General features: G+C 60.9%; 38 protein-coding genes (1 of these 38 cut by a window edge). 28 read left to right on the top strand and 10 right to left on the bottom strand.

Annotated elements, in window-relative coordinates; genetic code table 11:
• Positions 1-231 precede the first annotated feature (231 nt).
• On the top strand, positions 232-2,124 hold the full coding sequence (gene mrdA / locus AC1RMX_RS25055; RefSeq protein ID WP_096822118.1) for a penicillin-binding protein 2: 1,893 nt from the start codon (positions 232-234) through the stop codon (positions 2,122-2,124).
• Positions 2,125-2,135: 11 nt separating this feature from the next.
• On the opposite strand, the gene AC1RMX_RS25050 is transcribed toward mrdA, so the two are convergent.
• On the bottom strand, positions 2,136-3,095 hold the full coding sequence (locus AC1RMX_RS25050; RefSeq protein WP_493073345.1) for a LysR family transcriptional regulator: 960 nt from the start codon (positions 3,093-3,095) through the stop codon (positions 2,136-2,138).
• A gap of 144 nt (positions 3,096-3,239) precedes the next feature.
• Here AC1RMX_RS25050 and AC1RMX_RS25045 point away from each other — a divergent pair, with 144 nt between their 5' ends.
• From AC1RMX_RS25045 to AC1RMX_RS25035, 3 genes are read left to right on the top strand one after another with little or no spacing between them, the layout of a single operon-like run.
• Positions 3,240-4,541: an MFS transporter gene (locus AC1RMX_RS25045; RefSeq protein ID WP_493073343.1), complete on the top strand. Its 1,302-nt coding sequence runs from the start codon at positions 3,240-3,242 to the stop codon at positions 4,539-4,541.
• Positions 4,538-5,293: a class II aldolase/adducin family protein gene (locus AC1RMX_RS25040; protein ID WP_493073342.1), complete on the top strand. Its 756-nt coding sequence runs from the start codon at positions 4,538-4,540 to the stop codon at positions 5,291-5,293. The genes AC1RMX_RS25045 and AC1RMX_RS25040 overlap by 4 nt, the downstream gene beginning before the upstream one ends.
• Positions 5,290-6,219: a 2-hydroxyacid dehydrogenase gene (locus AC1RMX_RS25035; RefSeq protein ID WP_493073341.1), complete on the top strand. Its 930-nt coding sequence runs from the start codon at positions 5,290-5,292 to the stop codon at positions 6,217-6,219. Before AC1RMX_RS25040 ends, AC1RMX_RS25035 begins: the two co-directional genes overlap by 4 nt.
• Here the strand turns inward: AC1RMX_RS25035 and AC1RMX_RS25030 are convergent.
• Positions 6,213-7,148, bottom strand: coding sequence for a LysR family transcriptional regulator (locus AC1RMX_RS25030; RefSeq protein ID WP_102621864.1), 936 nt, complete (start codon positions 7,146-7,148; stop codon positions 6,213-6,215). The genes AC1RMX_RS25035 and AC1RMX_RS25030 overlap by 7 nt on opposite strands.
• A gap of 162 nt (positions 7,149-7,310) precedes the next feature.
• On the opposite strand from AC1RMX_RS25030, the gene AC1RMX_RS25025 reads away from it, so the two are divergent.
• The 7 genes from AC1RMX_RS25025 to qhpG all read left to right on the top strand — a co-directional run bounded on the left by AC1RMX_RS25025 (position 7,311) and on the right by qhpG (position 16,610).
• Positions 7,311-8,621, top strand: a complete 1,311-nt coding sequence (locus AC1RMX_RS25025; RefSeq protein WP_493073340.1) for an MFS transporter — start codon at positions 7,311-7,313, stop codon at positions 8,619-8,621.
• Positions 8,622-8,643: 22 nt separating this feature from the next.
• On the top strand, positions 8,644-9,882 hold the full coding sequence (locus AC1RMX_RS25020) for a Zn-dependent hydrolase (protein WP_493073338.1): 1,239 nt from the start codon (positions 8,644-8,646) through the stop codon (positions 9,880-9,882).
• Positions 9,883-9,885: 3 nt separating this feature from the next.
• Positions 9,886-10,911, top strand: a complete 1,026-nt coding sequence (locus AC1RMX_RS25015; RefSeq protein ID WP_493073337.1) for a histone deacetylase family protein — start codon at positions 9,886-9,888, stop codon at positions 10,909-10,911.
• Positions 10,912-11,028: 117 nt separating this feature from the next.
• The gene (locus AC1RMX_RS25010; RefSeq protein WP_493073336.1) at positions 11,029-12,933 is read left to right on the top strand and encodes a sigma-54-dependent Fis family transcriptional regulator; all 1,905 of its coding nucleotides are present in this window, start codon (positions 11,029-11,031) and stop codon (positions 12,931-12,933) included.
• Positions 12,933-14,651, top strand: coding sequence for an ABC transporter ATP-binding protein (locus AC1RMX_RS25005; RefSeq protein WP_493073334.1), 1,719 nt, complete (start codon positions 12,933-12,935; stop codon positions 14,649-14,651). Before AC1RMX_RS25010 ends, AC1RMX_RS25005 begins: the two co-directional genes overlap by 1 nt.
• Positions 14,641-15,318 carry a subtilisin-like serine protease QhpE gene (gene qhpE / locus AC1RMX_RS25000; protein ID WP_493073333.1) on the top strand — a complete coding sequence of 226 codons (678 nt, stop codon included), beginning with the start codon at positions 14,641-14,643 and terminating at the stop codon, positions 15,316-15,318. The genes AC1RMX_RS25005 and qhpE overlap by 11 nt, the downstream gene beginning before the upstream one ends.
• On the top strand, positions 15,315-16,610 hold the full coding sequence (gene qhpG, locus AC1RMX_RS24995) for a flavin-dependent monooxygenase QhpG (RefSeq protein WP_493073332.1): 1,296 nt from the start codon (positions 15,315-15,317) through the stop codon (positions 16,608-16,610). The genes qhpE and qhpG overlap by 4 nt, the downstream gene beginning before the upstream one ends.
• A 16-nt stretch (positions 16,611-16,626) precedes the next feature.
• On the opposite strand, the gene AC1RMX_RS24990 is transcribed toward qhpG, so the two are convergent.
• A complete protein-coding gene (locus tag AC1RMX_RS24990) occupies positions 16,627-18,117 on the bottom strand; it encodes an aldehyde dehydrogenase family protein (RefSeq protein ID WP_096822106.1) in 1,491 nt (496 codons plus the stop codon).
• Between the two features lie 297 nt (positions 18,118-18,414).
• Here AC1RMX_RS24990 and AC1RMX_RS24985 point away from each other — a divergent pair, with 297 nt between their 5' ends.
• The gene (locus AC1RMX_RS24985; RefSeq protein WP_493073330.1) at positions 18,415-18,831 is read left to right on the top strand and encodes a hypothetical protein; all 417 of its coding nucleotides are present in this window, start codon (positions 18,415-18,417) and stop codon (positions 18,829-18,831) included.
• Positions 18,832-18,880: 49 nt separating this feature from the next.
• Here AC1RMX_RS24985 and AC1RMX_RS24980 read toward each other — a convergent pair whose 3' ends face one another.
• Positions 18,881-20,821 carry an amidohydrolase gene (locus AC1RMX_RS24980; protein WP_493073329.1) on the bottom strand — a complete coding sequence of 647 codons (1,941 nt, stop codon included), beginning with the start codon at positions 20,819-20,821 and terminating at the stop codon, positions 18,881-18,883.
• A 371-nt stretch (positions 20,822-21,192) separates the two neighbouring features.
• On the opposite strand from AC1RMX_RS24980, the gene peaA reads away from it, so the two are divergent.
• The 4 genes from peaA to peaD all read left to right on the top strand — a co-directional run bounded on the left by peaA (position 21,193) and on the right by peaD (position 25,769).
• Positions 21,193-22,773: a quinohemoprotein amine dehydrogenase subunit alpha gene (peaA, locus tag AC1RMX_RS24975; RefSeq protein ID WP_493073328.1), complete on the top strand. Its 1,581-nt coding sequence runs from the start codon at positions 21,193-21,195 to the stop codon at positions 22,771-22,773.
• A gap of 95 nt (positions 22,774-22,868) precedes the next feature.
• The gene (gene peaB, locus AC1RMX_RS24970; RefSeq protein ID WP_192558574.1) at positions 22,869-24,299 is read left to right on the top strand and encodes a quinohemoprotein amine dehydrogenase maturation protein; all 1,431 of its coding nucleotides are present in this window, start codon (positions 22,869-22,871) and stop codon (positions 24,297-24,299) included.
• Position 24,300: 1 nt separating this feature from the next.
• On the top strand, positions 24,301-24,624 hold the full coding sequence (qhpC, locus tag AC1RMX_RS24965) for a quinohemoprotein amine dehydrogenase subunit gamma (RefSeq protein ID WP_008016081.1): 324 nt from the start codon (positions 24,301-24,303) through the stop codon (positions 24,622-24,624).
• Positions 24,625-24,647: 23 nt separating this feature from the next.
• On the top strand, positions 24,648-25,769 hold the full coding sequence (peaD, locus tag AC1RMX_RS24960) for a quinohemoprotein amine dehydrogenase subunit beta (RefSeq protein ID WP_493066498.1): 1,122 nt from the start codon (positions 24,648-24,650) through the stop codon (positions 25,767-25,769).
• Positions 25,770-25,819: 50 nt separating this feature from the next.
• On the opposite strand, the gene AC1RMX_RS24955 is transcribed toward peaD, so the two are convergent.
• Complete coding sequence (locus tag AC1RMX_RS24955) at positions 25,820-26,224, bottom strand: lysozyme inhibitor LprI family protein (RefSeq protein ID WP_493073327.1); 405 nt, start codon at positions 26,222-26,224, stop codon at positions 25,820-25,822.
• Positions 26,225-26,358: 134 nt separating this feature from the next.
• Here AC1RMX_RS24955 and AC1RMX_RS24950 point away from each other — a divergent pair, with 134 nt between their 5' ends.
• Together AC1RMX_RS24950 and AC1RMX_RS24945 are read left to right on the top strand one after the other, a co-directional pair.
• A complete protein-coding gene (locus AC1RMX_RS24950; RefSeq protein WP_085713126.1) occupies positions 26,359-26,847 on the top strand; it encodes an SRPBCC family protein in 489 nt (162 codons plus the stop codon).
• Positions 26,840-27,655, top strand: coding sequence for an aminoglycoside phosphotransferase family protein (locus AC1RMX_RS24945; protein ID WP_493073350.1), 816 nt, complete (start codon positions 26,840-26,842; stop codon positions 27,653-27,655). The genes AC1RMX_RS24950 and AC1RMX_RS24945 overlap by 8 nt, the downstream gene beginning before the upstream one ends.
• A gap of 289 nt (positions 27,656-27,944) precedes the next feature.
• Here the strand turns inward: AC1RMX_RS24945 and acnA are convergent, their stop codons facing one another.
• A complete protein-coding gene (gene acnA / locus AC1RMX_RS24940; RefSeq protein WP_493073325.1) occupies positions 27,945-30,686 on the bottom strand; it encodes an aconitate hydratase AcnA in 2,742 nt (913 codons plus the stop codon).
• 364 nt (positions 30,687-31,050) lie between these two features.
• Here acnA and rlmM point away from each other — a divergent pair, with 364 nt between their 5' ends.
• Together rlmM and tusA are read left to right on the top strand one after the other, a co-directional pair.
• A complete protein-coding gene (gene rlmM, locus AC1RMX_RS24935) occupies positions 31,051-32,124 on the top strand; it encodes a 23S rRNA (cytidine(2498)-2'-O)-methyltransferase RlmM (protein WP_096822098.1) in 1,074 nt (357 codons plus the stop codon).
• A 65-nt stretch (positions 32,125-32,189) separates the two neighbouring features.
• Positions 32,190-32,441, top strand: a complete 252-nt coding sequence (gene tusA / locus AC1RMX_RS24930; RefSeq protein ID WP_007953079.1) for a sulfurtransferase TusA — start codon at positions 32,190-32,192, stop codon at positions 32,439-32,441.
• Positions 32,442-32,491: 50 nt separating this feature from the next.
• On the opposite strand, the gene AC1RMX_RS24925 is transcribed toward tusA, so the two are convergent.
• Positions 32,492-33,901, bottom strand: a complete 1,410-nt coding sequence (locus AC1RMX_RS24925) for an MATE family efflux transporter (RefSeq protein WP_493073324.1) — start codon at positions 33,899-33,901, stop codon at positions 32,492-32,494.
• A gap of 178 nt (positions 33,902-34,079) precedes the next feature.
• On the opposite strand from AC1RMX_RS24925, the gene pdxB reads away from it, so the two are divergent.
• Positions 34,080-35,222, top strand: coding sequence for a 4-phosphoerythronate dehydrogenase PdxB (gene pdxB, locus AC1RMX_RS24920; RefSeq protein WP_102621850.1), 1,143 nt, complete (start codon positions 34,080-34,082; stop codon positions 35,220-35,222).
• A 57-nt stretch (positions 35,223-35,279) separates the two neighbouring features.
• On the opposite strand, the gene AC1RMX_RS24915 is transcribed toward pdxB, so the two are convergent.
• Positions 35,280-35,459 carry a PA1571 family protein gene (locus tag AC1RMX_RS24915; protein ID WP_065260694.1) on the bottom strand — a complete coding sequence of 60 codons (180 nt, stop codon included), beginning with the start codon at positions 35,457-35,459 and terminating at the stop codon, positions 35,280-35,282.
• Between the two features lie 258 nt (positions 35,460-35,717).
• On the opposite strand from AC1RMX_RS24915, the gene AC1RMX_RS24910 reads away from it, so the two are divergent.
• Positions 35,718-37,511 carry an ABC transporter transmembrane domain-containing protein gene (locus tag AC1RMX_RS24910; protein WP_493073323.1) on the top strand — a complete coding sequence of 598 codons (1,794 nt, stop codon included), beginning with the start codon at positions 35,718-35,720 and terminating at the stop codon, positions 37,509-37,511.
• Positions 37,512-37,592: 81 nt separating this feature from the next.
• On the opposite strand, the gene AC1RMX_RS24905 is transcribed toward AC1RMX_RS24910, so the two are convergent.
• Positions 37,593-39,521: a transglycosylase SLT domain-containing protein gene (locus tag AC1RMX_RS24905; protein WP_096822095.1), complete on the bottom strand. Its 1,929-nt coding sequence runs from the start codon at positions 39,519-39,521 to the stop codon at positions 37,593-37,595.
• A gap of 213 nt (positions 39,522-39,734) precedes the next feature.
• Here AC1RMX_RS24905 and AC1RMX_RS24900 point away from each other — a divergent pair, with 213 nt between their 5' ends.
• The gene (locus tag AC1RMX_RS24900) at positions 39,735-41,657 is read left to right on the top strand and encodes an ATP-binding cassette domain-containing protein (RefSeq protein WP_096822094.1); all 1,923 of its coding nucleotides are present in this window, start codon (positions 39,735-39,737) and stop codon (positions 41,655-41,657) included.
• Between the two features lie 76 nt (positions 41,658-41,733).
• On the opposite strand, the gene AC1RMX_RS24895 is transcribed toward AC1RMX_RS24900, so the two are convergent.
• The gene (locus tag AC1RMX_RS24895; protein WP_047295289.1) at positions 41,734-42,171 is read right to left on the bottom strand and encodes a universal stress protein; all 438 of its coding nucleotides are present in this window, start codon (positions 42,169-42,171) and stop codon (positions 41,734-41,736) included.
• Positions 42,172-42,274: 103 nt separating this feature from the next.
• Here AC1RMX_RS24895 and AC1RMX_RS24890 point away from each other — a divergent pair, with 103 nt between their 5' ends.
• The 5 genes from AC1RMX_RS24890 to topA form a co-directional block, all read left to right on the top strand.
• Positions 42,275-42,712: a hypothetical protein gene (locus AC1RMX_RS24890; protein ID WP_096822093.1), complete on the top strand. Its 438-nt coding sequence runs from the start codon at positions 42,275-42,277 to the stop codon at positions 42,710-42,712.
• Positions 42,713-43,252: 540 nt separating this feature from the next.
• Positions 43,253-45,400, top strand: coding sequence for a fatty acid oxidation complex subunit alpha FadB (fadB, locus tag AC1RMX_RS24885; RefSeq protein ID WP_493073321.1), 2,148 nt, complete (start codon positions 43,253-43,255; stop codon positions 45,398-45,400).
• 32 nt (positions 45,401-45,432) lie between these two features.
• The gene (gene fadA, locus AC1RMX_RS24880; protein ID WP_085608206.1) at positions 45,433-46,608 is read left to right on the top strand and encodes an acetyl-CoA C-acyltransferase FadA; all 1,176 of its coding nucleotides are present in this window, start codon (positions 45,433-45,435) and stop codon (positions 46,606-46,608) included.
• A 99-nt stretch (positions 46,609-46,707) separates the two neighbouring features.
• Positions 46,708-46,944 carry a DUF1653 domain-containing protein gene (locus tag AC1RMX_RS24875; RefSeq protein ID WP_007953059.1) on the top strand — a complete coding sequence of 79 codons (237 nt, stop codon included), beginning with the start codon at positions 46,708-46,710 and terminating at the stop codon, positions 46,942-46,944.
• A gap of 114 nt (positions 46,945-47,058) precedes the next feature.
• A protein-coding gene (topA, locus tag AC1RMX_RS24870; protein ID WP_096822091.1) for a type I DNA topoisomerase crosses the window boundary here: on the top strand, positions 47,059-47,916 show its 5' end (the start). 1,773 nt of this gene lie beyond the right edge of the window; the window shows 858 of its 2,631 coding nt (coding positions 1-858); the start codon lies at positions 47,059-47,061; the stop codon falls past the right edge of the window.

Here is a 47,916-nt window from a genome sequence, read left to right as displayed (position 1 = left end):
GTAGGTCATCGTCAAGATTAAATTCCGAAACCCCAATTGCGAAAGCAGTTGGGGTTTTGTTTTGCCCGCAGGAAAGTGCTCAAAGGGCTTCCGACCGTCGCGATGGCAACCATTGGGGAAATCCTTCTGAAATGACCGCTCGGTTTTTGGTATGGTGCAGCTCGTTTTTTAACGGACTGATGTCACGCCCAAGGATCGGCGCTCATTTTTTGTCAACGAGTTGCTGCAGAAATGCCTGAACCAATCCCCATCAAGGATCACGAAAAAGAGACGCGTCTGGTCAACAAACGGCTGGTCGCCTGTGCCTTGTTCGTCTTCGCGATCAGCTGTGCCCTGGTGGTGCGCCTGTACATCCTGCAAGTGGTTGAATTCGACTACCACTCGACCATCTCCGAAAACAACCGTGTCCACGTCCTGCCAATCCCGCCAACTCGCGGGTTGATTTACGACCGCAATGGCGTGCTGCTGGCCGACAACCGTCCCAGTTACAACCTGATCATCACCCGCGAACGTGCCACCGATGTGAATCAGGAGCTGAACGAAGTCATCAGCCTCCTGCACCTGCCAGCCGAAGATCGCACGGTGTTCGACAAGGCGATGAAGCAGTCGCGCCACCCGTTTACACCAGTAACGCTGTTCTATGAGTTGACCGAAGAACAGATCGCCGTACTCGCAGTCAACGAGTTCCGCCTGCCGGGCCTGGATGTCGAACCGCAGTTCGTCCGTAACTACCCGCTCGGGGCGCACTTCGCACACTCGATCGGCTACGTCGGACGCATCAACGAAAAAGAATCCAAGACCCTCGACTCGGTCGAATACCGTGGCACGCAGTCCATCGGCAAGACCGGCATCGAACGTTTCTACGAACCGCAACTGCACGGTCACGTCGGATACGAAGAAGTGGAGACCAACGCTCAGGGCCGTGTATTGCGGGTCCTGAAACACACCGATCCGATTCCTGGCAAAAACATTGTCCTGAGCCTCGACATCAAGCTCCAGGAAGCCGCCGAAGCTGCATTGGGTGATCGTCGTGGTTCGGTGGTTGCACTGGATCCATCGACCGGCGAAGTGCTGGCCATGGTCAGCAACCCGAGCTTCGACCCCAACCTGTTCGTGACCGGTATCAGCTCCAAGGAATACTCGGCGCTGCGTGACTCCATCGACCGGCCGCTGTTCAACCGCGTACTGCGCGGTTTGTACGCGCCCGGTTCGACGATCAAGCCTGAAGTGGCGATTGCCGGACTCGACGCCGGCGTGGTCACGCCACAGACCCGCGTCTTCGACCCTGGCTACTACCAACTGCCGGACTTCGACCACAAGTACCGCAACTGGAACCACAGTGGCGACGGCTGGGTGGACATGGACGCAGCGATCATGCGTTCCAACGACACCTACTTCTACGACCTGGCGCACAAGCTCGGCATCGATCGCCTGCACGACTACATGGCGATGTTCGGCCTCGGCGAGAAAGTCTCGCTGGACATGTTCGAAGAGTCTCCCGGCCTGATGCCTTCCCAGGCCTGGAAGCGTGCCACCCGTCGTCAGGCCTGGTTCCCCGGTGAGACGGTGATCTTGGGCATCGGCCAGGGCTACATGCAGGTCACGCCGCTGCAACTGGCTCAGGCCACGGCACTGATTGCCAACAAGGGGGTATGGAATCGTCCGCACCTGGCCAAGACTGTCGATGGTGTACCGCCGGTGGACGAGCACCCGATGCCGAACATCCTGCTTAAGGACCCCCGCGACTGGGAGCAGGTCAACCACGGCATGCAGATGGTGATGCATGATGCTCGGGGTATCGCCCGGGCAGCGGCCGCCGGCGCTCAGTACCGCATCGCCGGCAAGAGTGGTACCGCGCAGGTGGTGGCGATCAAGCAGGGCGAGCGTTACAACCGCGAGAAAACCCTCGAGCGCCATCGTGACAACGCCTTGTTCGTCGGTTTTGCCCCGGCCGAACATCCGAAGATCGCCATCTCGGTGATGATCGAAAACGGCGAGGCCGGTGGCCGAGTCGCAGGTCCCGTGGTGCGGCAGATCATGGATGCCTGGCTACTCGACCAGGACGGTCACCTCAAGCCGCAATACGCGGCGCCGACCAAGGCACCGGGCGATCCTCACGTGTAATCCGCCACAGCTCACAGCACAGGCTCACGCAGGCTGAGCATGTGCTGGAAGCTGTCGAGGAACACCGTTTCAGCCTGAGTCATCTTCTGTTCGCGATTCCACAGCAGCTGGATATCGAAATCCACCACCCCTTCCTCCGGCGGCAAGCGCCACAGCAAGCCCTGTTCGACATCTCGTCGAACCAGGTGAGTTGGCAAGCAACCAATCCCGAACCCCGCACAGATCAGACGGTATATTTCTTCGAAACTGGTGGAAGAAGCGACGATCTTGCCGGTAAACCCCTGCTGGTCGCGAAACAGCGTCAACGGCGAAAGATTACCGCCAAGCTGATCGCTGGTGAAGCTGACAAAGTTCTCGGCTGCCAACTGCTCCAGCGTCAGATTCTGCTGCCCGAACAGTCGATGCCGTTGCCCGCAAAAGTACGCGTAGCGCTCACGAAACAGTACCCGCTGCTCCAGCCGAGGCTGTGGTAGACGACACAGTCCGACGCCGACCGTAGCAGTCTTTTGCAGCAGTGAACTGATGATGTTCGAGCTGCCCATCACCTCGACTTCCAGCTCGATTTTCGGGTGAGTTTCGTGGAAATCCGCAAGAAACTCGTCGTAATGCCGCGCCTGCACACCACTGACGGTGAGGATGCGGATCTTGCCGACAACGTCGTCATGACGATTCTCGACCACGGTGCCCAAACGGGAAATATCGCCGTAGATATCCGCCGCAATCCGCAGCACTTCTTCCCCGGTTTCCGTCAGATCAAAGCGCCGTCCGCTGCGCGCAATCAACACACAATCCAGTTGTTCTTCGAGGCGTTTCAACGCCTGGCTGACCGCTGACTGGGTGATGTGCAGACGCGCAGCGGCGCGGCTCATGCTGCCTTCCTGACCGATCACCAGATACGTGCGCAGCAGGTTCCAGTCCAGCCGGTCATTGAGAAAACGCCGGCCGATCCAAGGATTCGAGGAAGAAGTCATGCAGTAGCCACGCTAATAGTAAAGATAAGTTTTTGAAAATTGACTAATCCTGCCACGGAAGCGATAAAGCCCACAAGCGCCACAGAGCGCGACCGTCAGCCGCCTCGACACCTGCCCAAAACTATAAATACACAGGGTTCTTGCATGCACATCACCGCTCAGCCGCGTCGCGCCGCGGCCGCTGCCTTCATTGGCACGACCATCGAATTCTACGATTTCTACATCTATGCCACCGCCGCCGCACTGGTGCTCGGGCAAGTGTTCTTTCCCAGCAACGACCCGGTGACCAGCACGCTCGCCGCGTTCGGCAGTTTCGCCGTCGGCTTCATCGCCCGCCCGATGGCCGGCATGGTGTTCGGCCATTTGGGCGATCGCCTCGGTCGCAAGAAAATGCTGCTGGTGACCATGGCGCTGATGGGCCTGGCCACCGCGGGCATCGGTCTGCTGCCGAGTTATGCCAGCGTCGGTATCTGGGCGCCGATCGGGCTGATCGTGTTGCGCCTGATCCAGGGCATCTCCGTCGGCGGCGAGTGGGGCGGGGCGGTGTTGATGGCCAGTGAACACGCGCCGGCTAAACGCAAGACGTTCTACGCCTCGTTCGCCCAGCTCGGCAGTCCGGCGGGTCTTTTGTTGGCGTTGATCGCCTTCCGCCTGGTGACATCGCTGTCGCCGGAAGACTTCCTCGCCTGGGGCTGGCGTCTGCCGTTTCTCGCCAGCGGTGTGCTGATGATGGTCGGCTTGATGATCCGTTCCGGGGTGCATGAATCGCCGGAGTTCGCCAAAGCCAGGGACAACAACGAAACCGCCCAATATCCAGTGAAGGATGTGATCCGCCAGTGCTGGCGACAGATCCTGCTCGCTGCCGCCGCCGTGACCATCGGTTCGGCCGGATTCTTTTTCACCAACACCTTCATGATCACCTACGTCACCCAATATCAGGGCATCCCGCGCTCGACCATTCTCGACTGCCTGTTCCTGGTGACAGTCATTCAATTGCTCTCGCAACCGTTGTCGGCGCTGCTCGCCGAACGCATCGGCGAAGGGCGGTTCCTGATGCTGGTCGCGTTGTTGTGCATGGTCACGCCGTACCCGATGTTCCTGTTGGTCGGCACCCAGAACATTCTGCTGATGACCCTTGGCATCGCGGTCGCGGTGGTGATCCTGTCGGCGCTGTACGCGGTGATCGCCGGGTACATGACCCAGGCCTTCCCGGTGCACCTGCGCTACTCGGGCATTTCCATCGCCTACCAGTTGAGCTGCGCCTTGGCCGGCGGCACCACGCCGCTGATCGGCACGCTGCTCGCCAGCAAGTTTTCCGGGCAATGGCTGCCGTTGGCGGTGTTCTTCACGCTGCTGTCCGCCCTGTCGCTGATCGGTGTCTGTGGCCTCGCACGCCTGCGGGCCAGGCCGGTCGTCCTTCACACAAGCAAAGAGGTGTATTCGTGAGTAAACCCGCCCACATTGACCCGATCGAATGGCAAGCCCGCTGCGAGCTCGCCGCGTTGTACCGCTTGATCGCGCACTTTCGCATGACCGACCTGATCGACACCCACATCACCCTGCGGATTCCGGGGCCGGAGCATCATTTCCTGATCAACCGCTACGGGGTGATTTTCGACCGCATGCGCGCTTCCGATCTGGTGCGCATCGATCAGGACGGGTGCATCGTCGACCCAGAATACGCCGGGCATCGAGTCAACGCCGCCGGCTTCGTGATCCACTCGGCGATCCACATGGCGCGCCCGGATCTGAACTGCGTGATTCACACCCACACCGCTGCGGGTATGGCCGTCGCCGCGCAGAAGCAAGGTCTGCTGCCGATCAGTCAGCACGCGCTGAAGTTCTACGGAAAACTGGCGTATCACACCTACGAAGGCATCGCGTTGTCGCTGGATGAGCGCGAGCGCTTGATCGCCGATCTCGGCCCGCATCGCGCGATGATCCTGCGCAATCACGGCTTGCTGGTTGGTGGCTCCGGCGTGGCCCAGGCGTTTCAGGAAATCCACTTCCTGGAGCGTGCCTGCCAGGCGCAAGTGCAAGCACTGGCCGGCGGTTGCGAGCTGTATTACCCGTCGCCGGAAGTCTGCGCCCACACCGCCGAGCAGTTTGACCGCGACGAGCAGGACAACATCATCGACCTGGCCTGGGAGGCCGCACTGACCCTCATCGAATCCCAGCGCGAGTCCTATCTGTCATGAACACCGTTGCACTGATGTCACGCGACACGCTGTTGCTCAAACAATTGCAGGAAGCCTTTGCCCGCCGCGCGCCGCAGCTCTCGGCGGTGCTGGCCGACGATCCCCAAGCGGCGAATGCGCAGATCGCGGCGTGCTGGTTTCCGCTGCCGGGCAGCCTTGCCGCGTTGCCCAATCTGCAAGTGATTCACTCGGTCGCCGCCGGCATCGATCATTTGGAGCACGATCCGTCGTGCCCCGATCTGCCGGTGTGCCGGGTGGTCGATCCCGGTCATCGCCAAGGCATGACCGAGTACGTGCGCTGGGCGGTGATTCACTATCATCGCGGCTTCGATCAAGTGCTTGAGCAACAGCGCCAACAGCATTGGGAGCGACCGCTGCAACGCCCGGCCAGTCAATTCAGGATCGGTGTGATGGGGCTCGGTTCACTCGGCAGCGCGATTGCCCAAGACCTGGCCGCCGCTGGTTACGACGTACGTGGCTGGGCGCGCAGCAGCAAGGATTTGCCGGGCGTGCAGACCTTCGCCGGCACCGATGCTTTCAACCCGTTTCTCGACGGCGTGGAGTTGCTGATCAACCTGTTGCCGCTGACTCACGAGACTCGCGGCATCCTCAATCGCCAGACCTTCGAACGGCTGGCCAACGGCGCGGCGCTGGTCAACGTCGGGCGCGGTGGGCATCTGAACATCGAAGATCTGCAACAGGCTCTGGCCCGTGGAAAACTGCGCGGTGCGCTGCTCGATGTCTTCGAGCAGGAACCGCTGCCCGCCGATCATCCGCTGTGGAAAACGCCGGGCGTGACCATCACCCCGCACATGGCTTCGGCGGCATCCCACGATTGCATCGCCGAGCAGATTGCCGAGAACTTCCGCCGTTTGAATGCTGGTGAACCTCTGATCAACAGCGCGGATCGACTGCTCGGTTATTGATCCGCCAGGCAGGCCTGCAAGCGTTCGATGAACAGCGTTTCGGCACGGCTCATGCGCTGCTCGCGGTTCCACAGCAAATGAATGTCGACATCGGCAATGCCCTCGTGAGGCGGCAGGCGCCAGAGCAATCCGGCCTCGACGTCCGCCGCCACCACGTGCTCCGGCAAACAACCGATACCGAACCCGGCGATCACCAGTCGCCGCACCTCTTCCAGGCTTGGCGATGAGGCAACGATGCGTCCGCTGAAACCTTGCTGATCACGAAAAATTGTCAGCGGCGAGAGCATCCCGCCAATCTGATCACTGGTAAAACTGACGAAATTCTCCCGCTGCAAATCGCCTTCGCCAATGTCCTGTCGACCGAACAGCGCGTGGTGCTTGCCACAGAAAAATGCATAGCGCTGACGCAGGAACAGGCGCTGTTCCAGACGCGGTTGCGGGCGGCGATTGAGGCTCAGGCCGAGGGTCGCGGTTTTCTCCTGAAGCGCGCTGACGATGTCCGAACTGCGCATCACATCAACCTCCAGATCGACCCGTGGATACTGCTGATGGAAGTCAGCGAGGAAGTCATCGAAGCGCTCGGAAAAGATCCGGCTGATGATCAGCAGCCGCACCTTGCCGATCACTTCGTCGGCCGGTTGCTCCAGCAGGCTGCTGACCTGGGACATCTGCCCGTAGATCTCGCCCGCCAGTTCGAAGATTTGCTCGCCGACTTCGGTAAGGGCAAATCGCGGGCCGCGTCGGGCGATCAACTGGCGACCCAGTTGTTCCTCAAGACGCTTGAGCGCCTGGCTCACCGCCGGTTGGGTCAGGTGCAGGCGCGCGGCGGCGCGGCTGATGCTCAGCTCCTGGCCGATCACCCGAAAGGTGCGCAGCAGGTTCCAGTCGAGGCGGTCGTTGAGCAGGCGTTGCACATCACGTTCGGCCATGGCGGCTCTCGATTATAAGGTTTGGTAATAGTCGGAATAATAAATAGAAAATTGACTAATCATAGCCCCGGGACGATAAATCACCCCACGACAGGCGCCGTCAGAGCGCCTCGGATTGACCGTTTCCCTCCTGCCAGAAAAACAATCAAAGGAGCCCGACCCATGAAGCCCCACGCTTCGAACCAGCCGCGCCGTGCGGCGGCCGCAGCCTTCATCGGTACCATGATCGAGTGGTACGACTTTTACATTTACGCCACCGCCGCCGCACTGGTTTTCGGTGCGCTGTTCTTTCCTTCCGACGATCCACTGTTCAGCACCATGGCTGCGTTCGGCACCTTCGCCGTGGGCTTCTTTGCCCGGCCGTTGGGCGGGATCATCTTCGGTCATATCGGTGATCGCATCGGCCGCAAGAAATCGCTGATCATCACCTTGCTGATGATGGGCGTGGTCACGGTGTGCATCGGTCTGCTGCCGACCTACGCGCAGATCGGCGCGACGGCGCCGGTGCTGCTGATTCTGTTGCGCATCGTCCAGGGGATTGCCGTTGGTGGCGAGTGGGGCGGGGCGGTGTTGATGGCTGGCGAGCACGCGCCGAAGGGCCGGCGCAATTTCTTTGCCTCGTTCGCGCAACTGGGCAGCCCGGCGGGGTTGATCCTGTCGCTGCTGGCCTTCAGCGCGGTGACCCGTCTGCCGGAAGAAGACCTGATGAGCTGGGGCTGGCGCCTGCCGTTCCTCGCCAGTGCGTTGTTGCTGCTGGTGGGCCTGGCGATTCGTCTGGGCGTGAATGAGTCACCGGAATTCCTCGCCAGCCGCGAGCAGGCCAGCAAGCAAATCAAGAAAGAGCAGGCGCCGGTAATGGAAGTCCTGCGCACCGCGTGGCGTCCGCTGTTGCTGTGCATCGGTGCCAACACGCTGGGCATCGCCGGGGTGTATTTCACCAACACCTTCATGATCGCCTACACCACTCAGCAACTGGCGCTGCCGCGTTCGCTGATTCTCGAATGCCTGTTCTTCGTTGCGCTCATCCAGTTCTGCATTCAGCCGCTGGCCGCGTGGACGGCGGAGAAGATCGGCGCGACGCGTTTCCTGTGTCTCGTGTCGTTGCTGGCGATGGCCTCGCCATATCCGATGTTCGTGCTGGTCAGCTCGGCCCAGGCGCCGCTGATCATCCTCGGCATCGCGCTGGCGGTGGTGTGCATGGCCTCGTTCTATGCGGTGATCGCCGGTTACGTCAGCGGCATGTTCGAGACCCGCGTGCGCTACACCGCGATCTCGTTGGCCTATCAGATTTGCGGCGCGGTGGCCGGTGGGCTGACACCGCTGATCGGCACGCTGCTGGCGCACAGGTTCACCGGGCAATGGTGGCCGATGGCGGTGTTCTACAGCCTGATTGCTGGCATCTCGCTGATCTGCGTGCTGTCTCTCGCCCGTCGTCACGCCAGTGCCCATCGCGCGGAAATGGCCCGTGCCTAACCCGGAATTTCAGGAGAACCTCATGTTGAAAATCAATGGCGAACGCCTGTGGGCGAGCCTGATGGCCATGGCCGAAATCGGTGCGACAGCCCGAGGCGGTAGCTGCCGCCTGGCATTGAGCGACGAAGACAAGGCCGGCCGCGAACTGTTCGCCCACTGGTGCCGCGAAGCCGACATGACTCTGAGCGTGGACGCCATCGGCAACCTGTTCGCCCGTCGCGCCGGCACCGATCCGGATGCTGCGCCGGTGATGATGGGCAGCCACCTCGACACCCAACCCGAGGGCGGGCGTTTCGACGGCGTCTACGGCGTGCTCGCCGGCCTGGAAGTGGTGCGTTGCCTCAACGATCTGAATATCCGGACCCGCAAACCGCTGGAAGTGGCGGTGTGGACCAACGAAGAAGGCGCTCGCTTCACGCCGGCCATGTTTGGCTCGGCGGTGTTCACCGGAATCATGGATCTGAATGCCGCGCTGGCGGTGCGTGATGTCGATGGCGTCAGTGTTGCCGAGGCGTTGCAGCGTACCGGTTACGCCGGTGATCGTCCGTTGGGCGGTGCGGTGGATGCCTATTTTGAAGCGCATATCGAGCAAGGCCCGATCCTTGAAGACAATGCCAAGAGCATCGGCGTGGTCACGGGCGGTCAGGCGATCCGCTGGCTAGACGTGCGGGTGGAAGGCATGGCCGCTCATGCCGGCACCACGCCGATGCCGCTGCGCAAAGACGCGTTGTACGGCGTGGCGCGGATGATTCAGGCGATTGAAGGTCTGGCAGCAGATTTTGCCCCCGAAGGCCTGACCACCGTCGGTGAGTTGAGCATCAACAAATCCTCGCGCAACACCATTCCGGGGCTGGTGAATTTCACCGTCGATCTGCGTCATCACCGCGACGACGCCATCGCCGCCATGGAGCAACAAGTCCGCGCCCGCTTGCAGGCGATCGCCGACGGTCGTGGTCTGAACCTGACGATCACCCCGCACTGGATCAGTCCGGCCACGCCGTTCGACGCCGAATGTGTGGCGGCCGTGCAGGAGGCGGTGGATGCGCTGGGCTACGCTCAGCAGTCGATTGTCAGCGGCGCCGGGCATGACGCGATTCACCTCGCGCGCTACTGCCCGACGGCGATGGTGTTCATCCCGTGCGTCGGTGGCTTGAGCCATAACGAAGCCGAAGACGTGTTGCCCGAAGACGTGAAGCAGGGCACCGATGTATTGCTCAACGCCGTGCTGGCCCGCGCCGGTCGAATCGAACAGGGAGTCTGAGCCATGCGCAGTTTTTTCCACCCCGAACAATTGCTCCATCATCCACGCAGCTATTACTCGCGCGGGCAGATGCGCACGCCGCAGGAAGTCCCGGAACGTGCGCAGCGCTTGGTGCAGGCGGTCCACGGTCTGGGCTTCAGTGTCGAGCAACCCGCCGACGCCGGCCTCACACCGTTGCTGGCGGTGCATGGCGCGCCGTATCTGACCTTTCTTCAGGAAGCGCACGCACGCTGGAAAGAAATCCCGGAAGACTGGGGCGATGAAGTGATGTCGAACATCTTCGTCCGCGAACCCAACGCCTTGCGCGGCATCCTCGCCCAGGCTGCGCGCTATCTGGCGGATGGCAGTTGCCCGGTAGGCGAACAGACCTGGCGCTCGGCTTATTGGTCGGCGCAAAGCGCAGTGGCCGGGGCTCAGGCGTTGATCAATGGTGAGCCGGCGGCCTACGCCTTGTGCCGTCCGCCGGGGCATCATGCCCGGGCCGAAGCGGCGGGTGGTTTCTGCTACGTGAACAACGCGGCGGTGGCGGCTCAGGTGCTGCGCGACAAATTCGGCAAAGTCGCGGTGCTCGACACCGACATGCACCACGGCCAGGGCATTCAGGAGATTTTCTACGACCGTGATGACGTGCTCTACGTCTCGGTGCATGGCGATCCGACCAATTTCTATCCGGGTGTCGCCGGGTTTGCCGACGAGCGTGGCAGCGGCGCGGGGGAGGGCTTCAACCTCAACCTGCCGATGGCCCACGGTTCAAGCGAAGCGGACTTCCTCGGGCAACTGGACGTCGCATTGAACGCGGTGCGCGAGTTCGGCGCCGAGGTGCTGGTGCTGTCGCTGGGCTTCGATATCTATGAGCTGGACCCGCAAAGCAAAGTCGCCGTGACCCGGGAAGGCTTTGCGGCATTGGGTGAGCGGATCCGCAGCCTGGGCCTGCCATGCCTGATCGTGCAGGAAGGCGGCTATCACCTGGAAAGTCTTGAAGACAACGCCCGGGCGTTTTTCGTGAATGGCGAGGTGTGGCAGCGCTGAGACAATCCACCTGATGAAGTGCCCTGTGGTGCTTGCCATCGCCCTGACGTTAACGTAAACATTGGCGTCAGGGCGCTGAAGTAAAAAAGCGCAAAGCGGACCGCTCCGGAGCGCTTGATGACTCTAATAAAAACAACCGATCCCAAGTCTCACCACGAAGCCCGGCTGGCCCGGGAAAAACTCCATCTCGAAGGGCAGGTCCCGGATGGCGTGTTGCGTGCGGAGATCGATGCTTCGTGGCGGCGCAGCCTGAGCCACGGCGTGCATTTCAATGGCAAGCATGAGCTGGCGCTGGAATCGAGCGCGAGCCTCGATGTATTGCTGGCGAGCAATCGTCTGCTGATCGATGCGGCGATACCGGCCATCGATTACCTGGCCGAGCGTCAGGGCAAGGAAGGCCTGATCATCCTCGCCAATTCCGACGCCACCATCCTCGCCGTCGAAGGGCGTGCCGATCGGCTCAAGGGCAGCGGTTTGCAAGACATCACCCTCGGCGCCTGCTGGAGCGAAGCCGCTCGTGGCACCAACGCCCTCGGTACGGCACTGGTGGAAGCGCGGCCGACGCTGATCGATTGCGGCGAACATTACCTCGATCGCCTCACGGATTTTTCCTGCACCTCGGTGCCGATCCATTGCCCTCAGGGCGAAATTCTCGGCGTCCTCGACCTGACCCGCGAAGGCCCTCTCGGCCGCGTCCATGACAGCACCGCGCTGCTGAGCATGGCGGTCAGCCAGATCGAGAGCCGGGTGTTCAACAACAGTTTTCCCGATCAGATTGTCCTCGCCTTCCACAGTCGCCGGCAGTATCTGGAATCGCCGTGGCAAGGCTTGTTGGCGGTCAGTCTCGGCGGGCAGATTCTGGCGGTCAGTGCCCAGGCCTGTCAGTTGCTGCGGGCCGAGCGTTCGGCGCTGGTCGGCAAGCGTTGCGAAGAGTTTCTCGGCGTCGATGGCTTGCAATTGCTGACCCGTCTGCAACAGGGCGGCGTCGGCAGTGTGCAGACCGCCAAGGGCGAATTTTTCTACAAGACCCTGCGAGCCCCGGCGCGCTCGGTCAACCTCGGCGGCCCGCCACGCAGCGTGGCGAAAACCGCCAAACCGCAACCGGATCTGGAAGCACTGGCCGGCAACAATGCTCGCTACGCCCGAGCCTTGCGCATGGCGCGACAGGGCCTGGCCAATGAGCTGCCGGTGCTGTTGCTCGGCGAAACCGGCACCGGTAAAGAAGTGATCGCCCGCGCGCTGCACCTGGCCGGCAGCCGTAGCGACAAACCCTTTGTGGCCGTGAACTGCGCGGCGATTCCCGAAGGCCTGATCGAGTCGGAACTGTTCGGCTACCGCGAAGGCGCGTTCACCGGATCGCGCCGTGGTGGCATGATCGGGCGCCTGCAACAGGCCCACGGCGGCACGTTGTTCCTCGATGAAATCGGCGACATGCCGCTGGCCTTGCAGGCGCGTTTGCTGCGAGTTTTGCAGGATCGCAAGGTCGCGCCGCTGGGGGCTGGCGAAGAACAGGACATCGACGTCGCGCTCATCTGCGCCACCCACCGCGACCTCAAGCGTCAGGTCGAGGACAAGCAATTTCGCGAGGATCTGTTTTACCGGGTCAATGGCATCAGTGTGATGCTCCCGGCTTTGCGCGAGCGCGAGGACTTCAGTGCGCTGGTCGCTCGTCTGCTGTGCAAACTCGATGCGCCGAATGCTGTACTGCACGACGACCTCAATCGCCTGCTCGGCGCGTATCACTGGCCGGGCAACATTCGCCAACTGGAAATGGTGCTGCGTACCGCGCTGGCGATGCGCGAACCCGGTGATACCGTGCTGACCCTCGATCACCTGCCCGACAGCATGCTCGACGAACTCTGCGCCACCGAGAAACCCCAGACCGGCAGCATTCGCGAAAACGAACGGGAGATGATCCGCCAGTCCCTCGACACCCATCAGGGCAATGTCTCGGCCGCCGCCGACGCCCTCGGTATCAGCCGCGCGACCCTGTATCGCAAACTCAAACAGTTGCGCTCGTGATGCAGCGCCTGTTCGTGCGGCTGATCGACAGCCAGAACCCCGCCGCGCTGCAAGCGGCGCTGCGCTGGTTGTACGGTTTCGTGCGGCCGCAGCGGTTGGCGATTGCCGGCCTGCTCGGTCTGTCGGTGTGCGCGTCGCTGCTGGTGCTGGTGCAGCCGTGGCTGATCAAACTGCTGATCGATGACGGGCTGCTGGCGCGGAACTTCCCGATGCTGGTGCTGATTGCGGTGCTGATGATCATCGCCGGGTTGCTCGGCACGGCGCTGTCAGGGATCAACCGCTATCTGCACACGCGGCTGTCCGGGCGGATTCTGTTTGCCCTGCGCGACGACCTTTATCGGCATCTGCAAAAACTGTCGCCGAGTTTCTACGGGCAGCGGCGGATCGGCGATCTGATGTCGCGGCTCGACGGCGATGTGGCAGAGATTCAGCGCTTTGCCGTGGACTCGTTGTTCTCGGCGGTATCGAGTGTGATCGGCCTGGTGGTGGCGATCGCGATGCTGTTCACGCTGTCGTGGAAACTGTCATTGCTGGCGCTGGTGCTGATCCCGCTCGACGTGCTGTGGCTGCGCTGGATGCGGCGCAAGGTCGAGCGCGACGTGCGGCAATTGCGCGAGCGTTCGGCGGACATGTCGTCGTTCATGGTCGAGACCTTGCCGGTGATGAAGTTCATCCAGTCCGCCGGCCAGCAGCAGCGTGAAGCACGGCGTCTGGAAAGCCTCGGGCAGGGCTACATGAACCAGTTGCTGCGCCTGCAAGTCACCGAATTTTTCACCCAGGCCGTGCCCGGCACGTTGACGTCGCTGTCCCGTGCCTGCGCGTTTTTGATCGGTGGTTATTGGGTGGTGCAGGGCACTTGGCAACTCGGTGCGCTGATCGCGTTTTCCACCTACCTGGGGATGGCAGTCGGGCCGGTGCAGAGCCTGTTGGGGCTGTACGTGGCGATCCAGCGCATGACCGTCAGTCTGGGGCGGGTCATGGAGTTGCGCGGCGAGGAGCCCACAGTGATTTCGCCGGTTACGCCGAAGCCGTTTCCAACTTCGGGTGAGTTGCGTTTTGACGCGGTGCACTTCAGCCATCCGGGTCGTCCGAGCACGTTGAGCGGCATCGAGGCGACGATTCCCTACGGTTTGAAAGTCGCCTTGAGCGGCGGATCCGGCGTCGGCAAATCAACGCTGATCGACCTGCTGCAACGGCATCACGATCCGCAGTCCGGGCAAGTGCTGCTCGGTGAGGTGGATCTGCGTGAACTTGAACTGTTCGAGCTGCGCCGACGTATCGCCGTGGTCAGTCAGGACATCGTGCTGTTTCGCGGCAGCCTCGCCGACAACCTGGCTTACGCGGTGCCGGACGCCAGCCGCGAAGCCATCGCGGAGGTTGCACGGTTGGCGCAACTCGACAGCCTGATCGCATCGTTGCCCGAAGGCCTCGACAGCCCATTGGGCGAGCGCGGTCAGCAATTGTCCGGTGGGCAGAAACAGCGCATCGCGATTGCCCGGGCGCTGTTGCAGGATCCGTTGATTCTGGTGCTCGACGAAGCCACTTCGGCCGTCGACGAAGCGACCGAGCGCGAGGTGATCGAAGCCATCGACCGACTGTTTGCCGGGCGCACACGGATCCTCATCAGCCATCGTCCGTCGACCCTGGCCGATGCCGATCTGCGTTTCGAGTTGCTCGACGGTGTGCTCATTTCGAAAACGGTGCTGCATGAAGCCTGAATTGCGTATCGGTGTGGTCGACAGCGGACACTCGGCGGCGCAACGGGTGCAGGTGATTGCTGGGCGGCGTTTCTCGTTGCTGGAGGACGGACTGGCGGAATCGGATCTGCGCGACGATCCGCTTGGCCATGGCAGTGCGGTGATCGAGGCGATCAGCCGCCGCGCACCCGCCGCGCAGATGTGTGTGGCCCAGGTGTTCGATCAGCGCGGCGTCACCAGTGCCTTGCAGATTTCTGCGGCCATCGATTGGCTGGTCGCGCAGGACGTACGACTGATCAATCTGAGCCTGGGTTTGCGTCAGGATCGCAGCCTGTTGCGCGAGGCCTGCGCAGCCGCGGTAGCCCGTGGTGTGCTGTTGTGTGCGTCGAGTCCGGCGCAGGGCGCAGCGGTGTTTCCGGCGAGTTATCCGCAAGTGCTGCGGGTGACCGGCGATGCCCGTTGCACCGATGAACAATGGTCATGGCTCGACAGTGCGCAGGCGAATTTTGCCGCGTGTGTGCATGGCACCTATCCGGGGCAGTCCGGGGCAAGCCTGGGCTGTGCAGCGTTGAGCGGTCACATCGCCGGCTATCTGCTGGAGCATCCGCAGGCGAGCAATGCCGAAGTGATCGATTGGCTGAAACAGCACGCTCGTTATCGCGGCCCTGAACGGCGTCTCGGCCCATGACTGCGATCCTGATTCTCGGTGCCGGGCCGGCTGGCGCGGCGGTGGCGTTGGGACTTCGGCGTTTGGGTTACGCCGTGACGCTGGTCAGCGAATGGCGGCGGTTTGCGGCGCTCGAAGGCGTCTCGCAGCGGGTGCTGGAGGCGTTGCGCGGTGCTGGATTGAATCACGGGTTGGCGAATGCCACGTTGCCGTCCCAACGACAGGTTTCATGGAACGGCCAGCAGCATGCGCAGAACATCGAGTGTCTGCTGGATCGCCCGGCCTTTGATCGTGGTTTGCGTGAAGATCTGCGGGTCGCCGGGGTCGAGGTGATTGAAGGGCGAATCCTGAATGTTCAGTCCTCGGCCGACGGGCATCGGGTTGAACTCGATGGCGGTCCGACGCTGACGGCGGATTTTCTGGTGGAAGCCCGGGGGCGGCAGGCGCCGGCGTCCGGCAAAGGCTTGCGCGGGCCGGAGACGGTCAGCCTGCTCAATCGCTGGCAGGGTGCGCCGGGGGTGACGGCCAGTGCCGTGGAAAGCCTTGAAGACGGCTGGGCATGGATGGCCCGTCGGGACGACGGCCAATGTTATTGGCAATGGACCGTGGACGTGGCCAGCGCCGGGTTGCCAGGCAAGGCGCAGTTGCTCGATCACTGCCGCGCGCGGCGTCAGGCTTCGGATTTTGCTCAAGCGTTCTTTGCTGGCGGCGTGGAGTCGGAGTTGCAACTGCACGCTCGCAGCAGCACGGCGATTCTCGCGCCAAAGGTTTGCGGTGAAAACTGGATTCGCGTGGGCGATGCGGCGATGGCGGTGGATCCGCTGTCCGGCAACGGGATTTTTCAGTCGCTGTCCTCGGCGTTGCAGGCGCCGGTGGTGATCAACACGCTGTTGCGCAAACCGGAACGGGCAGCACTGGCTCAGCGTTTTCACTGTCAGCGAGTGGAGCAATTGTTCCTGCGCTTTGCGCGAATCGGCCGGGACTTTTATGCCAATGAACAGCGTTGGCTCGATCGGCCGTTCTGGCAGGCGCGGCGGCAATGGCCGGACGCTGAAGCGGCTCATGCGGCGGCGGATTTTGCAGCGCTGCGGATCGAACGGATGCCGGTGCTGCGTGACGGTTTTGTCGATGAGGCCGAGGTGGTGATCGCGGCGGATCAGCCGCTGGGGATCTGGCATGTGCAAGGTGTAGAGCTGGCGCCGCTGGTGCGGCGGTTGCGCGATGAACCGGCGGACCGGGTGTTTGCGGGGCTGACGCTTGAGCAGGGACGAGCCGTTCGCGGGTGGCTGTTGGCTCAGGGGTTCAAGCCCTGAGCCGTGAGCGCAGTCATTACAACTTGATCAACACCGACTTCAACTCGGTGTAATGCTCGATCGCCGCATACCCCATCTCGCGTCCGACCCCGGACATCTTGTAGCCGCCAAACGGCAGCGCCGGATCCAGCGCGCTGTGGCAGTTGACCCACACCGACCCCGATTTGATCCGTGGAATCATCCGGTGCACCGCCGCCAGATCGTTCGACCAGATGCTCGCGCCCAACCCGTAAGGGCTGTCATTGGCCATGCGCAGCGCATCGGCCTCGTCATCGAACGGAATCGCCACCAGCACCGGCCCGAAGATTTCTTCCTGCACCAGCGAATGCTGCTGATCGACATCGACAATCACCGTCGGTTTGACGAAGAACCCCGGCCCGAATTGCTCGCCACCGCAGGCGATGGTCGCGCCGCTTTCCCGGCCCATTTCGATGTAGCGATAGACCCGTTCCTGCTGGCGCGCAGAAATCAGCGGGCCCATCTCCACGCTCGGGTCGAGGCCGTTGCCGAGTTTCATGGCATTGGCGATGTCGCTGATGTCGGCCACCACATTGTCGAAATGCTTGCGCTGCACATACAGCCTGGAGCCTGCGCAGCAGACCTGGCCCTGGTTGAAGAAAATCGCACTGGCCGCACCCGCCGCAGCGGTTTTCAGGTCGGCGTCGGCCATGACGATGGTCGGTGATTTGCCGCCCAGTTCCAGGGTGACACGGGTCATCGAGTCCATGGCGATCTTGCCGATTTGCTTGCCGACGGCGGTGGAGCCGGTGAAGGTCAGTTTGTCGACCAGCGGGTTGTGGGTCAGGGCGGAACCGGCCGTGATGCCGGTGCCGGTGACCACGTTGAACACGCCTTCCGGGTAACCCGCCTCCAGCACCAGCTCTGCCAGTTTCAGCGCGGTCAGCGGGGTTTCGTCGGCCGGTTTGAGCACCACGGTGCAACCGGTGGCCAGCGCCGGGCCGAGTTTCCAGCAGGCCAACAGCAGCGGAAAATTCCAGGCGACGATGGCGCCGACCACGCCCACCGCTTCGCGGCGAATGAAACTGTGGAACTGATCGCCGGGCATCAGCGGCAGCGACACCTCGACGCTGGAACCCTCGATCTTGGTCGCCCAGCCGGCCATGTAACGCAGGAAGTCGATGGCCAGCTGCACGTCCATCACTTGCGCCACCGCCGCGCTCTTGCCGTTGTTCAGGCATTCGAGTTGCGCCAGCTGTTCGGCGTCGCGCTGCATGAGGTCGGCGAGTTTCCACAACAGGTTCTGCCGCTCACGCGGGCGGGTGCGACTCCAGGCCGAATCATCGAAGGCTTGCCGGGCGGCGAGCACCGCGCGGTCGACATCTTCCGGGGTGGCGCGAGGCACCACGCACAACACTTCGCCAGTGGCCGGGTTGTGCAGCGGCATGGTCTGGCCGTCGGCGGCTTCGACCCAGTCGCCGCCGATCAGCATGCGCGGCGGGCGCTGGATGAAAGCCGAGGTGGCAGGAAGCAGATAGGGCAGGGGCATGGTGAAGACCTCTTGTTGTTCGTTGTCGTTGAACAGGTCTTGGCAATGGCTGTGCCAGATACTCGAACGTGCTGCACAGGCCCGCCGTGCAAGGAGATGGAGGGGGAAGAGGGGGCTTTGTGGAGTTCAGGTTGTCGCATTTCGCGACAGCGGCTGAGACTCAAGATACTGATTTCCAGTGGTTTGAGGCGCTGACTGACAGCAGCATCGGGCCTTCAATCAATGATGGCAAAGTGGAATTTCATCAAGGGATAGCGTATTTAATGCCGCTTTATTGAGAGGCCTGTGGGGGCATTGATGCGAGTTGGCAACATTTTACGTTCTGCGGCGCTTTTGCTGGCGGGATTGACGCTGTCGGGATGCATCCACTTCACCCATGAAAGTGCAGAAGGCAAGCCTGTTTCGGATATCGCCACGATCAATCAGATCAACCCGGCGTTAACGATCGTCAGAGTCGATGGTGAAGGCACCTGGTTCTGGTTGAGCCGGCAGTCCCAATACTTCATCGGCCCGGGCATCCATCGCATCGAGGTACGCAGAGAACTTTCCCAGCAAAGCTATACCGGGACGGTGGAAAGAACCGTGGAACTTGCAGCGGGCCGTACCTATGGGCTTGATGGCAAGACCGGATACGGTCGGTGGGATTTCGAGGTCCGCGATATCGAAACGGGACAGCGGGTTGATAAGCTTGTCCCGGAGACGGCTGCCCAGTAATTGAACTCGACCCTGCGGCCTGTTTACCGCAGGGTCGAGCGATCATCGGTCAGACGTCAGGGTTGTCGTAGACCTTGTGCCCACCTTTCCAGGTTTCGCAGACGACGATTTTGCGGATGTCGCTGGCCGGGTATTGTTCGTCGAGGGGGTTATTCTTGAGAATCACAAAATCGGCGAAATGCCCATCCTGCAACGAACCGGTAAAGGCATCCGCATGGCACTGCCACGCAGCGTCATAGGTGATGGCTTTCAGCGCTTGCTGACGGGTCAGGCACTGGCTTTCGTTGAGTACCGGTTGTCGGGCTGCCTCTTTGACAAACGTACCGTCCTGGTTGCGTATGCCTTCCATCTTGCGGGTCACGGCCTGTTCCATTGAGCGCAACGGCCCCAGCGGGGTGACGGTGCAATCGCTGTGCAACGAGATGCGCAAGCCTCTGTCCAGGGCGTCCTGGCACAGGTCGAGCATCTTGCTGGCCTTTTTCTCGAAGATCGCCTGTTCGAACGCATACCCCCAATAGCCGACGTGACCGATCAGGAAGCTGGGAGAGATGCCCAGATCCTTCATTTGGTCGAGAGTGTCATTGGTCAGCATTGAGCAGTGTTCGATGCGATGGCGTTTTTCCAGGCCGCTCTGGCCGTTCAACGCATTTTTGTAGGCCTGCAAGGTGAATTCGATGGCGCGGTCACCGTTTGCGTGAATCATCAATGGCCAGCCAGTGCCGATGGCATTGTTCAGGGTGGTCTGATAAGCCGACGGGAGCGTTGTCGGGTCCTGGGGGGCCGGGCTTGGGTCACAGAAGTTGAAGTTGCCTTTCGGTGATGTGGCCTCGCAGCAGTAATCGTCGATCTGATAACCCGTCAGCCCCTGGTTCGAGCCATCGGATATCAGTTTTACCGAGCCTTGATAAAACAGCCGGGCCGCTTCCTTGGTCACCGGTTTGTAGGGTTCGATTTTGCTGAAGTCCACACCGTTGCAGGCCGCCGCATAACCGACGCGAACATTGCGCGGATGGGTCAGGCCGTAGGCTTCCAGAATCACCTTGGACACCGGGTCGACCATGGCGTCATACAACAAGGTGATGCCTCGTTTGGAGGCGGTCTCGAAGTAGTCTTTCATGTACTTGAAGATGTTCACCACGTCCAGCGCCTGAGCCAGCGGTATCGAGAGCAGGGCTGGTGTGATGCCGGCCTCTTCCTGCAAGTTGCCCTGGGTCTCTTTAAGGAACGTGTCGAAACTCTTGTATTTGTCTCGCAGCTTCTGGCTGGCCGCGTTGTTGTGGTAGTACACGGCATTGCACGCGGGGGTATTCAGGTAAACGGTGTGCATGGAGGCGCTGATCAACAGCAACGGGTTTTTGCCGAGAATGCTGTCGAGGTTGCCGGTGTTGTCGGCATCCGGGTCGAAGTCACTATCGCAATAGAAACGGGTGAGCTTGTTTTTGCCGCCAGAGACCAGGGTGAATGGCATCAACGCTGGATCGACCATTCGCCCCAGAAACCAGCTCGAGTTGTTTTTGGGTTGCTTCAAGAGAATGTCGTGTTTCAACGTGGCCCAGTCATAGCGCTCGTTCAGTCTCTGAGTCTTTTCGTCGATCGGCCCCAGGTTCACCCATCCATCCATGACGCAGGACTGCACGATGTGCATGTGTGGTTCGATCAGACCCGGCAGCAGCGTTTTATCGCCCAGCGAACGCGTTGTGTATTTGATGCCCTTGGCCTTCATGCGCTCCTGCACATGGGCGAGGGTGCCCGAGGCAACCACGTCGCCGCCATGGATGCCCAGCGCTTCGACCTGCTCATCCATGTTGCCGTTTTTCAGGGGGTAGATGGTGCCGCCGGTGAAGATCAACGATTCGCTGCCGGGTTCCGGTAGCAGGCCGGCGACCTTGCCTGCGAAGGCTTTAAGGTCGACGGTGTGTCTGAGCGTATTCCATACCGGGTTTTCGCAGCCGCAATGGGTGCAGCCTTGACCCTGTCCATGTGATCCCATGATTCCATTCCTCAGGTTTTCGGTGGTTTGAGGCGTGACGCACGGAGTGTGCGAACAGCAAGCGTAGCAGGCACTTTGATATCGGACGGTCAGTCGTCGGCCACCCGGCTTTGGGCGCTGCAACTGTGCTTGTCTCAGACTGCAACAGCTGTCGCGAAATTGGACGCCGGGAGGCCACGCAAAGATTGGCGCGACACCTTGATGAACGCGTAACTGCTTGATTGAACAGCTTATCGGCAAGCTGGCACGCTCCGTGTATTGCTCACCTCAGACGTTTCGCTTGCCTCCGTTCGTGCATCGCCGCGAACGGCAGAAACCATAAAAACGATAAGCCACAACAATAAGAAAGCACCGTGCGAGGTTCGACGTTGATGAAGAGAAAACTCCGATCAGGCATGAGCGCCAGTCTGCTGGCCGTGGCCGCTTGCGTGGCCCTGCATTCACCCCACAGCCTGGCAGCCCGCGACGCCCAGACCATCCTCAAGGAAACCTGCCAGGGCTGTCACACCCCTGAAGCCGGCGACCAGTTGAGCCGCATCAGCCACCAGCGCAAGACCCCGGAAGGCTGGCTGATGAGTATTGCCCGCATGCAGACCATGCACGGTTTGCAGATCAGCGATGAAGACCGTCGTACGCTGGTCAAATACCTGGCCGACACCCAGGGCCTGGCGCCGAGCGAAACCGATGGCGTGCGTTACGCGCTGGAACGACGGCTGAACACCGTCGAGCAGTTCGACGAGAAAACCGCGCAGATGTGCGGCCGCTGCCACTCAGGTGCGCGGATCGCCCTGCAACGGCGTCCGGCTCAAGAATGGGAACGCCTGGTGAATTTCCACCTCGGCCAGTGGCCGTCGCTGGAGTATCAGGCGCTGGCTCGCGATCGCGACTGGTTCGATATCGCCCGCAAGGAAATGGTCCCGCTGCTGGCCAAGCGTTATCCGCTGGACAACCCGGCGTGGCAGGCCTGGGTCAAAACCAGACCGAAGGCTGAGGCACTGGTCGGCGACTGGAGCTTCAGCGGCCACTTGCCGGGCAAGGGTGAGCTGGCCGGCACCATGACCGTCACGGCCGATGGCAGCGACACCTTCAAGGTTGCCGTCAAAGGTCAGTACGCCGATGGCAGCCCGTTCAACGGTGACGGCAACGCGATCCTCTACAGCGGCTACGAATGGCGCGGCAACGTGACCGTCGATGGCGTGACCATGCGTCAGGTGTTCGCCGCACAGGGCAACGCCATGCAAGGCCGGATGTTCGAGGCCGAGCACGATGAGCGCGGCCTCGACTTCGTTGCCGCCAAACAGGGTTCCCAGCGCTTGCTGGCGGTGCAGCCGGGTTATGTGAAGGCCGGCAGCGAAACCGAAGTGACGCTGGTCGGTAGCGGTCTGAGCGGCAAACCGGACTTCGGCAAAGGCGTGGACGTGGTCGAAGTGGTCGAGCAGAACGCCGACCGGATCAAAGTCAAAGTCAAAGCCGCGGCCAATGCCCAGCCGGGCTTGCGCGCGGTCAGCGTCGGCAACCTGAAAGGCCCGAGCCTGTCGGTGTACAGCACGATTGCCTCGGTCAAAGTGGTGCCGGAATTCTCGGTGGCACGGATCGGCGAGGGCGGCGGTTCGACGCCGAAAGTCCAGGGTCGCTTCGATGCCGAAGCCTGGGGCAAGGGCGCCGACGGCAAGCCGTATCGCATCGGCGTGTTCCCGGCGCAATGGAAAGTCGAAGCCTTCGACGAGCGCGCCAAAGAGGATGAAGACGTCAAGTTCGCCGGTACCATGCAGGCCGACGCAGGCGTGTTCACCCCGGGCGATGCCGGGCCGAATCCGGCACGCAAGATGTCCACCAACAATGCCGGTAACCTCAAGGTGATCGCCGCCGTCGACGACGCAGGGAAATCCCTGACCGGCGAAGGCCATCTGATCGTCACCGTGCAACGCTGGAACAATCCACCCATTCCCTGATGTTGAAACGTGAGTTGTCCTGGGCCACAGCGATTCAGACACTTTTCGGAATGACCGCAAGTCCCGCCAGGCGGGGTTTGCACAGGAGGTTTGCAATGGGCGCTATCTTGAATCTGGTCGAACGTAATCTGCACGAAGTGCACGTCGACGCCGACCGCATGCTGTTCCACATCCCCAGCAGTTCGCTGTTCGCCAGCGATGAACTGACCGGCACCATCATCGATGCGTTGCGCGGCCCCGGCTGTTCCTCGGAAGACTTGATCCAGCGCCTCGGCGCGCGGTTCAACGGCGAGGAAATCAACGAGACCCTGCGCGAGCTGATCTCGCTGGAACTGGTCAGCGACGGCTCGCCGTTGACCCCGGACATCGCGGTCAAACGCGTCGAGCGCACCGCGATCAACACGGTGGTGCTCAACGTCAACACCGGCTGCAACCTGAGCTGCACCTACTGCTACAAGGAAGACCTCGACAAACCGTCCGCCGGCAAGAAGATGGACGTTGAAACCGCCATCGCGTCAGTGGAAATGCTGCTGCGTGAATCCCCCGACGAAGAACGCTTCACCGTGGTGTTTTTCGGCGGCGAGCCGCTGAGCAATCGCAAGCTGATCGAGTACATGGTCGATTACTGCGAGAAGCGGTTTGCCGAGGCCGGCAAGTTCGTCGAATTCGTGATGACCACCAACGCCACGCTGCTCACCGAAGAAACCGTGGACTATCTGAATGCCCACCGCTTCGGACTGTCGGTGAGCATCGACGGGCCGAAAACCGTGCACGACCGCAACCGCATCACCGTGGGCGGGCAGGGCACCTATGACGTGGTGCGACGCAAGGCAGAGATGCTGCTGTCGCGCTACAACAGCCGCCCGGTCGGTGCGCGAGTGACCCTGACCACTGGCGTCACCGACGTCGAAACCATCTGGGATCACCTGTTCAACGAGCTGGGGTTTGCCGAAGTCGGGTTTGCCCCGGTGACGTCCGGCGATATCAGTAGCTTCAACCTTTCCACCGACGAGCTGATCGAAGTGTTCGCCAGCATGAAGCGCCTGGGTCGGCGTTATCTGGAAGCCGCGCTGGAGCACCGCAACATCGGTTTCTCCAACCTGCATCAGTTGATCACCGACATCCACGAAGGCCACAAAAAGGCCCTGCCGTGCGGTGCCGGGTTGAAGATGCTGGCGGTCGATCACAAGGGTGAGTTGAACCTGTGCCATCGCTTCACCGGTTCATCGCTGCCGACCTTCGGCAATGTCCACAGCGGTGTGAAACAGGTCGAGTTGAATGACTTCCTGTCCCAACGTCTGGACCGCACCAACACCGGTTGCCACGACTGCCAGATCCGCAACCTGTGCTCCGGCGGCTGCTACCACGAAAGCTACGCCCGCTACGGCGACCCGGCCCACCCGACTTATCACTACTGCGAACTGATGCGTGACTGGGTCGACTTCGGCATCGAGGTCTACACCCGGATCATGGCCAATAACCCTGCGTTCATCAGCAGCTACATCACTCCGCGCAAGGCTCACTGATATGAAACATCTCAAGGCAATCAATAACAAAGCGTTGAAGCTGGATCAGGCCGCGGATGAAAACCGCATCGAAGAAGTGGTGGCGATGAGCTCCGTCGCCGGCTGTGCCTCGACCACCGACCCGGGTTGGGAAATCGATGCGTTCGGCGGGGTGTCGTCGCTGTGCCAGCCGATGGAAGCCGACCTGTATGGCTGCTCCGACCCATGCTGGTGGCCGGCCCAGGTGCCGGACATGATGAGCACCTACCCGGACTGGAACAAGGATGCCCAGGCGTCCAACGACAACTGGCGCAACCTCGGCACTGTCTTCCCGAAAGACAAGTGATCCCTAAGAAGAAGGATTCCAGCATGCCTAGCCTCAACAAAGCCTGCGGCCTTGCCGCACTCGCGGTCCTGAGCGCCTGTTCGCTCCCGGTTCTGGCCGATGAAAACACCGCGCTGCAGGACGGTCACGAGTACATGTTGACCACCAATTACCCGAACAACCTGCATGTCATCGACCTGGCGACCGACACCTTGTACAAGACCTGCAAGATGCCCGACGCCTTTGGCCCCGGGACCGTGCAGCTGTCGCCGGATCGCAAGACCGCGTATGTGCTGAACAACCATTACGCCGATGTTTACGGTGTCGAACTGGACAGCTGCAAGCAGGTGTTCCACGCCAGCATCACCCAGCAACCGGGGGAGAAAGCGCGGTCGATGTTCGCCTTCACCGTCAGCCATGACGGCAAGGAGCTGTACACCATCGCCAACCCGACGTTGATGCTCAACGACCACTACGAGGTCAAGCAGCCGCGTCTGGACGTTTACGCCACCGATGCCGGAATGAACGCCAAACCGGTGCGCAGCTTCCCGGCGCCACGGCAGTTGACGATCATGCAGAGCGGCGATGACGGCACGTTGTATGTAGCTGGCGCTGATGTGTACAAGGTCGATGTGAAGAGCGGAAAGTTCGACGTGCTGATCCCCAGCCGCCACTGGAAACGCCCGAATTACAGCGCGCCGGACGTGCTCTACGTGTGGAACCAGCAGACTTACCGCCACGATTTCTCGCTGCTGTACACCGCCGCCAAGTTCAAGGACAAGAAGCAGGATCCGGCCACTGCCGAGTATCTGTACGGACTGTTCAGCATCGACCTGAAGACCGGCAAGACCGAAACCACTGATTTTGGCCCGCTGACCGAAATCTATTTCAGTGGCATGCGCTCACCGAAGGATCCGAACCTGATGTTCGGTGTGCTCAATCGTCTGGCGAAGTACGACATCAAGCAGAAGAAGCTGATTCAGGCGGCCACGCTGGACCATTCCTACTACTGCATTTCGTTCAACAAGGACGGCAGCAAAATCTATCTCGCCGGGACGTTCAACGACGTGGCGATCTTTGATGCCGCGACCATGAAACAGACCGGCAGCATCAAATTGCCGGGTGGGGATATGGCGATTACCACGGCGCAGATTTTTGTTCGGTAATTTTGTATTGCCTGAGCTGCCGCAGTCGCGAGCAGCTCAGGTTTTGAATATCAGGCCCCTGGCACCGGGCAGCCCACATCCCCTTCCTCACACTTCAAATACTGCTTGAGAGCCTCGGTTCGACCCTTGGTCACACGCGTGATGCATACGCTGTAGATCATCGGGTACATACTTCCGCCCTTTACGCCCGACGCCGAAAATTCGCATTCGGCATCGCGAAACCCAATCCACGCCCGCTGAGCACTGACCAGCAGTTTCTTGCTGGCAGGTTCTTCTTTCAGCCGTGCGGTGATCTGCTGATACACCGTGTTCAACTCTTTATCCGCCGCTTTGCTCTCTTGCCCGGCGCACTGATTCATCGTCGCCTGATCGCTGGCATTGGCGCAGTCCACGGCCGCGTGGGCGACGGCAGTGAAAAAAAAGGGTGTCAGGGCCAGAAGCAGGCGTGGGGACATGGGGTTTCTCGCTGTTTGCGGTGAAGAAATGTGCAGTGTAGACAGGCGAAGGATGATTTTGATCAGTCGTTTGATACAACTTCGCATTGGACATGTGGTCATACAAGCCTACTGTTCAAAACAGGAGGTGACGTATGAAACCAGTACCCAACAGCTTTGAACGTAAAATCATGCTCAGGTCGCCACGCTCCCATGTCTGGCGTGCGCTGGTCGATGCCGAGGCGTTTGGCCAGTGGTTTGGCGTGGCTCTGGAAGGGCGGCGGTTTATCGCGGGCGAGTGGACGCAGGGGCAGGTCACGTACCCCGGTTATGAACATGTGCTCTGGAACGTGCTGGTGGAGCGTGTCGAGCCCCAGCAGTTGTTTTCCTTCCGTTGGCACCCGTATGCGGTGAACCCGAAAATCGATTACTCCCAGGAACCGACCACACTGGTCAAATTCGAGCTGCAGGACTACGAGAACGGCACGCTGCTGAAGGTCTCCGAGTCAGGTTTTGCGCACATTCCCGACGTCCGCCAAAAAGAGGCGTACTACATGGACAGCCGTGGCTGGGAGGAGCAATTGAGCCGACTCGAACACTTTCTGGCCGAGACCGACAGGGCACGCGAGCGTGAAGGTGGCTGACAGCGAGTGGTTTGATCCGTGGTTGAAGCGTTGGGCGCTGGTGCCCGACGGTGTTCCGATCATCACGCCGGGCAGCAAGTTGTTGCCGGTGCGTCAGGGTGACGTACCGGCGATGCTGAAAGTCGCGGTGGACGATGAGGAAAAGTACGGCAACCTGCTGATGACCTGGTGGAACGGCGACGGCGCCGCCCGGGTGCTCGCTCATCACGAGGAAGGACTGCTTCTGGAGCGGGCCACGGGTCAACGTTCGTTGATGAATATGGCGCTCAATGGCGAAGATGACGAGGCGACCCGCATCATGTGCCGGGCCTTGGCGCGGTTGCATGCGCCGCGATCCACGGAGCCGCCTGCGTTAGTGGAGCTGGCACCGTGGTTTGCCTCGCTGCGAGTGTCCGCCGCCCGATACGGCGGCCAATATTCTGTTTGCCTGCAAATGGCTGAAACCGTGCTCGCCGAACCCCGGGAGATTGTTGTGCTGCACGGTGACATGCACCACGACAACGTCCTCGATTTTGGCTCGCGCGGCTGGCTCGCCATCGATCCGAAACGGGTGCGGGGCGAGCGTGGCTACGACTACGCCAACCTGATCTGCAACCCGGAATTGCCGACGGCCGCTGATCCTGAACGCTTTCAACGGCAAGTCGATGTGATCTGCGAAACGGCAGGGCTGGACCGCCGGCGTCTCTTGCAATGGGTGCTGGCGTTTGCCGGACTGTCTGCCGCGTGGTTCATGGAGGATGACGAACAAAAAGCCGCCGCCGGACAGCTGGAAGTCGCGTATCTGGCGGCTTGCGCGCTCGATGCCTGACACGTCTAAGGGTTTTCGGAAGGGGTGCTATGGCGAATGTCTTACACGCGGTGGTAGCTTTGTCGACTATTGCCGATTGGATCCAGAGCGTAATCTAGCCTCATCAACTGAAGCACAGGGAGTGTTTCAGGATCACGGATGATCGACCATTAGCAAGGATCGCTGCCGACAGGGAGTCGATAATGGTCTTGGGAAAAACCCGCTTCGGCGGGTTTTTTTTCGCCTATGGAAAAGTACCGTGCCCAAACAGAAACACCGCCGATTGGCGGTGTTTCTGCATCTGCAGGTTTTACGAGGCGATCAACTGCCGCAACACGTAATGCAGGATCCCGCCGGACTTGAAGTACTCCACCTCGTTAAGGGTGTCGATGCGGCACAGCACTTCGATTTTCTCCTGACGCCCGTCTTCTCGGGTGATCACCAGGGTCAGGTTCATCCTTGGCGTCAGCTCGACTCCGGTCAGACCCTGAATCTCCAGGGTTTCCTTGCCGGTGAGGTTCAGGCTCTTGCGGTTCTGATCCAGCTTGAACTGCAACGGCAGCACGCCCATGCCTACCAGGTTGGAACGGTGGATTCGCTCGAAGCTTTCAGCGATCACCGCTTTAACTCCCAGCAGGTTGGTACCCTTGGCGGCCCAGTCGCGGCTGGAGCCGGTGCCGTATTCTTGCCCGGCAATCACCACCAGCGGCGTGCCCGAGGCCTGATAACGCATGGCCGCGTCGTAGATCGCCAGTTTCTCGCCGGTCGGAATGTAGATCGTGTTGCCACCTTCTTCGCCGCCGAGCATTTCGTTACGGATGCGGATGTTGGCGAAAGTGCCGCGCATCATCACTTCATGGTTGCCCCGGCGTGAGCCGTAGGAGTTGAAGTCCCGTGGTTCGACGCCTTGCTCGCGCAGGTAACGCCCGGCCGGGCTGTCGGCCTTGATGTTGCCGGCGGGGGAGATGTGGTCAGTGGTCACCGAATCGCCCAGCAACGCCAGCACTCGCGCGCCTTTCACATCGGCGATCACCGGCAATGGCCCGGCGATGTCATCGAAGAACGGCGGATGCTGGATGTAAGTCGAATCTGCCTGCCAGACGTAGGTCGCGGCTTGCGGCACTTCGATGGCTTGCCACTGTTCGTCACCGGCAAACACCTCGGCGTACTCCTTGTGGAACATCGCCGTATTGACCTGATTCACCGCGTCGGCGATTTCCTTGCTGCTTGGCCAGATGTCACGTAGGTAAACCGGATTGCCCTGCTGGTCGTTGCCCAGCGGTTCGCTGCTGATGTCGGTGCGCACACTGCCGGCCAGGGCGTAGGCGACGACCAGCGGCGGTGACGCCAGCCAGTTGGTTTTCACCAGCGGATGCACCCGGCCTTCGAAGTTGCGGTTGCCGGACAGCACCGAAGCGACGGTCAGGTCGGCCTTCTGGATGGCTTTTTCGATCGGTTCCGGCAGCGGCCCGGAGTTGCCGATGCAGGTGGTGCAACCATACCCAACCAGTGAAAACCCGAGCTGATCGAGGTACTGCGTCAGCCCGGCGGCTTTGTAGTAATCGGTGACCACCTTGGAGCCCGGTGCCAGTGAGCTTTTCACCCACGGCTTGCGGGTCAGGCCTTTCTCCACGGCTTTTTTCGCCAGCAGGCCGGCGGCCATCATCACGCTGGGGTTGGAGGTGTTGGTGCAGGACGTGATCGCGGCAATCACCACGGCACCGTTTTTCAGGCGGTAGGTGTGGCCGTCGTACTCGTAATCCGTTTCGCCGACCAGATCAGCATTGCCCACCGCGACACCGCCGCCACCCTCGCTTTCCAGACGTCCTTCTTCCTTGCTGGTGGGTTTGAATTGCAGGTCGAGGAAGTCACTGAAGGCCTGGCCGACATTCGGCAGGGACACCCAGTCCTGTGGGCGTTTCGGCCCGGCGAGGCTGGCTTCGACGCTGCTCATGTCCAGCGCCAGGCTGTCGGTGAACACCGGTTCCTGACCAGGCAGACGCCACAGGCCCTGAGCCTTGGTGTAGGCCTCGACCAGTTTCACCACTTCAGTCGGCCGGCCGGACAGGCGCAGGTATTCGAGGGTTACGTCATCGACCGGGAAGAAACCGCAGGTCGCGCCATATTCCGGGGCCATGTTGGCGATGGTCGCGCGGTCGGCCAGCGGCAGGTCGGCGAGGCCGTCGCCATAGAACTCGACGAATTTGCCGACCACGCCTTTCTTGCGCAGCATCTGGGTCACGGTCAGCACCAGGTCGGTGGCGGTGATGCCTTCCTTGAGCTTGCCGGTGAGTTTGAAGCCGATTACTTCGGGAATCAGCATCGACACCGGTTGCCCGAGCATCGCCGCTTCCGCCTCGATCCCGCCGACGCCCCAGCCGAGTACGCCGAGGCCGTTGATCATGGTGGTATGGGAGTCGGTGCCGACCAGTGTGTCGGGGAAGGCATAGGTGCGGCCGTCTTCGTCCTTGGTCCACACCGTGCGTCCGAGGTATTCGAGGTTGACCTGGTGGCAGATCCCGGTGCCCGGCGGCACCACGCTGAAGTTGTCGAAGGCGCTCTGGCCCCAGCGCAGGAAGGCGTAGCGTTCGCCATTGCGCTGCATTTCGATGTCGACGTTCTGTTCGAATGCGCTGGCGCTGCCGAATTTATCGACCATCACCGAGTGGTCGATCACCAGATCCACCGGCGACAGCGGGTTGATCCGCTGCGGATCGCCGCCAGCCTTGGCCATGGCGGCGCGCATCGCGGCCAGATCGACCACGGCCGGTACGCCGGTAAAGTCCTGCATCAGCACCCGGGCAGGGCGGTACTGGATTTCCCGGTCGGAGCGGCGCTCCTTGAGCCACGCGGCAATCGCCTTGAGGTCGGCGCCGGTGACGGTTTTTTCATCTTCCCAGCGCAGCAGGTTTTCCAGCAGCACCTTCAGCGACATGGGCAGCTTGTCGATATTGCCCAGGCTTTTGGCAGCATCCGGCAGGCTGAAGTAGTGGTAAGTCTTGTCATCGACTTTCAAGGTTTTAAGGGTGTTCAGGCTATCAAGGGACGGCATTACGATCACTCCTTTCAGGCTGTTTGAAAACTACTGCGCTCGGCAATCCTGCGTTAAAAACAGGCTCGGAATGCTCATTTACAACTCGTAGACTCCGCTTCCAAGCCTGTTTTTGCCTTGTCTTGCCTTCGCTCGCTACGTTTTCAAACAGCCTGTTTGAGTCCGCACGGCTACGGACTGAGGGGACGGGCAGAGCTATCAACGTAGCCCTGTTTTCAGTAGCTGGCTAATAACTGGACTCTATGGGCAAGTCCAAGGTTCCGACATGGGCTATCATGCGCCGGTTTTCGTGACAGGCTTTGCTTCAACGCAGGTCTGGGCATCGCGCAGGGGATGAATGATCGCCCTCTGCCCAGGAGTAAGAATGAACACCCTATTCATGCATTGCCGGCCAGGCTTCGAAGGCGAAGTCTGCTCGGAGATTTCCGACCTCGCCGCCCAACTGAACGTGGCCGGCTACGCCAAGGCCAAACCGGCGACCGCTTGCGCCGAGTTCGTCTGCACCGAAGAAGACGGCGCCGAGCGCCTGATGCGTGGCCAGCGTTTCGCCGAGCTGATCTTCCCGCGCCAGTGGGCGCGTGGACTTTTCATCGATCTGCCGGAAACCGACCGCATCAGCGTGATCCTCGCGCACATGGCCGAATTCCCGGTGTGCGGCAGCTTGTGGCTGGAAGTCGTCGACACCAACGACGGCAAGGAACTGTCGAACTTCTGCAAGAAGTTCGAAGGCCCGCTGCGCAAGGCGCTGACCGGCGCCGGCAAACTGGTGGACGACGCCAGCAAGCCACGCCTGCTGCTGACCTTCAAGAGCGGTCGTGAGGTGTTCCTCGGTCTGGCCGATGCCGGTAACTCGGCGATGTGGCCGATGGGCATTCCGCGTCTGAAATTTCCGCGCGAGGCGCCGAGCCGTTCGACCCTGAAGCTGGAAGAGGCCTGGCATCACTTCATTCCCCGCGATCAGTGGGAAGATCGCCTGCACAGCGACATGACCGGTGTCGACCTCGGCGCTGCGCCGGGCGGCTGGACCTGGCAACTGGTCAATCGCGGCATGCTGGTGACGGCCATTGACAACGGCCCGATGGCCGAAAGCCTGATGGACACCGGCCTGGTGCAGCACTTGATGGCCGACGGTTTCACCTTCAAACCCAAGCAACCGGTGGACTGGATGGTCTGCGACATCGTCGAGAAGCCGGCGCGCAACGCCGCGATGCTCGAAGAGTGGATCGGCGAGGGTCATTGCCGGGAAGCGGTGGTCAACCTCAAGTTGCCGATGAAGCAGCGTTACGCCGAAGTGAAGCGTCTACTCGAGCGTATCGCCGATGGTTTCAAGGCCCGCGGGATCAAGGTCGATATCGGCTGCAAGCAGCTATACCACGACCGCGAGGAAGTGACCTGCCATTTGCGCCGCCATGACGTGAAGAAAGCCAAAGCCCGCTGAGCGCGCGACAGGTGACCGAACACCCGGCATTGGGCGACAATGCCGGCCAGTTTCAGGAGTGAATCATGAGTGAAATGATTGATACGCCGGTCGACGGCACCCTCGATGCTACGGGCCTCAACTGCCCGGAGCCGGTGATGATGCTGCACCAGCACATTCGTGACCTGGTGCCCGGCGGCCTGCTCAAGGTGATCGCCACCGACCCGTCGACCCGTCGCGACATCCCCAAGTTCTGCGTGTTTCTCGACCATGAACTGGTCGGGCAGCACGAAGAGGCCGGGACCTATCTGTACTGGATCCGCAAGAAGTCCGGTTGATCGGAAGGCAAAAAAAAGACCTGCATGTGCAGGTCTTTTTTTATCGCCGATCAGCCCATCGAGCGGCTGATGCGAATGCGTTTGCGCGCACTGCGCGTCAGGCGAATCGACAGCATCAGCGCCGCACAGCTCAGGCCGACGATCAGGCCTTCCCACAAGCCGCTCGGGCCGCGAGGCTCGCCGAGCCAGTCGGTCAGGCCGAGGGCGTAACCCACCGGCAGGCCGATACCCCAGTAGGCGAACAGGGTGAGGATCATCGTTACCCGCGTGTCCTGATAACCGCGCAGGGCGCCAGCGGCGGTGACCTGAATCGCGTCGGAGAACTGGAACAGCGCGGAGTACACGATCAGCATCGCGGCGATGTGAATTACCATCGGATCCGACGTGTAGATCGCCGCAATGTGTTCGCGCATCAGCAGCATCATGCTCGCTGACAGGCAGGCGTAGGCCAGGGCAGTGCCCATGCCGACACCCGCCGCGAAACGCGCTTCACGGGGTTCTTCACGGCCCAGGGCCTGGCCGACCCGCACGGTCACGGCCATGCCCAGCGAATACGGAATCATGAACACCAGCGAGCTGACGTTCAGCGCGATCTGGTGCCCGGCCACCACGGTGGCGCCAAGGCTGCCGATCAGCAGCGCGATCACCGCGAAGATGCTCGATTCGGCAAATACCGCGACGCCGATCGGCAGACCGATGGCCAGCAAGCGTTTGATCACCGCCCATTGCGGCCAGTCGAAACGGCTGAACAGTTCGCTCGACTTGTAGGCCGGCGCCCAGCGCTCATAACCGGCCAGGCCCAGTGCCATCACCCACATCACGATCGCTGTGGCCCAGCCGCAACCGACGCCGCCCATGGCCGGCACACCGAAGTGGCCGTAAATGAACACGTAGTTCAGCGGAATGTTCAGCGCCAGGCCGCACAGGCCCAGCACCATCGCCGGCCGGGTGCGGCCGAGGCCGTCGCTGGTGCAGCGCAGCACATGGTAGAACGCCACCGCCGGCAGACCGCTGGCGATGCCGTGCAGGTATTGCATGCACGGGCCGATCAGCTCCGGATCGACTTTCATCAGGTGCAGGATCGGTTCGGCGCTGAACAGCAGGGTGGTCGCCATCAGTCCGACCACCAGCGCCAGCCACAAGGCCTGGCGTACGATCGGGCCGATCTCGCTGTGGGTGCCGGCGCCGAAGCGCTGGGCGACTTTCGGCGTGGTGGCCAGCAGGGTGCCGGTCATCAGCAGAAACACCGGCACCCAGATCGAGTTGCCCAGCGCCACGGCCGCCAGATCCTTTGGCCCGACGCGCCCGGCCATCACCGCATCGACGAAGCCCATGGCGGTGGTCGCCAGTTGCGCGATCATGATCGGCAGGGCCAGGCCGAGCAGATTCTTCAGCTCCAGGCGAACCCGGGCAGGGCGGTTGAGGGAAACGGCGTCAGGGCGTTCAGTTACGGAATTCACAGGCAAAGCGTCCACAGGGGTTGATGCGCAAGGCCGGGCATTCTACGCCGCTGACGTAATGGTCAGGAAAAATCCTCTGTTGCGGATTTGTAATCGTCCCGCCTTATCAAGAATCACAGCCTGCTGGCTCATCGCAGTGTCAGCGCCTACACTGCCGATCCGCCCAAGGAGCCCTGCCATGCTGATTGTTGCCGACGAAAATATCCCGCTGCTCGATGCTTTTTTTGCCGGTTTCGGCGAGATCCGCCGGGTGCCGGGCCGTTCCATTGACCGGGCCACGGTCGAACAGGCCGACGTGCTGCTGGTGCGCTCGGTAACTAACGTCAATCGTGCGTTGCTCGAAGGCAGCAAGGTGCGGTTTGTCGGCACCTGCACCATCGGCACCGATCATCTGGATCTCGAATACTTCAATGAGGCCGGCATCACCTGGTCCAGTGCGCCCGGCTGCAATGCCCGGGGCGTGGTGGATTACGTGCTCGGCAGCCTGATGACCCTGGCCGAAATCGAAGGCGTCGATTTGAGTGAGCGCACTTATGGCGTGATCGGCGCCGGTGAAGTGGGCGGTCGCTTGATCAAGGTGCTCAAAGGGCTGGGTTGGAACGTGAAAGTCTGCGATCCGCCGCGTCAGGCAGCCGAGGGCGGTGACTATGTCAGCCTGGAGCAGATCATCCAGCAGTGCGACGTAATCAGTCTGCACACGCCACTGACCCGCAACGGCGACGGCGCGACCTGGCACTTGTTCGACGAACAGCGTTTACAGCAACTCAAGCCCGGCGCCTGGCTGATCAACGCCGCCCGTGGCCCGGTGGTGGATAACGCCGCGTTGCGCGAAGTGCTGCTGGAACGTGAAGACCTGCAGGCGGTGCTTGACGTGTGGGAAGCCGAACCGCAAGTCGATGTGGCGTTGGCTGAACTCTGCGTACTGGCGACGCCGCATATCGCCGGTTACAGCCTCGATGGCAAGCAACGCGGCACGGCGCAGATCTATCAGGCTTACTGCGAATTCATCGGTCAGCCGGCCAGCATTCAGCTCAGCGATCTGTTGCCGGCACCGTGGTTGTCGGAAGTTTCCCTGCATGCCGACAGCGATCCGGCCTGGGCGCTGGCGATGTTGTGCCGTGGTGTGTACGACCCGCGCCGGGACGATGCGGATTTCCGCCGCACCCTGTTGGGTAGCGTCGGTGAGCAACGTGCCGCGTTTGATGTGTTGCGCAAACAGTATCCGGTGCGCCGCGAGATCGAAGGGCTGAAAGTGCGGATCGAGGGGCATTCCCCGGCGTTGCAGCAGATCGTGACGGCGCTGGGCGCTGTGGCCGTTTAAATCGCGGGCAGAAAAAACCCGGCCTCCAGGGGCCGGGTCAGGAAGACGGTGGCGATATCACTTTTGTTCGGCAGGCTTGACCAATCGCTTCTCCAGTTCGCGGCAGGCGTTCTGGATCATGTCTTCAGTGATTGGCACTTCGCGCCCATCCTTATCGATAATCGAGCAACCCAGAGGTTGGCCGGGCTTGGTGCGGATCACTTGAATCTTGTCATCGCTGCTGTGTTGCAAGGACATGGCCTGTCTCCTCATCAGGTTGTGTATGCACAATAAAACCGTCAGGTGACCAGGCTGTGACAACTCCCTTCGATCTTTCCGGAACGGTATCTCCACTCAAGCAGAAATGACCGTTCGTCTCAACCCGGGCATTAGACCGATAGCATCTAGGGGGTAGTCTGGCCGGTCATAATTAACCTGACTCATTGTGATTTGCAGAGTTCCACCCCATTGAGTGTCCAGGCTGGCCCCATTAATCAGCACACGACGTGAACCTGTATGATCCCGATGCTTTCCTCGCGCCACCGCCGGGCCCTGCGCCTGACCAGTCATTTTCTTCAGCCTTATCGCTGGCAGGCCTTCGGCGCACTGCTCGCGCTGATCGTCACGGCCGGCATTACGTTGTCGATGGGGCAGGGCATCAAACTGCTGGTCGACCAAGGCTTCATGACTCAGTCGCCGCACCTGCTCAACCAGTCCATTGGTCTATTCATGCTGTTGGTGTTGGGGCTCGCGGTCGGCACCTTTGCCCGGTTTTATCTGGTGTCATGGATCGGTGAACGGGTGGTGGCTGACATTCGCCGGCAGGTGTTCAACCATCTGGTGTACCTGCATCCCGGGTTCTACGAGGACAACCGCAGTTCGGAAATCCAGTCACGCCTGACCGCTGACACAACATTGCTGCAATCGGTGATCGGCTCGTCGCTGTCGCTGTTCCTGCGTAATTTGCTGATGGTCATTGGCGGTGTGGTGCTGCTGTTCATCACCAACCCCAAACTCACCAGCATCGTGGTGATCGCGCTGCCATTGGTGATTGCGCCGATCCTGATATTCGGGCGCCGCGTGCGTAATCTTTCGCGGCTGAGTCAGGACCGGATCGCCGACATTGGCAGTTACGTGTCGGAAACCCTCGGCCAGATCAAAACGGTGCAGGCCTACAACCATCAGGTGCAGGACGAACAACGTTTCGCCAGCACCGTCGAGCAAGCGTTCGAAACGGCGCGCAAACGGATTTTCCAGCGGGCCTGGCTGATCACGCTGGTGATCGTACTGGTGCTCGGTGCCGTCGCGGTGATGTTGTGGGTCGGCGGCATGGACGTGATTGCCGGGCGAATTTCAGCCGGTGAGCTGGCGGCGTTCGTGTTCTACAGCCTGATCGTCGGCAGTGCGTTTGGTACGTTGAGTGAAGTGATCGGTGAATTGCAGCGGGCAGCCGGTGCTGCTGAGCGTATAGCCGAGTTGCTGCGTTCCGAAAACATCATCCAGCCACCGAAAGCCGGACTGGTGACCTTGCCGGAGCGGATCAAAGGTGAGCTGGCGTTGCAGGACGTGCGCTTTTCCTACCCTTCGCGTCCCGAAAGCTTTGCCGTTGACGGCTTGAGTCTGACGGTCAATGCAGGCGAAACCCTTGCGCTTGTAGGCCCGTCTGGGGCGGGCAAGTCCACGGTGTATGACTTGCTGCTGCGCTTCTACGATCCGCGCGAAGGCCGGATTCTGATTGATGGCGTGCCACTGACGAGCCTTGATCCTTTGGATTTGCGCCGCTGTTTCGCACTGGTTTCGCAGACCCCGGCGCTGTTCTTCGGTAGCGTCGAAGAAAACATTCGCTACGGTTGCCCGACCGCCACCCTGGAACAAGTGCAGGAGGCGGCAAAAATCGCCCACGCCCACGATTTCATCGAACAAATGCCCGACGGCTACCAGACCCATCTGGGCGACGGCGGTCTCGGTCTGTCAGGCGGCCAACGCCAGCGCCTGGCCATCGCCCGGGCGCTGCTGGTCGACGCGCCGATCCTGCTGCTGGACGAAGCCACCAGCGCCCTCGATGCCCAGAGCGAACACCTGATCCAGCAAGCCCTGCCGAGCCTGATGCAAAACCGCACCACCCTGGTGATCGCCCACCGCTTGGCCACAGTGAAAAACGCTGATCGGATTGCGGTGATGGACCAGGGCAAGCTGGTGGCGATTGGTACGCATCAGGAGCTGATCGCGAGCAATCCGCTGTATGCGCGGTTGGCGGCGTTGCAGTTCAGTGATGGGCATCTGGCTTCGACCGACCCAGTAACCGACTAAGTAACCGACCCAGTCGAGCGCCATAAAAAATGCCCGCATCTCTCGATGCGGGCATTTTTGTTTACGTCGATCTTTGCACGATCACTGATCGTCAAAGTACCGCTCATGCCAGTCCACCAGCGGTTGCGGCGAGTTGAGTTTCTGGCCGTAGATCACCGAGTAGGACAGCACGTTCTGCACGTACTGGCGGGTTTCGTCGAACGGGATGCTTTCCACCCACACGTCGAAGCTCAGGTGATCGGCGCCGCGTAGCCACTGACGCACGCGGCCGGGGCCGGCGTTGTAGGCGGCGGAGGCGAGCACGCGGTTGCCGTTGAACTGGCTGTGCACCTGGCTCAGGTAGGCGGCGCCGAGCTGGATGTTCTTGTCCGGATCGAGCACTTGCTGCGGCGAGGCCAGAGGGATGCTGAACTTGCGCGCGGTTTCCTTGGCGGTACCGGGCATCAGTTGCATCAGGCCGCTGGCGCCGACACCGGAGCGGGCGTCGTCCATGAAGGCGCTTTCCTGACGGGTGATGGCGAACACCCAGCTCGAATGCAGGCCGCGCACCTTGGCTTCACGCACCAGGGTGTCGCGGTGGGCCATCGGGAAGCGGATGTCCAGGTCGTCCCAGTATTGCGCCTGGCTGATAGTGCGGATCGCCGGGAAATACCACTTCAGGTCGTAGGCCAGTTTGGCCTGGGCGACCATTTCATCGCGGTTGAAGTGACGGCTGACGTGGTACCACTCGCGACGCCCGTCGACGATCTGCCCGCGGGCATGAAACTCCAGCGCGCGGCGTACGCCGGGCGTGTTGCGCACCTTGTTGATGGTGGCCTGGCTGAGTACCAGCGGTTTGTTGACCAGCGAATAAGGCAGCTGCGAGCGATCGGCGGCAAGGAAACCGTAGAAGTCCCGTTCCCGTGCGAGGCTCTTGTACAGCGTCTGCGCTTCCGGGTTCTGCGGTTGCGCCAGTTCCAGGCTGCGAGCCTGCCAGTAGCGCCAGCGGTTGGTGGTGGCCAGATCCTGCGGCAGGCGGCGGGTCAACTGATAGGCGTCGTCCCAGCGCGCCAGACGCAGCAACAGGCGCAGGCGCCATTCGGAAACAGTGTTGTCGCGCAGTTCCGGGTCATATTTGGTCATCACGTCCAGCGCACGGCTGTCGAAACGACGGGCGAGGGTCAGGCCGATTTCCCGGGCGATCGCGACTTTTTCATCCCGGGAGAAATGCATGCTGCTGGCGTAGCCGTCGAGCAGGTCCATGGCCTTGTCCGGATCCTGACGCGCCAGACGGCGCAGGCCGAGGCTGACAATGTCCGACATCGGCTCGTCGGCCGGCGTGAAGCGCGACGGCTGGTTGAGCAGTTCCGGTTTCTGCGCGACATCCACCAGTAGACGCCCGCGTGGGGCAAGGGTGGTCAGGCCGTTGACCAGACTGTTGGCCAGCGGATAGTTGCGTGTCTGAGCAGCGAGCTTGGTGCGTTCCCAGCGTTTTTGCTCGGTCAACTGGCCGTCGGCAGCCCAGATCCCAAACAGCGCATCACACGCCGCCGGTTGGGATTTGCCGGTCAGCCAAAGCTTGTCGGCGTTGGCATAACCCTCGGCCTTGCGGCCACTGCTGATCTGGTACTGCGCGTTCAGGCAGTCCAGCTCGGTGAAGTTGAGTTTCGGGTCGTAATACTTGACGAAGGTCGCCCATTCACCGCGGTCGGCCAACCAGCGCAACCAGCGCAGCTTCATCCAGTTGGCCTGGGGCAGGTCACCGTGTTCGGCGAGGAATTTTTCGATTTCCGCGTTGCTGGCGGTCTTCAGGCGGGCGGTCAACTCGTCGTAGGCCAGGTATGGCTCCAGCGGATAATCGGCGAGGGCCTGGCTGTAACGGAAGTACGGGCCGGTGTCGCCCTTGGCCAGGGCGCGTTTGGCCTCATCGTAATACTGGCGCTGGGTGGACAGGTCCACCGCCTGGGCGGATTGGGCAGCAGCGGCGGTGAGTAGCAAACAGGACAAAACACTGAAAAGGCGACTGCGCATGAGACATCCGGGCAGAGAAATCATGACAAGTGCCGACAGTGGCGGCACTGAATTGTCTGTAGCTTAGCCTTTTGCCAGCAGCCGGCGAAAGCTTTGCGGGCCTTGCGGCACAAGTTCGCAACAATTGTTGTGCAGAGTGCGTCAGCGGCGAAATTGCCGGCCTGCTCGGGTCCCGATTCAGGTAGAATGCGCGCCCGGTTTTTGGAGAAGCTCATGACCCTGCTCAAATTCAGCGATGTGTCCCTTGCATTCGGCGCGATGCCGTTGTTGGACAAGGTGTCCTGGCAGATCGCCCGTGGTGAGCGGGTGTGCATCATCGGCCGCAACGGCACTGGCAAGTCCAGCATGATGAAACTGGTCAAGGGCGACCAGAAGCCTGATGACGGCTCGGTGTGGCGTGCCCCCGGTCTGAAAATCGGTGAATTGCCGCAGGAATTGCCGGTCGCCGACGAGCGGACAGTGTTCGACGTGGTCGCCGAAGGCCTCGACGGTGTTGGCGCCTTGCTCGCCGAATACCATCACCTGAGCCAGAACATCGTCACCGACGCCGATCTGGACAAGCTGATGCACGTCCAGCATGACCTTGAAGCCCGTGACGGCTGGCGTTTGCAGACCCTGGTCGACAGCACCCTCAGCCGCCTGCAACTGCCGGCCGACAAGACCCTCGCCGAGTTGTCCGGCGGCTGGCGTCGTCGCGTGCTGCTGGCGCAGGCGCTGGTGTCCGAGCCGGATCTGCTGCTGCTCGACGAACCGACCAACCACCTGGACATCGGTGCGATTGCCTGGCTCGAAGAAGCACTGAAGGATTTCCAGGGTGCCGTGCTGTTCATCACGCACGACCGTTCCTTCCTGCAAAACCTCGCCACCCGCATCCTCGAACTGGATCGCGGCGGCCTGATCGACTGGAACGGCGACTACGCCAGTTTTCTGGTTCACAAAGAAGCCGCACTGGCTGCTGAAGAAACCGCCAACGCGCTGTTCGACAAGCGTCTGGCCCAGGAAGAAGTGTGGATTCGTCAGGGTATCAAGGCCCGTCGTACCCGTAACGAAGGCCGCGTACGTGCGCTGAAAGCCCTGCGCGTGGAGCGCAGTGAGCGTCGCGAGCGCACCGGCAAGGCCAACATCCAGCTGGATACCGCAGAGAAGTCCGGCAAGCAGGTGATGGTGCTGGATAACGTGAGCTTCGCGCATCCAGGCGGTCCGTTCCTGATCCGCGATTTTTCCATGGTGCTGCAGCGCGGCGACCGGATCGGTCTGCTCGGCGCCAACGGTACCGGCAAGACCACCCTGCTGAAACTGATGCTCAGCGGTCTGCAACCGACTAGCGGCAAGGTGGAAGAGGGCACCCGGATCGACGTGGCCTACTTCGACCAGCTGCGCCATCAGCTGGATCTGGAAAAAACCGTGATCGATAACGTCGCCGAAGGTCGCGACTTCATCGACATCGACGGCCAGAGTCGCCACGTGCTCAGCTACCTCGGCGACTTCCTGTTCAGCCCGCAGCGTGCCCGCACGCCGGTGAAGGCTTTGTCCGGTGGTGAGCGTGCGCGTCTGTTGCTGGCCAAACTGTTCAGCAAGCCAGCGAACCTGCTGGTACTCGACGAACCGACCAACGACCTCGACGTGGAAACCCTCGAGCTGCTCGAAGAAGTGCTGTTGACCTTCAACGGCACTGTGCTGATGGTCAGCCACGACCGGGCATTCCTCGACAACGTGGTGACCAGCACCCTGGTCTTCGAAGGTGAAGGCAAGGTTCGCGAATACGTCGGTGGCTATCAGGACTGGATCCGTCAGGGCGGTTCGCCGCGTCTGTTGGGCGTGACCGAAAGCAAGTCCGGCAAGGCTGACCTGAATTCGGCGGTGGTCACTGCCGAGCCGGCTCCGGTCGCCGCGCCTGTTGCTGCGGCCCCGGCTGCGAAGAAGAAGCTGAGCTACAAGCTTCAGCGCGAGCTGGAAGCGTTGCCGGGCGACATCGACGCCAAGGAGCAGCAGATCGCTGCTGTTGAGGCTGAAATGGCTGAAGCCGGTTTCTACCAGCGTCCGCCAGCCGAAACGGCCAAAGTCATTGCTTCGCTGGAGCAGTTGCAGGCTGAGCTGGATGCGTTGGTAGAGCGTTGGGCCGAGCTGGACGCCTGATAGCTTCCTGTCATGAAAAAGCCCGGCGTCCAGTGATGGGCGCCGGGCTTTTTTAGCTTTTCATAAGAGAGCGGGATCAGCGTTTGACCAGGTGCACCGCCAGCACATCGCAAGGCGCGCCGTGCAGTACATCGTTGGCGGTCGAGCCCAATAGCAGCGCCAGGCCGTGCCGGCCATGGCTGCCGACCACGATCAGGTCGCATTCCTGATCCTTGGCGAAATGGTGGATTTCCTGGCGTGGCTGACCATAGGTCAGGTGGCAGTTGGAGCCTTCCAGTTCGGTGTATTTGTGCTTCAGGCGCTCGAGGCGCTCCTTGGCCTGATCGAACTGCTGTTGTTGCAGTTGTGACAGATCCATCGGCACGTCACCCCCGAAGGCCATGGCCATCGGTTCGACGATATGCACCAGCGACAGCTTGGCGCCATTGCTCACCGACAGCTCTCGGGCGCGGTGGATCACAGGGTCGCACTCTTCGGTCAGATCTACGGCGACCAGGATATGGTGGTAGGGCATGAGGTGCTCCTCGTGAGGGATCAATATTGTTAAGTATGGCTGGTTTCAAGCGCATTGGTTCCAAAGTGACGCAATGGGCTCATCAAGATTCGGGAGTAGAGATATGACGGTCTGGCTGGTGGTGTCAATCCTGCTGGTGGTGTTGAGCCCCCTGGCGTGGTTGCGCCCGTCCCGTGCACAGAGTGGCCGGATAGCCTTGCGCACGGAGGCCCGGCGCATCGGGTTGGCCATGCAGCTGGCGCCTCAGGAATGGCCGCACTGGCTGTCTCAGGAGCCGCCCAATCCGTGTGCGCAATACCATCGGCCGCGGCGCAGCAAGCAGCCGGTGTGCTGGACGTACTGGCAGAAATCCCCGGGCGTGTGGGTCAATCAGTGGCAGGAAGCCTGTGAGGACCCGCTTCTGCTGAATCATTTCGAGAAATTGCCGGGCAACGTTTTCAAGGTTGAAGCCGACAAGCAGATGATCGCGCTCTATTGGGGCGAGAAAGGCGAAGCGGCGGTTTTGCTGGAGATTGATGCCACGCTGAAAGCGCTGGCATGACTCGCGGACTTTTCGCGCTGCAACGGTGCGAAACGTCCGGCAGACGAGCAATAAAAAGCCCGACATGATTCATCGGGCGGGGTTGGCCAGGCAGGCCGGAAATTCTTTTTGGCGTTGATCCGGTCAGGTCCGGTCAGCAAAAGTGCGCCTGTTTTCCTTCGTAGTCCAGCCAGCGTAGCCTGTTAAACAAGGCCTGCAGCGAATTAGGGCGACTTTTCTAACTATTAATCTTATGAATGCCCTCACATGCAAGCATGTGTTGGCGGGCTGCGTCTTACAGAAATGACCGCAAAGTCGCATTTCAACCCGTATTTAGGGCGATTGACAATTGTCGGAAATTCCGTGAAGGTGGCGTACCCAAATCAAACGGGCGTATGAATTGAGCGTTTGTATTGCAGACTGCTCCTACAGAATCCCGACTATCGCGTTGGCGGGTGTGCCGGGTGGATTGGTGTCAGCATTGACGAAAAAGCGTCCTGCCGAGCCATTCGCCTGCGTCCGACGTGTACTGTTCAGCTTCCATATCGTGGAGATCAGTTGATGATTTACGAAGGTAAAGCCATCACGGTTAAAGCTCTTGAAAGTGGCATCGTCGAATTGAAATTCGACCTCAAGGGTGAGTCCGTCAACAAGTTCAACCGTCTTACCCTGAACGAACTGCGTCAGGCCGTAGACACCATCAAGGCAGATGCTTCGATCAAGGGCGTGATCGTCAGCAGTGGCAAGGACGTGTTCATCGTCGGCGCCGACATCACCGAATTTGTCGACAACTTCAAGCTGCCGGATGCCGAGCTGGTTGCTGGCAATCTCGAAGCCAACAAGATCTTCAGCGATTTCGAAGACCTCAACGTTCCGACCGTCGTCGCGATCAACGGCATCGCCCTGGGTGGCGGTCTGGAAATGTGCCTGGCCGCGGACTACCGCGTCATGTCCACCAAGGCCAAGATCGGTCTGCCGGAAGTCAAACTGGGCATCTACCCGGGCTTCGGCGGTACCGTGCGTCTGCCGCGCCTGATCGGTGCCGACAACGCTATCGAGTGGATTGCCGCCGGCAAGGAAAACCGTCCTGAAGACGCGCTGAAAGTCGGCGCTGTCGATGCCGTGGTTGCTCCTGAAAAACTGCAGGACGCGGCCCTTGAACTGATCAAACGCGCCATCTCCGGCGAGTTCGACTACAAGGCCAAGCGCCAGCCGAAGCTGGAAAAGCTCAAGCTGAACGCCATTGAACAAATGATGGCTTTCGAAACCGCCAAAGGTTTCGTGGCTGGCCAGGCCGGCCCGAACTACCCGGCACCGGTCGAAGCGATCAAGACCATCCAGAAAGCCGCGAACTTCGGTCGCGACAAGGCGCTGGAAGTCGAAGCCGCAGGTTTCGTGAAACTGGCCAAGACCTCTGCCGCGCAGAGCTTGATCGGTCTGTTCCTGAACGATCAGGAACTGAAGAAAAAGGCCAAGGCCTACGACGAAATCGCCAAAGATGTGAAGCAGGCTGCCGTACTGGGCGCCGGCATCATGGGTGGCGGTATCGCCTATCAGTCGGCCTCCAAAGGTACGCCGATCCTGATGAAGGACATCAACGAACACGGTATCGAGCAAGGTCTGGCGGAAGCCGCCAAGCTGCTGGTCGGCCGCGTTGATAAAGGCCGCATGACCGCCGCGAAAATGGCTGAAGTGCTCAACGGTATTCGTCCTACGCTGTCTTACGGCGATTTCGGTCACGTTGACCTGGTCGTTGAAGCTGTAGTCGAGAACCCGAAAGTCAAGCAAGCCGTTCTGGCGGAAGTCGAAGACAAGGTCAAAGAGGACACCATCCTCGCGTCCAACACCTCGACCATTTCCATCAGCCTGCTGGCCAAGGCCCTCAAGCGTCCGGAAAACTTCGTCGGCATGCACTTCTTCAACCCGGTGCACATGATGCCGCTGGTGGAAGTGATCCGTGGCGAGAAGTCCAGCGAGCTGGCTGTTGCCACCACCGTTGCCTACGCCAAGAAAATGGGCAAGAACCCGATCGTCGTCAACGACTGCCCGGGCTTCCTGGTCAACCGCGTACTGTTCCCGTACTTCGGCGGTTTCGCCAAACTGGTCAGCGCCGGTGTGGACTTCGTCCGTATCGACAAGATCATGGAAAAATTCGGCTGGCCGATGGGCCCGGCATACCTGATGGACGTGGTCGGCATCGACACCGGCCACCACGGTCGTGACGTGATGGCTGAAGGTTTCCCGGATCGCATGAAGGACGACCGTCGTTCGGCCATTGACGTGCTTTACGAAGCCAAGCGTCTGGGTCAGAAGAACGGCAAGGGCTTCTATGCCTACGAGGCCGACAAGAAAGGCAAGCAGAAGAAAGTCGCCGACCCGTCGGTACTGGAAGTGCTCAAGCCGATCGTCTACGAGCAGCGTGAAGTCACTGACGAAGACATCATCAACTGGATGATGATCCCGCTGTGCCTGGAAACCGTGCGTTGCCTGGAAGACGGCATCGTCGAAACCGCTGCCGAAGCCGACATGGGTCTGGTCTACGGTATTGGTTTCCCTCCATTCCGTGGCGGTGCGCTGCGTTACATCGATTCGATCGGTGTTGCCGAGTTCGTTGCCCTGGCCGACCAGTACGCTGATTTGGGCGCGCTCTACCACCCGACCGCGAAGCTGCGTGAAATGGCCAAAACCGGCCAACGGTTCTTCGGTTAAGCGTCCCAACTTTTGAGCGAGAGTGAAATTTTATGAGCTTGAATCCAAGAGACGTCGTGATTGTCGACTTCGGTCGTACTCCGATGGGCCGCTCCAAGGGCGGCATGCACCGCAACACCCGCGCTGAAGACATGTCGGCGCACCTGATCAGCAAACTGCTGGAACGCAACGCCAAGGTCGATCCTGCCGAAGTCGAGGACGTGATCTGGGGCTGTGTGAACCAGACCCTGGAGCAGGGCTGGAACATCGCGCGCATGGCGTCGCTGATGACCCAGATCCCGCACACCTCGGCCGGCCAGACCGTCAGCCGTCTGTGTGGCTCGTCGATGAGCGCGCTGCACACCGCTGCGCAAGCGATCATGACCGGAAACGGTGACGTGTTCGTGGTTGGCGGCGTCGAGCATATGGGTCACGTAAGCATGATGCACGGTGTCGATCCGAACCCGCACATGTCCCTGTACGCGGCGAAAGCCTCGGGCATGATGGGCCTGACTGCTGAAATGCTCGGCAAGATGCACGGCATCACTCGCGAACAGCAGGACGCCTTTGGCGTGCGTTCCCACCAGCTCGCCCATAAAGCGACTGTGGAAGGCAAGTTCAAGGACGAAATCATCCCGATGCAGGGCTATGACGAGAACGGTTTCCTGAAAACCTTCGACTACGACGAAACCATTCGTCCGGAAACCACCCTGGAAAGCCTGGCGGCTCTGAAGCCGGCGTTCAATCCAAAGGGCGGCACCGTGACTGCCGGTACTTCGTCGCAGATCACCGATGGTGCTTCGTGCATGATCGTGATGTCGGCGCAGCGTGCACAGGACCTGGGCATTCAGCCGCTCGCCGTGATTCGTTCGATGGCAGTGGCAGGTGTGGATCCGGCGATCATGGGCTATGGTCCGGTACCGGCTACTCAGAAAGCACTGAAGCGTGCCGGCCTGGGTATCAACGATATCGACTTCTTCGAGCTCAACGAAGCGTTCGCCGCACAGGCTCTGCCAGTGCTGAAAGACCTGAAAGTGCTCGACAAGATGAACGAGAAGGTTAACCTGCACGGCGGCGCGATCGCCCTGGGTCACCCGTTCGGTTGCTCCGGTGCCCGTATTTCCGGCACCTTGCTGAACGTGATGAAGCAGAATGGCGGCACCTTCGGGGTGGCCACCATGTGCATTGGCCTCGGCCAAGGCATCTCCACCGTCTTCGAACGCGTTTAAGCGTCTCGTCGATGGAAGCCGGGGCCAAGTGCCCCGGTTTTTGTTTTTGCGGATTTATTTTTGTATTTATTTTGAAAAAATTTGAGTGAGGGCCGAAGCGTGCCGATACAACCTGGGCTCTACCAACATTACAAAGGTCCGCAGTACCGCGTATTCAGTGTTGCGCGGCATTCCGAGACCGAAGAAGAAGTGGTCTTTTACCAAGCCCTGTATGGCGATTACGGCTTTTGGGTACGTCCCTTGAGCATGTTCCTGGAGTCCGTCGAAGTTGACGGCGAGCAGGTCCCGCGCTTTGCTTTGGTGCAAGCCGAACCAAGCCTTTTTTCGAAGCCATAAGGCGAGTGCGCGCAAAACCCTGCGCTTGACCTCACCTTGTAGCCACTATATATAGCGGTGCCGCGTCAGGCGCCAACCGCCTTTCACTTCTAGAATTCAGGAATTTTCTGATCCATGGGCAAATCGCTGGTCATTGTGGAATCCCCGGCTAAGGCCAAGACCATCAACAAGTATCTGGGCAACCAATACGTGGTGAAGTCGAGTATCGGCCATATCCGAGACCTGCCCACCAGCGGTTCGGCTAGCGCCAGCAAGGAGCCTGCCGCCAAGCGCGGCAAGGCCGCCGCGGGCGAAGGGCCGGTGCTCTCGCCGAAGGAAAAGGCACGTAAACAGCTCGTTTCGCGCATGGGTGTCGATCCCGATCATGGCTGGAAAGCCAAGTACGAGATCCTCCCGGGCAAGGAAAAAGTCATCGAAGAGCTGCGCCGGCTCGCCAAGGATGCTGACACCATCTATCTCGCAACCGACTTGGATCGCGAGGGGGAAGCCATTGCCTGGCACCTGCGCGAAGCCATCGGTGGTGACGACAGCCGCTACAAGCGCGTGGTGTTCAACGAAATCACCAAGAAAGCGATTCAGGAAGCCTTCTCGGAGCCGGGCGAGCTCGATATCGATCGAGTGAATGCCCAGCAGGCCCGTCGCTTCCTCGACCGCGTCGTGGGTTACATGGTTTCGCCGCTGCTGTGGGCCAAGATCGCTCGCGGCCTGTCCGCCGGTCGTGTGCAATCGGTTGCCGTGAAACTGGTGGTCGAGCGTGAGCGCGAGATTCGCGCGTTCAATCCGGAAGAATACTGGGAAGTGCATGCCGATCTCGGCACCACCAAAGGTTCGACCGTGCGTTTCGAAGTGGCGCGTGAGAAGGGCGAAGCTTTCAAGCCGCTCAACGAAGCTCAGGCCATGGCTGCGCTGGAGAAGCTGAAATCCTCCAGCTACAGCATCGTCAAGCGTGAAGACAAACCGACCAGCAGCAAA

The organism is Pseudomonas sp. GW822-FHT03F04, from assembly GCF_058801405.1.
This window is presented reverse-complemented; position numbering and strand designations above follow the sequence as displayed.

What these genes read in the sequence shown, in the direction of transcription:
- mrdA (WP_096822118.1), top strand. Translation starts at nt 232, where the DNA reads ATGCCTGAACCAATCCCCATCAAGGATCACGAAAAAGAGACGCGTCTG.
- AC1RMX_RS25050 (WP_493073345.1), bottom strand. Translation starts at nt 3,095, where the DNA reads ATGACTTCTTCCTCGAATCCTTGGATCGGCCGGCGTTTTCTCAATGAC.
- AC1RMX_RS25045 (WP_493073343.1), top strand. Translation starts at nt 3,240, where the DNA reads ATGCACATCACCGCTCAGCCGCGTCGCGCCGCGGCCGCTGCCTTCATT.
- AC1RMX_RS25035 (WP_493073341.1), top strand. Translation starts at nt 5,290, where the DNA reads ATGAACACCGTTGCACTGATGTCACGCGACACGCTGTTGCTCAAACAA.
- AC1RMX_RS25030 (WP_102621864.1), bottom strand. Translation starts at nt 7,148, where the DNA reads ATGGCCGAACGTGATGTGCAACGCCTGCTCAACGACCGCCTCGACTGG.
- AC1RMX_RS25025 (WP_493073340.1), top strand. Translation starts at nt 7,311, where the DNA reads ATGAAGCCCCACGCTTCGAACCAGCCGCGCCGTGCGGCGGCCGCAGCC.
- AC1RMX_RS25020 (WP_493073338.1), top strand. Translation starts at nt 8,644, where the DNA reads ATGTTGAAAATCAATGGCGAACGCCTGTGGGCGAGCCTGATGGCCATG.
- AC1RMX_RS25015 (WP_493073337.1), top strand. Translation starts at nt 9,886, where the DNA reads ATGCGCAGTTTTTTCCACCCCGAACAATTGCTCCATCATCCACGCAGC.
- AC1RMX_RS25010 (WP_493073336.1), top strand. Translation starts at nt 11,029, where the DNA reads ATGACTCTAATAAAAACAACCGATCCCAAGTCTCACCACGAAGCCCGG.
- AC1RMX_RS25005 (WP_493073334.1), top strand. Translation starts at nt 12,933, where the DNA reads ATGCAGCGCCTGTTCGTGCGGCTGATCGACAGCCAGAACCCCGCCGCG.
- qhpE (WP_493073333.1), top strand. Translation starts at nt 14,641, where the DNA reads ATGAAGCCTGAATTGCGTATCGGTGTGGTCGACAGCGGACACTCGGCG.
- qhpG (WP_493073332.1), top strand. Translation starts at nt 15,315, where the DNA reads ATGACTGCGATCCTGATTCTCGGTGCCGGGCCGGCTGGCGCGGCGGTG.
- AC1RMX_RS24990 (WP_096822106.1), bottom strand. Translation starts at nt 18,117, where the DNA reads ATGCCCCTGCCCTATCTGCTTCCTGCCACCTCGGCTTTCATCCAGCGC.
- AC1RMX_RS24985 (WP_493073330.1), top strand. Translation starts at nt 18,415, where the DNA reads ATGCGAGTTGGCAACATTTTACGTTCTGCGGCGCTTTTGCTGGCGGGA.
- AC1RMX_RS24980 (WP_493073329.1), bottom strand. Translation starts at nt 20,821, where the DNA reads ATGGGATCACATGGACAGGGTCAAGGCTGCACCCATTGCGGCTGCGAA.
- peaA (WP_493073328.1), top strand. Translation starts at nt 21,193, where the DNA reads ATGAAGAGAAAACTCCGATCAGGCATGAGCGCCAGTCTGCTGGCCGTG.
- peaB (WP_192558574.1), top strand. Translation starts at nt 22,869, where the DNA reads ATGGGCGCTATCTTGAATCTGGTCGAACGTAATCTGCACGAAGTGCAC.
- qhpC (WP_008016081.1), top strand. Translation starts at nt 24,301, where the DNA reads ATGAAACATCTCAAGGCAATCAATAACAAAGCGTTGAAGCTGGATCAG.
- peaD (WP_493066498.1), top strand. Translation starts at nt 24,648, where the DNA reads ATGCCTAGCCTCAACAAAGCCTGCGGCCTTGCCGCACTCGCGGTCCTG.
- AC1RMX_RS24955 (WP_493073327.1), bottom strand. Translation starts at nt 26,224, where the DNA reads ATGTCCCCACGCCTGCTTCTGGCCCTGACACCCTTTTTTTTCACTGCC.
- AC1RMX_RS24950 (WP_085713126.1), top strand. Translation starts at nt 26,359, where the DNA reads ATGAAACCAGTACCCAACAGCTTTGAACGTAAAATCATGCTCAGGTCG.
- acnA (WP_493073325.1), bottom strand. Translation starts at nt 30,686, where the DNA reads ATGCCGTCCCTTGATAGCCTGAACACCCTTAAAACCTTGAAAGTCGAT.
- rlmM (WP_096822098.1), top strand. Translation starts at nt 31,051, where the DNA reads ATGAACACCCTATTCATGCATTGCCGGCCAGGCTTCGAAGGCGAAGTC.
- tusA (WP_007953079.1), top strand. Translation starts at nt 32,190, where the DNA reads ATGAGTGAAATGATTGATACGCCGGTCGACGGCACCCTCGATGCTACG.
- pdxB (WP_102621850.1), top strand. Translation starts at nt 34,080, where the DNA reads ATGCTGATTGTTGCCGACGAAAATATCCCGCTGCTCGATGCTTTTTTT.
- AC1RMX_RS24915 (WP_065260694.1), bottom strand. Translation starts at nt 35,459, where the DNA reads ATGTCCTTGCAACACAGCAGCGATGACAAGATTCAAGTGATCCGCACC.
- AC1RMX_RS24910 (WP_493073323.1), top strand. Translation starts at nt 35,718, where the DNA reads ATGATCCCGATGCTTTCCTCGCGCCACCGCCGGGCCCTGCGCCTGACC.
- AC1RMX_RS24905 (WP_096822095.1), bottom strand. Translation starts at nt 39,521, where the DNA reads ATGCGCAGTCGCCTTTTCAGTGTTTTGTCCTGTTTGCTACTCACCGCC.
- AC1RMX_RS24900 (WP_096822094.1), top strand. Translation starts at nt 39,735, where the DNA reads ATGACCCTGCTCAAATTCAGCGATGTGTCCCTTGCATTCGGCGCGATG.
- AC1RMX_RS24895 (WP_047295289.1), bottom strand. Translation starts at nt 42,171, where the DNA reads ATGCCCTACCACCATATCCTGGTCGCCGTAGATCTGACCGAAGAGTGC.
- AC1RMX_RS24890 (WP_096822093.1), top strand. Translation starts at nt 42,275, where the DNA reads ATGACGGTCTGGCTGGTGGTGTCAATCCTGCTGGTGGTGTTGAGCCCC.
- fadB (WP_493073321.1), top strand. Translation starts at nt 43,253, where the DNA reads ATGATTTACGAAGGTAAAGCCATCACGGTTAAAGCTCTTGAAAGTGGC.
- fadA (WP_085608206.1), top strand. Translation starts at nt 45,433, where the DNA reads ATGAGCTTGAATCCAAGAGACGTCGTGATTGTCGACTTCGGTCGTACT.